General features: G+C 41.0%; 49 protein-coding genes and 3 tRNA genes (1 of these 52 cut by a window edge). 32 read left to right on the top strand and 20 right to left on the bottom strand.

Going from position 1 to position 57,671, the window contains the following annotated elements; translation table 11 throughout:
• Both B3297_RS12340 and B3297_RS12335 read right to left on the bottom strand, forming a co-directional pair.
• Positions 1 to 1,133 carry the 5' portion of a site-specific integrase gene (locus B3297_RS12340; RefSeq protein ID WP_286778948.1) on the bottom strand. The gene continues 175 nt to the left of window position 1, outside the view, so the window shows 1,133 of its 1,308 coding nt (coding positions 1–1,133); the start codon lies at positions 1,131 to 1,133; its stop codon lies off the left edge, out of view.
• Positions 1,134 to 1,321: 188 nt separating this feature from the next.
• Positions 1,322 to 1,395: transfer RNA gene (locus B3297_RS12335), tRNA-Ile, on the bottom strand.
• Between the two features lie 89 nt (positions 1,396 to 1,484).
• Here B3297_RS12335 and B3297_RS12330 point away from each other — a divergent pair.
• The 8 genes from B3297_RS12330 (at position 1,485) to B3297_RS12295 (ending at position 9,167) form a co-directional block, all read left to right on the top strand.
• Positions 1,485 to 2,117 (top strand): HAD family hydrolase, encoded by a 633-nt coding sequence (locus B3297_RS12330; RefSeq protein WP_175441966.1) that lies wholly within the window; start codon positions 1,485 to 1,487, stop codon positions 2,115 to 2,117.
• Between the two features lie 90 nt (positions 2,118 to 2,207).
• Positions 2,208 to 2,402, top strand: a complete 195-nt coding sequence (gene rpsU, locus B3297_RS12325; RefSeq protein ID WP_046672133.1) for a 30S ribosomal protein S21 — start codon at positions 2,208 to 2,210, stop codon at positions 2,400 to 2,402.
• A 101-nt stretch (positions 2,403 to 2,503) separates the two neighbouring features.
• Positions 2,504 to 3,385 carry a tyrosine-type recombinase/integrase gene (locus B3297_RS12320; RefSeq protein ID WP_070563761.1) on the top strand — a complete coding sequence of 294 codons (882 nt, stop codon included), beginning with the start codon at positions 2,504 to 2,506 and terminating at the stop codon, positions 3,383 to 3,385.
• A gap of 14 nt (positions 3,386 to 3,399) precedes the next feature.
• A complete protein-coding gene (hpf, locus tag B3297_RS12315) occupies positions 3,400 to 3,759 on the top strand; it encodes a ribosome hibernation-promoting factor, HPF/YfiA family (RefSeq protein WP_070563758.1) in 360 nt (119 codons plus the stop codon).
• A 261-nt stretch (positions 3,760 to 4,020) separates the two neighbouring features.
• The gene (locus B3297_RS12310) at positions 4,021 to 4,395 is read left to right on the top strand and encodes a DUF6686 family protein (protein ID WP_070563755.1); all 375 of its coding nucleotides are present in this window, start codon (positions 4,021 to 4,023) and stop codon (positions 4,393 to 4,395) included.
• A 373-nt stretch (positions 4,396 to 4,768) separates the two neighbouring features.
• Positions 4,769 to 5,296, top strand: a complete 528-nt coding sequence (locus B3297_RS12305; protein ID WP_070563752.1) for a ferritin — start codon at positions 4,769 to 4,771, stop codon at positions 5,294 to 5,296.
• Between the two features lie 224 nt (positions 5,297 to 5,520).
• Positions 5,521 to 8,199 (top strand): TonB-dependent receptor, encoded by a 2,679-nt coding sequence (locus B3297_RS12300; RefSeq protein WP_236560267.1) that lies wholly within the window; start codon positions 5,521 to 5,523, stop codon positions 8,197 to 8,199.
• Positions 8,196 to 9,167: an NAD(P)H-quinone oxidoreductase gene (locus tag B3297_RS12295; protein ID WP_312128085.1), complete on the top strand. Its 972-nt coding sequence runs from the start codon at positions 8,196 to 8,198 to the stop codon at positions 9,165 to 9,167. The genes B3297_RS12300 and B3297_RS12295 overlap by 4 nt, the downstream gene beginning before the upstream one ends.
• Here B3297_RS12295 and B3297_RS12290 read toward each other — a convergent pair.
• Complete coding sequence (locus B3297_RS12290) at positions 9,156 to 10,019, bottom strand: AraC family transcriptional regulator (RefSeq protein WP_070563746.1); 864 nt, start codon at positions 10,017 to 10,019, stop codon at positions 9,156 to 9,158. The genes B3297_RS12295 and B3297_RS12290 overlap by 12 nt on opposite strands.
• Positions 10,020 to 10,163: 144 nt before the next feature.
• Here B3297_RS12290 and fucP point away from each other — a divergent pair, with 144 nt between their 5' ends.
• From fucP to B3297_RS12250, 8 genes are all read left to right on the top strand, one after another.
• Complete coding sequence (gene fucP / locus B3297_RS12285; protein WP_070563743.1) at positions 10,164 to 11,429, top strand: L-fucose:H+ symporter permease; 1,266 nt, start codon at positions 10,164 to 10,166, stop codon at positions 11,427 to 11,429.
• Between the two features lie 10 nt (positions 11,430 to 11,439).
• The gene (locus tag B3297_RS12280; protein WP_046672141.1) at positions 11,440 to 11,772 is read left to right on the top strand and encodes an L-rhamnose mutarotase; all 333 of its coding nucleotides are present in this window, start codon (positions 11,440 to 11,442) and stop codon (positions 11,770 to 11,772) included.
• Positions 11,773 to 11,774: 2 nt separating this feature from the next.
• The gene (locus tag B3297_RS12275; RefSeq protein WP_070563740.1) at positions 11,775 to 13,433 is read left to right on the top strand and encodes a UxaA family hydrolase; all 1,659 of its coding nucleotides are present in this window, start codon (positions 11,775 to 11,777) and stop codon (positions 13,431 to 13,433) included.
• A gap of 49 nt (positions 13,434 to 13,482) precedes the next feature.
• On the top strand, positions 13,483 to 14,796 hold the full coding sequence (locus B3297_RS12270) for an alpha-L-fucosidase (RefSeq protein WP_286710414.1): 1,314 nt from the start codon (positions 13,483 to 13,485) through the stop codon (positions 14,794 to 14,796).
• A 2-nt stretch (positions 14,797 to 14,798) separates the two neighbouring features.
• Positions 14,799 to 15,563 carry an SDR family NAD(P)-dependent oxidoreductase gene (locus tag B3297_RS12265; RefSeq protein ID WP_046672143.1) on the top strand — a complete coding sequence of 255 codons (765 nt, stop codon included), beginning with the start codon at positions 14,799 to 14,801 and terminating at the stop codon, positions 15,561 to 15,563.
• Between the two features lie 41 nt (positions 15,564 to 15,604).
• On the top strand, positions 15,605 to 16,462 hold the full coding sequence (locus B3297_RS12260) for a fumarylacetoacetate hydrolase family protein (protein WP_070563737.1): 858 nt from the start codon (positions 15,605 to 15,607) through the stop codon (positions 16,460 to 16,462).
• Positions 16,463 to 16,487: 25 nt separating this feature from the next.
• The gene (locus B3297_RS12255; protein WP_070563734.1) at positions 16,488 to 17,315 is read left to right on the top strand and encodes an amidohydrolase family protein; all 828 of its coding nucleotides are present in this window, start codon (positions 16,488 to 16,490) and stop codon (positions 17,313 to 17,315) included.
• A gap of 179 nt (positions 17,316 to 17,494) precedes the next feature.
• A complete protein-coding gene (locus tag B3297_RS12250) occupies positions 17,495 to 18,286 on the top strand; it encodes an SDR family oxidoreductase (RefSeq protein WP_070563731.1) in 792 nt (263 codons plus the stop codon).
• A gap of 248 nt (positions 18,287 to 18,534) precedes the next feature.
• On the opposite strand, the gene B3297_RS12245 is transcribed toward B3297_RS12250, so the two are convergent.
• A tRNA-Phe gene (locus B3297_RS12245) sits at positions 18,535 to 18,607 on the bottom strand.
• A 42-nt stretch (positions 18,608 to 18,649) separates the two neighbouring features.
• Positions 18,650 to 18,722: transfer RNA gene (locus B3297_RS12240), tRNA-Phe, on the bottom strand.
• A 188-nt stretch (positions 18,723 to 18,910) separates the two neighbouring features.
• Between B3297_RS12240 and mnmA the strand changes: the two genes are divergently transcribed.
• Both mnmA and B3297_RS12230 read left to right on the top strand, forming a co-directional pair.
• Positions 18,911 to 20,002, top strand: coding sequence for a tRNA 2-thiouridine(34) synthase MnmA (gene mnmA / locus B3297_RS12235; protein ID WP_286778947.1), 1,092 nt, complete (start codon positions 18,911 to 18,913; stop codon positions 20,000 to 20,002).
• A gap of 187 nt (positions 20,003 to 20,189) precedes the next feature.
• On the top strand, positions 20,190 to 21,254 hold the full coding sequence (locus B3297_RS12230) for a PA0069 family radical SAM protein (protein ID WP_286777334.1): 1,065 nt from the start codon (positions 20,190 to 20,192) through the stop codon (positions 21,252 to 21,254).
• A gap of 126 nt (positions 21,255 to 21,380) precedes the next feature.
• On the opposite strand, the gene B3297_RS12225 is transcribed toward B3297_RS12230, so the two are convergent.
• The 4 genes from B3297_RS12225 to B3297_RS12210 form a co-directional block, all read right to left on the bottom strand.
• Positions 21,381 to 22,799: an amino acid permease gene (locus B3297_RS12225; protein ID WP_286777335.1), complete on the bottom strand. Its 1,419-nt coding sequence runs from the start codon at positions 22,797 to 22,799 to the stop codon at positions 21,381 to 21,383.
• Between the two features lie 387 nt (positions 22,800 to 23,186).
• Complete coding sequence (locus B3297_RS12220) at positions 23,187 to 23,348, bottom strand: FeoB-associated Cys-rich membrane protein (protein WP_083295845.1); 162 nt, start codon at positions 23,346 to 23,348, stop codon at positions 23,187 to 23,189.
• 6 nt (positions 23,349 to 23,354) lie between these two features.
• Positions 23,355 to 25,457 (bottom strand): ferrous iron transport protein B, encoded by a 2,103-nt coding sequence (feoB, locus tag B3297_RS12215; protein WP_286777336.1) that lies wholly within the window; start codon positions 25,455 to 25,457, stop codon positions 23,355 to 23,357.
• Positions 25,457 to 25,696 (bottom strand): FeoA family protein, encoded by a 240-nt coding sequence (locus B3297_RS12210; protein WP_046672175.1) that lies wholly within the window; start codon positions 25,694 to 25,696, stop codon positions 25,457 to 25,459. The genes feoB and B3297_RS12210 overlap by 1 nt, the downstream gene beginning before the upstream one ends.
• Positions 25,697 to 25,824: 128 nt before the next feature.
• Between B3297_RS12210 and B3297_RS12205 the strand changes: the two genes are divergently transcribed.
• Positions 25,825 to 26,274 carry a MarR family winged helix-turn-helix transcriptional regulator gene (locus B3297_RS12205; RefSeq protein ID WP_070563722.1) on the top strand — a complete coding sequence of 150 codons (450 nt, stop codon included), beginning with the start codon at positions 25,825 to 25,827 and terminating at the stop codon, positions 26,272 to 26,274.
• A 5-nt stretch (positions 26,275 to 26,279) separates the two neighbouring features.
• On the opposite strand, the gene B3297_RS12200 is transcribed toward B3297_RS12205, so the two are convergent.
• Both B3297_RS12200 and B3297_RS12195 read right to left on the bottom strand, forming a co-directional pair.
• Entirely contained in the window at positions 26,280 to 27,089 is an 810-nt protein-coding gene (locus B3297_RS12200) for a ZIP family metal transporter (protein ID WP_070563719.1), read from the bottom strand.
• Positions 27,089 to 27,670: a phosphatase PAP2 family protein gene (locus tag B3297_RS12195; RefSeq protein WP_070563716.1), complete on the bottom strand. Its 582-nt coding sequence runs from the start codon at positions 27,668 to 27,670 to the stop codon at positions 27,089 to 27,091. Before B3297_RS12195 ends, B3297_RS12200 begins: the two co-directional genes overlap by 1 nt.
• A gap of 200 nt (positions 27,671 to 27,870) precedes the next feature.
• Here B3297_RS12195 and glmM point away from each other — a divergent pair, with 200 nt between their 5' ends.
• Complete coding sequence (glmM, locus tag B3297_RS12190) at positions 27,871 to 29,253, top strand: phosphoglucosamine mutase (RefSeq protein ID WP_286778946.1); 1,383 nt, start codon at positions 27,871 to 27,873, stop codon at positions 29,251 to 29,253.
• A gap of 87 nt (positions 29,254 to 29,340) precedes the next feature.
• A complete protein-coding gene (locus tag B3297_RS12185) occupies positions 29,341 to 31,416 on the top strand; it encodes a Na+/H+ antiporter (protein ID WP_115047415.1) in 2,076 nt (691 codons plus the stop codon).
• A 100-nt stretch (positions 31,417 to 31,516) separates the two neighbouring features.
• Here B3297_RS12185 and B3297_RS12180 read toward each other — a convergent pair whose 3' ends face one another.
• From B3297_RS12180 to B3297_RS12165, 4 genes are read right to left on the bottom strand one after another with little or no spacing between them, the layout of a single operon-like run.
• A complete protein-coding gene (locus B3297_RS12180) occupies positions 31,517 to 32,539 on the bottom strand; it encodes a WD40/YVTN/BNR-like repeat-containing protein (protein ID WP_112375758.1) in 1,023 nt (340 codons plus the stop codon).
• Positions 32,540 to 32,552: 13 nt separating this feature from the next.
• A complete protein-coding gene (locus B3297_RS12175) occupies positions 32,553 to 33,026 on the bottom strand; it encodes a hypothetical protein (protein ID WP_070563707.1) in 474 nt (157 codons plus the stop codon).
• Position 33,027: 1 nt separating this feature from the next.
• A complete protein-coding gene (locus B3297_RS12170) occupies positions 33,028 to 33,585 on the bottom strand; it encodes a hypothetical protein (protein ID WP_112375759.1) in 558 nt (185 codons plus the stop codon).
• A gap of 27 nt (positions 33,586 to 33,612) precedes the next feature.
• Positions 33,613 to 34,635: a LacI family DNA-binding transcriptional regulator gene (locus B3297_RS12165; RefSeq protein WP_070563701.1), complete on the bottom strand. Its 1,023-nt coding sequence runs from the start codon at positions 34,633 to 34,635 to the stop codon at positions 33,613 to 33,615.
• A 123-nt stretch (positions 34,636 to 34,758) separates the two neighbouring features.
• On the opposite strand from B3297_RS12165, the gene B3297_RS12160 reads away from it, so the two are divergent.
• The 8 genes from B3297_RS12160 to dctA all read left to right on the top strand — a co-directional run bounded on the left by B3297_RS12160 (position 34,759) and on the right by dctA (position 47,460).
• The gene (locus B3297_RS12160; RefSeq protein WP_286727731.1) at positions 34,759 to 36,243 is read left to right on the top strand and encodes a xylulokinase; all 1,485 of its coding nucleotides are present in this window, start codon (positions 34,759 to 34,761) and stop codon (positions 36,241 to 36,243) included.
• 1 nt (position 36,244) lies between these two features.
• Positions 36,245 to 37,573 (top strand): xylose isomerase, encoded by a 1,329-nt coding sequence (gene xylA / locus B3297_RS12155; protein WP_112375762.1) that lies wholly within the window; start codon positions 36,245 to 36,247, stop codon positions 37,571 to 37,573.
• Positions 37,574 to 37,624: 51 nt separating this feature from the next.
• The gene (locus tag B3297_RS12150; protein ID WP_115047423.1) at positions 37,625 to 39,301 is read left to right on the top strand and encodes a sodium/sugar symporter; all 1,677 of its coding nucleotides are present in this window, start codon (positions 37,625 to 37,627) and stop codon (positions 39,299 to 39,301) included.
• Between the two features lie 121 nt (positions 39,302 to 39,422).
• Entirely contained in the window at positions 39,423 to 41,378 is a 1,956-nt protein-coding gene (locus B3297_RS12145; protein ID WP_286778945.1) for a gamma-glutamyltransferase family protein, read from the top strand.
• Between the two features lie 86 nt (positions 41,379 to 41,464).
• Positions 41,465 to 42,067 carry a 2'-5' RNA ligase family protein gene (locus B3297_RS12140; RefSeq protein WP_115047425.1) on the top strand — a complete coding sequence of 201 codons (603 nt, stop codon included), beginning with the start codon at positions 41,465 to 41,467 and terminating at the stop codon, positions 42,065 to 42,067.
• Between the two features lie 84 nt (positions 42,068 to 42,151).
• A complete protein-coding gene (locus B3297_RS12135) occupies positions 42,152 to 44,029 on the top strand; it encodes an Nramp family divalent metal transporter (RefSeq protein WP_112375766.1) in 1,878 nt (625 codons plus the stop codon).
• 120 nt (positions 44,030 to 44,149) lie between these two features.
• Positions 44,150 to 46,060, top strand: a complete 1,911-nt coding sequence (locus tag B3297_RS12130; protein WP_112375767.1) for a class II glutamine amidotransferase — start codon at positions 44,150 to 44,152, stop codon at positions 46,058 to 46,060.
• A 134-nt stretch (positions 46,061 to 46,194) separates the two neighbouring features.
• The gene (gene dctA, locus B3297_RS12125) at positions 46,195 to 47,460 is read left to right on the top strand and encodes a C4-dicarboxylate transporter DctA (RefSeq protein WP_115047427.1); all 1,266 of its coding nucleotides are present in this window, start codon (positions 46,195 to 46,197) and stop codon (positions 47,458 to 47,460) included.
• A 90-nt stretch (positions 47,461 to 47,550) separates the two neighbouring features.
• Here dctA and lon read toward each other — a convergent pair whose 3' ends face one another.
• The gene (gene lon / locus B3297_RS12120) at positions 47,551 to 50,028 is read right to left on the bottom strand and encodes an endopeptidase La (protein WP_112375769.1); all 2,478 of its coding nucleotides are present in this window, start codon (positions 50,026 to 50,028) and stop codon (positions 47,551 to 47,553) included.
• A gap of 342 nt (positions 50,029 to 50,370) precedes the next feature.
• Between lon and B3297_RS12115 the strand changes: the two genes are divergently transcribed.
• Positions 50,371 to 51,027, top strand: a complete 657-nt coding sequence (locus B3297_RS12115) for a tetratricopeptide repeat protein (protein WP_112375771.1) — start codon at positions 50,371 to 50,373, stop codon at positions 51,025 to 51,027.
• A 265-nt stretch (positions 51,028 to 51,292) separates the two neighbouring features.
• On the top strand, positions 51,293 to 51,847 hold the full coding sequence (locus tag B3297_RS12110; protein WP_112376530.1) for a ferritin: 555 nt from the start codon (positions 51,293 to 51,295) through the stop codon (positions 51,845 to 51,847).
• Between the two features lie 98 nt (positions 51,848 to 51,945).
• Here the strand turns inward: B3297_RS12110 and B3297_RS12105 are convergent, their stop codons facing one another.
• From B3297_RS12105 to gpmI, 4 genes are all read right to left on the bottom strand, one after another.
• Positions 51,946 to 54,240 carry a TonB-dependent receptor gene (locus B3297_RS12105; protein ID WP_236586004.1) on the bottom strand — a complete coding sequence of 765 codons (2,295 nt, stop codon included), beginning with the start codon at positions 54,238 to 54,240 and terminating at the stop codon, positions 51,946 to 51,948.
• 161 nt (positions 54,241 to 54,401) lie between these two features.
• Positions 54,402 to 54,701, bottom strand: coding sequence for a hypothetical protein (locus tag B3297_RS12100; RefSeq protein ID WP_201638742.1), 300 nt, complete (start codon positions 54,699 to 54,701; stop codon positions 54,402 to 54,404).
• A 228-nt stretch (positions 54,702 to 54,929) separates the two neighbouring features.
• Positions 54,930 to 55,517 carry a hypothetical protein gene (locus tag B3297_RS12095; RefSeq protein ID WP_115047437.1) on the bottom strand — a complete coding sequence of 196 codons (588 nt, stop codon included), beginning with the start codon at positions 55,515 to 55,517 and terminating at the stop codon, positions 54,930 to 54,932.
• Positions 55,498 to 57,030, bottom strand: coding sequence for a 2,3-bisphosphoglycerate-independent phosphoglycerate mutase (gene gpmI, locus B3297_RS12090; protein WP_112375774.1), 1,533 nt, complete (start codon positions 57,028 to 57,030; stop codon positions 55,498 to 55,500). The genes B3297_RS12095 and gpmI overlap by 20 nt, the downstream gene beginning before the upstream one ends.
• 173 nt (positions 57,031 to 57,203) lie before the next feature.
• Between gpmI and B3297_RS12085 the strand changes: the two genes are divergently transcribed.
• A complete protein-coding gene (locus tag B3297_RS12085) occupies positions 57,204 to 57,662 on the top strand; it encodes a DUF4783 domain-containing protein (protein WP_167450450.1) in 459 nt (152 codons plus the stop codon).
• Positions 57,663 to 57,671 lie beyond the last annotated feature (9 nt).

Genomic DNA, 57,671 nt, shown 5'->3' with positions numbered 1-57,671 from the left:
GCGAGTGAGACATCATCTTTATTTAAGCGGCATCTATTTCTAGCAGTGTTTGCAAAAGTATGTCTTGCCCAGTACAAGGTGAGATTTTTAATTCCGGTTAGGTTACGAAGGTGGAGCATTCCCTTTGATAATGCATAATTAAGGTAATTAGGATTTCTATATCGATTTCGTAGTTTTTCGATATATTTTTCGAGAAGTGGCCTCGCTTCATCAATTATTCTAATGCTAATAAAGGCATTGTCTTTTCTTAAATCCTTAGTCTTTTTTCGATTGTAATCTATTCTACCATTTCTGATATCTGATCTATTTAAGTAGTATAGATCAATAGCATTAATGCCACAGAGGTAGAACGATAGCATATAGAGTTCTTTGGCTAATTCAGCTCGACTGTTGGCTACTGTAGGCCAATCCCTTAATTTTAAAACATCATCAATTTCATTGTTTCTGTTTTTTGTGAGAGGGGGAGAACCAACCTTATATTTTGAAAAAGGGTAATGTTTGATTCGATAGATCCCCAAATCTTCGTTGTTGTATTTTCTTCTGGCCTCGTTAAAGAGGGTTCTTAAATCTCGCATGTGATTGTGAAGCCCACTGTCCGATAGACCTTTCTCAGTTGTTATGACTGGATTTCCAAATTGATTAATCCTAGTCATGATTCTATCGGACTTCAGGAATCGTTCATACATAAACAGCATGTTTGAATTTATTTCCTTTATGGATACAGTCTGTCTTTTAAAATAATCAACAAGGCTATTGCAGATAGCTGTATGATTCTTCGCAGTTCCTGTTCTACCATCAGCTTTTAATCGTTCGATATGTTCCCTACAAAATGATATGAATTCTACATCCTCATCCATATCTTTTAGGTAATCTTTTAAAGCTTCCGCTGTAAAATATTCAAGTCTCCCATCAAGTTCGCTAATTGCTTTACGGTATTCTTTGAGTTGGTCATTTAACTTATCAAGAACAAAGCTGTCTTTGATCTTTTTTTCTTTAGTGAGTTGCTTCTGAACAACATAGTGATTGGTGTCCAAAAACTTTCTTTCTCCCTTGTGATAGACACAGATTTTTACATTGTAGGTGCCATCGGATTTCTTGTGGTGTTCATAAACTTTCGCGCTTACGGTTGCCATAATTTTTTTCTTTAGCACGTAAAAATTCCCGTTACATATTTGTTACATTTTTACGTGAAGTTCAACAAAAAACTATGCAAAACTGGCCGAATAGGGTACTTTACCCATGGCCATCACATCAATGGAAATTGATGCGAAGAAACGAAAAAAGCGGCTTTTTCGCATAGAAAAGCCGCTTTTTTGCTTTGTGCTCCCACCTGGGCTCGAACCAGGGACCAAAAGATTATGAGTCTTCTACTCTAACCGACTGAGCTATAGGAGCAGGTCTTTTGTTTTGTCAATTTAAACAGCTGTTGTGCCGTTTTGACGATGCAATTATCGATATTTGTATTGATATTTCAAAATAATTCGATGGAAAAAATTAAAAATATTGTTCTTGATTATGGGAATGTGATCTTTATGATCGACTTTGTAAAATTGAAAGATGCTTTTACTCAGTTAGGTATAGAAAATGTTGATGCCGTATTTGGACATCATGGTCAAAGTGCACTTTTTGATAATTTTGATAAAGGAAAAATTGATTCGACGCAATTTCGTGAAGGGATAAGAGAATTAACCCAAAACCCAGCACTGACGGACGCACAGATTGATACGGCCTGGAACAGTTTACTGATCGGTGTACCACAGGGAAATCATGAGATTTTAGTCCAGTTGAAAGATCGATACCGTACCTTTTTGTTAAGTAACAACAATGCAATTCATTATGCCTATTGTATGAATGATATTCATGAGAAATATGGTGTTGCCGACAATGAAGGTTTTTTTGAAAAGACCTATTACTCTCATTTGGTAGGGATGCGCAAACCTGATGCGGAGATTTTTGAATTGGTTATGCAAGAGCAACAATTGGATCCGGCGGAGACTTTATTTATTGATGACAGCCCTCAACATCTAGCGACAGCAAAACAATTGGGTTGGCATACGGCATTGTGTACGAAGGAGAAACCGCTAAGAATTTTGTTGGAAGAATTCGAATTGCTATAAAAAATAATTTTGTTTTCCTTTTTAAAAATAAATAGCTTACCTTTGTCCCACTTTAAATTTAAAAGCGGCGAAAGGAGGTATATATAACGCATGATTATCGTAAATGTAAAAGAAGGAGAATCTTTAGATAGAGCATTGAAACGTTTCAAAAAGAAATTCGAAAAAACTGGAGTTTTAAGAGAGTTGCGTTCACGTCAAGCTTACGAAAAGAGATCTGTAACTCGTCGCATTCAAGTGAAAAAAGCGATTTACAAACAATCTTTGAATCAAGATGTAGCTAACTAATTGATTCGCTGAGAATTTTAAAATATAAAGGGAAAAGCAATGCTTTTCCCTTTTTTTTGTGCTTTTAAGTTTGTAATTTAAGCTATATAGCAAGGGAAAATATGTTGGAAAAGGAGTTTATTCGGTTTTTGCAGATTGAAAAAAGGTATTCAGAACATACGGTTATTGCCTATAAGCATGAGTTGGAGATGTTCCAGTCTTTTTTGGATCGTGAGGGACTGACTGTGCAGGATATCGTATACCGTGATTTACGTCATTATTTCGCGCAAATGGTAGAGTCCGGAAAAAATGCAAGTTCAGTCAACCGGAGTATGTCCTCCATGCGAACTTATTTTAAATTTTTGCAAAGAGAAGAGTGTATTGCAAAAAATCCCATGACGCTTATTAAAGCGTTAAAAACTGCTAAAAAATTACCGGTTGTTGTTGAAAAGGAAAAGCTGGTCCGTTTGTTGGATCAGATGGGGCAGGAGCAGGATGGGTTTGAATCCTGCCGCGATTATATGGTTATGGAATTGTTGTTCGGTACCGGGATTCGGTTGGCAGAATTGTTGAAAATTAAGGAGCAGGATATAGATTTTTTTAATAAAAATATTCTTATATTAGGTAAAAGGAACAAAGAACGCTTGGTTCCGATCAATAATCTTTTATTGAAAGAATTGAAAAACTATTTGCAACAAAAGGCGACGCAATTTGTTGATACTAATAACAGCTTACTAATCGTTACGAAAGAAGGAAAGCCAGCATATGCCAAGCTGATCTATGCTATTGTACATCGGCAATTGACGCTGATTTCTACTCAAGGTAAGAGAAGTCCTCATATTTTGAGACATACTTTCGCAACGGCCCTGTTGGACAACGGGGCGGATTTAAATGCAATTAAAGAGCTGCTGGGGCATGCAGGGCTTGCGGCAACACAAGTGTATACGCATAACTCAGCAGAACGATTGAAGTCAATTTATAAACAAGCTCATCCAAAAGCTTAAAAAAAGGAGGAAAAATGAACATTACTGTGCAATCCATTCGATTTACTGCTGATCAAAAGCTAATCGAGTTTATCAAAAAGAAAACAGGAAAATTGGAGCAGTTTTTGGATTCCATTATTGGTGGCGAATGCTACCTGCGATTGGAAAATGTCGATGATGAGGCAAATAAAATTTCAGAAATTAAATTAAATATCCCGGGAAGCCAGCTTTTTGCGAAAGGGCAAGCGAAGAGCTTTGAGGAGGCGACAGATATTGCTGTCGAATCCTTGCGTAGACAGATTAATAAACATAAAACAAAGACAAAAAATACAGTTATCAATGGACGTAATGAAGTTCTTACCCTAGAGGAAGAAGAAGAGGAAGAATACGATTAATAACTATTAAAATATAGATGTAAATGTAGGAGGTCAGTTATAGAAACTGGCCTCTTTTTTTGTACCGCTCTATTGTAATTGGTCCGTAAGAACCTAACGTGGATTTTCGGGGCTGTTGATCCATGTGAAATTAGGAAGGATTTATTTCCATTACTCGCTGAAAGGCTTATTTATATTAAATCAAAATAATCTTCTGTTTTACTTGGATTGATTATAAATAATATTTATTTTTGATCGATTTAAATGATAAGGGAAATAGAAATGTCAAAATTGGTTTGTCCGTTAGCACATGTTGAGGAAGTGTTTTCAACTATAGTAGGTACTGTTTATCAATGTAGCCGCAAAAATTGTTTCTGGTTGGAATATAATAATGAAACAACGTCTTTCTCGGTATCGGATTTTTTGAAATTTAAGAAACGTATCGATGGGATTGATGTTGAGCATATGCTTCATGATACAACACGCTCATCTGATTTTGAAATCATTATGCCTTTTCGTACAGAAAGATGTTTCATCTTAACTGTAGCGGATGTGCTCCAGTTGCGCGAATTATTAGATGGCGCTAAATTTATGATGGAATTGAATAGCGTTGTCAGAACTTGTTTGCAGGTTTCGCCATTTGCGGTTTTCGCTTAGGTAGTATATATAAACGAATTTAAAAAGCGGTGTACGTCTATGATGTACACCGCTTTTTGTTTTGTGGTGACCTTATTTAATTTTAATTTAAATAAGTCTCAATGGACTACCTTTTGTTTTTTGGTTGGCATTCCTGATTTTAAGTCCTTTCTGCCACTTATTGTTTTATTTGATGGCTTATTGAAAGTATCAATATTACGTATTTGTAATTGTATTGATTCTAAACAAGTTGTGGTTTGTTTGTCTAATTTAGACTGAATTTGTATTACATATTCTTGATACACATTTTGAATATCTGCTGTATCTTTGTGATGTAGTCAGGTGATCATGTGTTTCACTTGTTCATGTTTTAGAAATTAAACTTAAGGTAAATATGAAAGATTTATTGAAATTAAAATCTTCTTTGAAAGAAGAGATCGAAAATATATTGAATGCACAGATTAAAGTTGAAGCTCATTCTTCAGCATTATATTTGGCAATGTCTTCATGGTGTGATGATCAGGGTTTGGAAAATGCTTCCGAGTTTTTTGCGAAACAATCCAACGAAGAACGCGAGCACATGTTGAAGCTTTTCAATTATATTAACAACCGCGGTGGTCGTGCAATTTCTCCGGAAGTTACAGGTATTCCTCAAGATTTTGAATCATTCCGTGGTGTATTTGAGCAAACATTGGAACAAGAGATGTTTGTTACTGAACAATTCAATAATATTGCGGATAGATGTGCGAAGGAAAAAGACTACGTAACTTTTAACTTTGTTCAATGGTTCTTGGAAGAGCAAGTGGAGGAGGAGTTTGTTGCAAGACGTATTCTTGAATTATTCGATGTAATCGGTGAAGATGGTACTGGCCGTTGGGAAATTGATAAGCACCTCGTTAAGGTTACCTTTGCGGGTGAATAATAAATTGTAAAAAATAGTGTAAGAAACGAGCTGTTGAGAAAACAGCTCGTTTTTTTTATATACAAAATCACAACTTTTTACGTTAATAGCTTAAGAATTCTTATATTGAATTGTATTATTGCAAAGTCTATTTGATGGAACTAAAGGACGGGAATATTATCCGGTTAGTACTTTTTTTAGCTATAACGAACTTGTTTTTTTTACCCAAAACCACTTTAGGGCAGGTGTCAAAAAAAGAGGTTTATGGCATTGTTGTCGATACAGCTGGAAGGCCCCTAAATGGTGTAAGTGTTCACCTGACGAGTTCCCGCGATACCTTGTTCTCATCAACTTCCGCAACAGGTTATTTTCATTTTAATCGTGTACTGGGTAATGATATTCGTATTAGCTGTAGCCAGCTGGGCCTTAGTATCTTGGAACGTAGTTATCCCTTGTACAATAGCACGACAGCTAAATTGGATGTTGGAAAATTGACCATGTTTCCCCATGTATCCCTTTTAAAAGAAGTTGTTGTACTAAAATATAAACCCATTGTTTATAAGCAGGATACTGTTCAATTTAATCTGGATGCTTTTCAATTTGATCGTCGGGCACTCTTAGAAGAGGCTCTTAAGGCATTACCCAATATTCAGGTCTCGCGGGATGGTTCTGTCTACGCCTTCGGTAAGCCCATATCCTCTGTTAAGGTGGATGGTAAAAAATTCTTTGGTGGCGATGTGCTCACCGCCACACGCAATCTTCCTGCAGATTTTGTGAAAAGCGTTCAAGTTATTGATTTTTATGGTGACGAGGCGACGGCAAAAGGAATTAAAAGTGCTGAATCCGAAAAAGTTCTGAATATTGTGCTCAAAGATGATAAGAAGAAAATTACTTTTGGTCAAGCTACGCTTGGCGGTGGTTCGGTAGATCGTTACTTGGGGAGTGCTGGACTGAATCGTTTCAATGACGGTAAAGAGTACTCTGTTATCGCCTCGGTCAATAATACCAATACCAACCTTTTTTCTTTCGGTTCGCCCAATGGCGGGGAACGGGAGCGGGAAATGGGCGAGCTAGCGGATTTTGCGGACCCGACAGACGGCGTCAATAAAATCGGCTCTGTAGGTGGTAGTTTCTCTAGTCCGCTTTCTAAAACGGTAACAGCAAGCGGAAAATATAGCTTTACGCAACGTAATAATTATATCCAGGGAAATTCCTTATTACAATCGATATATGGGTATGGCAAAGCCGCGAATAATCTGATTAGTAATTTTGAAGATTACAAAATAAAATCAATCGATCGTATCCATAAAATGGACTGGGATTTTGATATGAAGCTGTCGCCCAAAGATCAGCTTAAAATATCGCCCAAACTATCTTGGACCAATTCGACCAGCAATACGTTAAAAGATAGAAGGATCCAAAATAATCGGTTAAGTAGTACGGGGAACTACGGCGCGGCCAATAGTACAGAAAGCCCTGCTGCGGCTTTAGATCTTTTTTACGTGCGAAGTTTTACTAAACCGGGGCGGAAAGTACTTTATACTTTGCATACGGATTTTAATTCCTTGGATAAAGATGAGGAAGTGCGCGATTTTAATAGAGCGATCGACAGCAGCTTGAAGGTGCCAAAAATAACGGAAACTTACCTGAATCAAATGGTCCGTTCCAGCAATGAGAATAAAAATATCCAAAGTCGCTTGTCGTTGGTGGAGCCCGTTGATTTAGGTGGTACCTTGGAGATCAATTACGATTTCGATTATACCAAAATTGATGCCCGTCGCTCTACTTTTGACAATAACAATAATTTTAACAACGGGCCCATACTGGTGGATTCACTTAGTTTGAAGTACGACTATTCTTTCGCAAGCAATAAAGTCGGCATGATTTACCGCCAAGACTTAAGCGAAAAAGTAAAGGTAAACTTCGGTTTTGCAGTTCAGCCGTCCGAATTAACGGGAAGTTCAACAGATAAACTGATAAAAACCTCCTATTCAAATGTTAATCTCGTGCCCTCTGCTGGATTGAAATGGAAGTTTACCAAAGAAGAGGATCTTTCTATGGACTATTATGGACGTAATAACCAGCCTAGTTTCTATCAGATACAGCCGGTGGTGGACAATACCAACACACAGAATATTGTGATCGGAAATAAGGATTTGAAATCTGAATTTGCACATAGTATTGTTTCAAAGTATCGCAAATCCATCACGCGGAGGGGACAATATCTGGAAGCCAGTCTTGCTTTTAACTTAGTAAATGATAAGATTGTAGCCAACCGGACAATTGAACCTAATTCAACGATACAGAAAACGACTTATCGCAATACAGAAGGCTACTATGATATTAAGAGCTATTATTTGTTTACAGCTTCTTTATTGTCGGATAATTTGCAGATGAGCTTAAATGGCAATGCAGATTATTACAACAATATTTCGTACGTCAATGATAAAAAGAGCTTTGGTGGACACTTTTTGTTTACACAAGCCCTTCAATTCCGCTATACCTGGAGTGATATTTTTGAAGCGGAATTAAATGGCAACTATTCGTTGAACAGGGCCACATTTGACTGGCCTGTACAAGATAATATCACGGCGCATTCTGGAATCGTTGGTTTGGGATCTAAAGCTTATTTGGGCAAACATTTTACCATGGGACTTGAACTTTCTCAAAAATTTAATGCGGGTTATTCGAGCTCATGGAACAATATTAATCCAACGATAATCAACGCCTATATGGAATATACTTTTGGAAGGAATAACTTGGGTATGTTGAGATTTCAGGGATTCGATCTAATGAATCAGAATACTGGAATTTCACGTGCCGTGGTGGGAAATGATATTTTAGACGTTCGAAACAATCGTTTGGCTCGTTATTTTATGCTTTCGCTCAATATAAGATTACAGAAATATCCCAAAAAATCATGATGAAAGCTGTCATTATTACTGAACCGGGCGGACCCGAAGTTTTGGAAGTCCGCGATGTGGAGATGCCGCAGATCGGTGAACTGGAAGTTTTAGTAGAAGTAAAGGCTGCAGGTGTAAATAGACCTGATGTTTTTCAGCGTAAAGGGAACTATCCGGCACCTGCCGGGGTGGATGCGCGGATACCTGGATTAGAAATAGCAGGGGTTATTGTCGCAAAGGGAACCGGGGTCGCTGACTGGAACATTGGTGATCGTGTATGTGCACTCGTAGCGGGTGGAGGTTATGCAAACTATGCTAAGGTCTATCAGGGACATTGTTTGCCTATTCCCGATCATTTAGATTTCGCGGAAGCAGCCTCGCTGCCTGAGACCGTATTTACAGTATGGGACAATGTCTTTCGAAGAGGGAATTTGCAGACCGGCGATCATTTTTTGGTACACGGTGGTGCTGGTGGGATTGGCAGTACGGCAATTCAGTTAGCGGCCTTGTTTGGTGCAGCAGTATATACGACAGTCAGCTCATCTGAAAAGGCTAGCTTTTGTAAATCATTGGGAGCAACCAAAACAATAAATTATAAAACGGAGGATTTTCTGGAGGCGCTGAAGCCTTTGGGGGTTGATGTTATTTTAGACAGTATTGGTGGTTCATATTTTGAGAAAAATATCAACCTTTTGAACCCCGATGGTCGTTTAGTATATATTAATGCGATGGAAAGCGCAATAGTCGAGTTAAACTTGCTCAAATTAATGCAGAAACGGATTGTTTTAACGGGAAGTACATTACGGGCGAGAGACCGTGAATTTAAGCAAGTGCTACGGGATGATATCTGGTCTCAGGTATGGCCGAAACTTAGCGCTGGCGATTTCAAACCGACCTTATACCGGGTGCTTCCTTTTGCCGAGGCTGCTGAAGCCCATCGATTGATGGAAGATTCAAGCTTATTGGGTAAAATCGTCTTAAGTTTTTGATCGCTGAAAGCTGAGCGGCGTGGTGCCGGTTACATTTTTGAAGTATTTATGGAAGCTTGAAAAGTTTTGAAAACCTGATTCAAAGCAGATCTGCTTCACCGTCTGTTTGTTTTCTATTAATAAATTGCAAGCGGTTTTCACGCGCATTTCGATCAGAAATTGAAAGAGCGTTTTTCCGATCTGTGATTTGAAATAACGGCAGAAGGAATTTGGGGTCATTCCCGTGAGAGAGGCAAGTTCTTGCAGGCGTATCTGGTCGCGATAATTTTCACCGATATATTGCATGGCAATCTGCATACGGTTGGCATCCTGATCTTGCAGCTGGATGGTAAAAGTGGGGCTCGTTAACAGATCATGTTGTTCTTCGGCCGAAATATACTGTAATATTTCTAATAAATGAATAATACGTGGGGTACCTGTTGCTGCCAAGATAGCGTCAATTAATTGCGCAGTTTTTAGTCGGCTGCACTCCAATAATGAAATGCCTCTTTTGGAGACGCGAATAAGGTCTTTGATGGATTTATTTTCAGGTAAATTAATAAAATCATTTCCCCAAAAGTTCTCTTTAAAATGAAGCACACGAATATCTGCGCTTTCTGCTTCTTCCTCTTGAAGATAAATTTCGTCAAATAACCAATAATGAGGTAGGTTTGAACCCACAAGGGTGATATCGCCCGATTCAAAGCGCCGGACACTATCGCCAATAAATTGGGTGCCTGAGCCTTTGGCGAAATAAATTAATTCCAGTTCTTCGTGGTAATGCCAAAGATTATGGTACTGAGGTGTATTGTCTCTACGCGCGTTGAACGAATGCTCAAGATTGCTGTTTAAATGAAGCAGCTGTGCTTTCATAATTATGAAATATATGCAGTAAAGTTACATAATTCAGTTTAGCTATGGTAATATAGCTTAATAATTTGATAATATACTTGAATATTGTCTAGCATTTTTAAGCTTATTTTACATTAAATAACTACTTATAACCATTTGAAAAATATGACGAATAAAAAGAGTTACGCATTTGCCTTGATTTTGGTGACATCCTTGTTCTTTTTCTGGGGATTTATTCATAACCTTGATCCGATCTTAATTCCGCATTTGAGGAATGCGTTTAGTTTATCCCATTTCCAGGCTTCCTTAGTCGATTCGGCTGTATTTATCGCTTATTTTGTGATGGCGATTCCTGCTGGAATTATCATGAAAAAATATGGCTATAAAGCGGGTATTTTGATCGGATTGATCTTTTTTGCCATTGGCTGTTTTCTTTTTGTACCTGCGGCCAATACGATAAGTTATGTTTTCTTTTTGGGGGCATTGTTCGTTGTAGCCTGTGGTCTTACCATTCTGGAAACCGCTGCAAATCCGTATGTAGCGATTTTGGGAGATCCAGCTTCTTCGGCGCAACGGCTTAATTTTGCGCAGTCCTTTAATGGACTAGCAGCCTTTGTTGCTCCGATTTTTGGTGGAAAATTTATTTTATCCCATGAACCCAAATCACAGGAAGAACTGGCGCAAATGGCTGAGCAGGCAAAGATGGCGTATATTCAGTCGGAAACAGCTGCTGTGAAATTGCCTTATGTAGTATTGGGAATATTGATTTTATTGATCGCTGCCTTGTTTTTCTTTACCAAATTACCTGATATCAAAGATGCCGAGGAAGAAGGTAGAGCTGGTTTTTTCCACGCGTTGCGTCATAAAAATGTGCGTTGGGCCGTGGTGGCTCAATTTTTCTATGTGGGAGCGCAAGTCTGTATTTTAAGCTTCCTGGTATTGTATGCAACAGAAGCTGCGGGCATATCGGGTAAGGATGGGGCCGATTATGCTGGGTTTGCGGGATTGGCTTTTATGTTGGGCCGGTTTATCGGTACATTTTTTATGCGTTTTGTATCAGCATCCCAGCTTCTGATCATCTATTCCGCTATAGCGATCGTTCTATCCCTATTTGTCATCTTCGGATCAGGTATTCAGACCTTGTATGCATTGATCGGTATTGCATTCTTTATGTCTATTATGTTTCCGACGATATTCGCGTTTGGTGTACAAGGTATCGGTGCCGATACCAAATCTGCTTCCAGTTTGATCGTCATGTCTATTGTTGGTGGTGCTTTGTTACCTCCAATTTTGGGCTTTATCTCGGATAAAACAGGACATTTCCAGTATGGCTATTTTGTGCCATTGGTTTGTTTTATTGTTGTCTTATTGTTTGCTTTCCAAAATAGAAATGTCAGTATTGCGGAAACCGAAAATCTTAAATCACATTAATTAGTTAGTAATGAAAAGATATGTCATGGCTTTAGATCTTGTGGACGATCCACAATTGATCAAGGAATATGAGGATTACCACCGTGAGGTTTGGCCGGAAATAAAACGTTCGATTCTGGATGCAGGTATTCTGCAGATGGAGATCTATCGTTTTGAAAATAGATTGTTTATGAACATGGAGGTGGGTGAAGACTTTTCATTTGAGAAAAAATCGGCTATGGATGCTGCCAATGAAAAAGTACAGGAATGGGAACAGCTGATGTGGAAATACCAGGCGGCCATTCCGGGGGCAAAGCCGGGAGAGAAATGGGTAATGATGACAAAAATATTTGAATTAGTATAATTATGGCTATACAGCGCTATTTACAGATCCATCCAATGGATAATGTCCTTGTTGCATTACAGGACTTGGCTGCGGGAACAACGATTGTTTTTGAAGGTAAGGAATTTACATTAAAGCAAGCTGTTGCTGCCAAACATAAATTCACCATCCAGCCAATGGAACAAGATACGGAGATATTGATGTATGGTGTTCTGGTAGGAAAATTGAATACTCCCCTAGCTGAAGGGGAACTCATTACCACTGAAAACTTGCGCCATGCGTCGGAAGATTTTAAAATGGGCAATCGCAAGACAGCCTGGACAAGACCTGATGTTTCTGCATTTAAAGATAAAACGTTCAATGGATTCCACCGTTCAAATGGGACTGTTGGAACGGCCAATTACTGGTTGGTTATTCCATTGGTTTTTTGCGAAAATAGAAATGTATTGACCCTGAAGGCTGCTTTTGAAGAAAAGTTGGGCTATAAAGTAAAAGCCAATAATTACGTGTCTGAGGTAGAAGATCTCATTAGCTTATATAAGTCTGGTGCTGATGTAAATGCGATTCTTAGTCAGGATCTACTTGCTAATTCGACTTCCAGTGAGCAGGAACGCCTGTTCAAAAATGTCGATGGAATCAAGTTTTTAAACCATGAAATGGGCTGCGGCGGAACCCGCATGGATTCGGATGCCTTATGTGGCCTTTTGGCTGGTTATATCACCCATCCGAATGTGGCGGGGGCAACGGTATTGAGTTTAGGATGTCAGCATGCGCAGGCTTCCATTCTGAAAGCTGAAATTGAAAAGCGAAGTCCAGGTTTTGATCGCCCACTGTATATTTTCGAACAACAGAAAGAAGGAACTGAAAAAGAGCTTATGCAAAAGGCGATTAAAGCAACTTTTGCAGGGATGATGCAAGCGGATAAAAATGAGCGCAAACCAGCCTCATTGGACAAATTGTGTATAGGTCTGGAATGTGGTGGTTCAGACGGATTTTCGGGCATCTCGGCCAATCCGGCGCTCGGATTTGTATCAGATATTTTGGTGACTTTAGGCGGATCGGTGATTCTGGCGGAGTTTCCTGAATTATGCGGCGTGGAACAGGAGTTGAGTGATCGTTGTATCGATGAGCCAACGGCGGAGCGTTTTATGTCGCTGATGCGTACTTACAATGCAAAAGCTGAAGCTGATGGTTCGGGATTCTATATGAATCCTTCTCCGGGCAATATTCGTGATGGTTTAATTACTGACGCAATTAAGTCTGCTGGGGCCGCCAAAAAAGGAGGAACATCACCTGTTGCAGCAGTGATTGATTATCCTGAATTGGCCAACGGTCCGGGGTTAAACTTATTATGTACGCCTGGTAACGATGTGGAAAGTACAACTGCAGAAGTGGCAGCAGGTGCCAATATCGTCTTGTTTACGACGGGCTTGGGTACACCTACAGGTAACCCGATTACACCGGTTGTGAAACTTTCCACAAATACCAAGACTTTTGAGAAAATGCCTGATATCCTGGATTTGAACTGTGGTACCATAATCGAAGGTACAGAGACTATTGAGGAAGCCGCACACCGTATTTTGGATTATGTAATAGAAGTTGCTTCTGGTGAAGTGAAACCGAAGGCGGTGTTGTTGGGGCAAGACGATTTCATACCATGGCGTAGAGGTGTTTCTTTGTAGTTGGGTATAATGAGTTTATTGAAAATCCATGACAACTAATCATTTACATATGAAACTTAAACATGTAATCTGTGGTTTAGCCTTGCTGATGGGATCAGTATCCGCGAGCTATAGCCAGCAACATTATCAACCGAGTCCCGAAAATCTGAAAAATAGGGAGTGGTTTGAACAATCTCGGTTTGGTGTTTTTATCCATTGGGGGGTATATAGTGTGCTGGGGGATGGTGAGTGGGTCATGAACAACCAGAATATCAGTTTGGATGAATATGCATTGCTGCCTAAATTTTTCAATCCAATTTCCTTTAATGCGAAAGAATGGGCGAAGTTATTTAAACAGGCAGGGGCAAAGTATATCACCTTTACGACCAGACATCATGATGGATTTTCGATGTGGAACAGCCAGGTTTCGGACTATAATGTGGTGAAGAAATCTCCCTTCAAACGCGATATTGTGAAAGAGTTGGTGGAAGCTTGCCGTGCCGAAGGGATAAAAGTGATGTTCTACTATTCGCTTTTAGACTGGCACCGGGATGATTATCTGCCTGTTGGTAAAACGGGTGGTGGCATTGCGGGGCGCGATTCAACGAAAGGGGATTGGAATCGTTATGTCCAGTTTATGAAAAGCCAATTAACGGAGCTGTTGAGCAACTACGGTGAGATCGATGGGATCTGGTTTGATGGTCATTGGGACAAGCCCAATGAAGATTGGCATTTCAAAGAAATCTATGAATTGATTCATACCTTACAGCCACAGTGCTTGGTGGGTAACAACCACCATCTGGCGCCATTTGAAGGGGAAGATTTTCAGATGTTCGAACGTGATTTACCCGGGGAGAATACTACTGGGTTCGGCACGAAAGCGCATGATGTTGGGAAACTACCGAAGGAAGTATGTGGAACAATTGCAGGATCTTGGGGATTTGAGCTGAAAGATCGGACACGAAAATCCTTTCAGGAAGTGCTGAAATACCTGGTCAAGGCAGCTAGTCATGGTTCCAATTTATTGCTCAATGTTGGCCCGATGCCAAACGGTGAGATTCAGGACTATCAACAGGAGCGCTTGAAAGAACTTGGAAAATGGCTATCGGTGTATGGTGAAACAATCTATGGAACAGCGGGTGGGGCGGTGTCACCAACAGACGATTATGCGTTGACAAAAAAAGGAAACCAAGTGTATCTACATGTGTTTAAAACGGATAAAAAGGAATTGTTGATTAATAACCTTCCTTATCAGGTGAAAAAAGTAAGCACATTTATCGGAAAGAAAGAGATTAAGTTTAGTTATAAGAACAATAGTCTACGCTTGGATTTGCCAACATCGACAGATGAAGCAGATTTGGTATTGACATTAACAATTAAATAACAATGGGAAAATTAGAACAAAAAGTAGCTGTAATTACCGGTGGTGGTAGTGGGATAGGCCGTGCGATCAGTCTGCAATTTGCTGCAGAAGGAGCAAAAGTTCATATTCTGGATTTGAATGAAGATGGCGGTAAGGCTGTAGTTGATGAGATCTTGGCTTTGGGTGGTCAGGCTGCATTTAATCGTTGTAATGTAACTGATCAACAAGAAATTACTGCTATAGCACAAAATATCGGAAAAATTGATATTTTAGTAAATAATGCTGGTATCGCTCATGTTGGTAATTTGGAAAATTGTCAATCAGAAGATTTTGAGCGTGTTTTTAATGTGAATGTTAAGGGAGCTTATAATGCATTGCATGCTATTGTGCCGATGATGAAGGCGCAGGGTTCGGGAGCAATCCTTAATTTAGCATCCATAGCTGCATGGGTTGGTATCACGGATCGTTTTGCGTATTCGATGAGCAAGGGGGCTATTTACGCGATGTCAATGTCTGTAGCACGGGATTACATGGCCTACGGTATTCGTTGCAATAGCATTTCGCCTGCACGTGTACATACCCCATTTGTGGATGGATTTATCGCAAAAAACTATCCTGGAAAAGAGGAAGAAATGTTTGAAAAACTATCAGCAAGCCAACCAATAGGCCGCATGGCGCAACCGGAAGAAATTGCCAAATTAGCACTTTTCTTGTGTAGTGACGATGCTGGATTTATTACTGGAAATGACTACCCTATTGACGGTGGTTTTATTAAATTGAATAATTAAAAAGCTAAAAATAAAATATCTATTATCTCAATACTATAAAAATGAAATTAATACGTTTTGGAGCTCAAGGCAAGGAGAAAATCGGTGTTCAGATCGATGGTGTAAATTACGATGTAAGCGCATTTGGTGGTGATTACAATGAACAATTCTTTGCCGAGAATGGTGTAGCCCGTTTAGAAGAATTTGTGAAGGCAAATGAAGGTAAGTTGATTGAAGTTCCTCAAGGCGAACGTATCGGAGCACCTTTTGCCCGCCCATCCAAAATTGTTTGTATTGGATTGAACTATTTAGACCATGCCAAGGAAACAAATGCACCAATTCCTGCTGAACCGATCATCTTTATGAAATCGACCACTTCGTTGGTAGGTCCATACGATAATGTGATGATTCCGAAAGATTCTGTAAAAACAGATTGGGAGGTGGAATTCTGTATTGTGATCGGTAAAAAAGCTTCTTATGTAGAAGAGCATGAAGCTTTAGATTATGTGGTCGGTTATGTATTGCACAACGATGTTTCCGAACGTGAGTATCAGCTGGAACGTGGCGGTACTTGGGATAAAGGAAAAGGATGTGATACGTTTGCACCGATGGGACCTTTCATGGCGACAAAAGAAGAAATCAAAGATATCAACAATGTGCGTCTATGGTTGAAGGTAAACGGAAAAACCTACCAAGATGGTAATACCAAGGATTTAATCTTTTCGGTGGCGCATGTAGTATCCTATGTGTCTAAATTTATGACTTTGTTGCCAGGAGACGTGATATCAACAGGTACTCCGGCAGGTGTTGGCTTAGGATTTAACCCACCGATTTATTTGAAGCCTGGCGATGTGATCGAGTTAGGAGCAGATGGTCTTGGAGAATCCCGTCAGACTGTGGTAGCGTATTCAAAAAATTAATTGCTCATTAGGTTTTCTTTTCATTATGCGTATAGATACCCATCAGCATTTCTGGAAATTCGATCCAATTAGAGATAGTTGGATTACCGAAGAAATGCAAGTCATCAGACGTGATTTCACCCCTTTGGATATTCAATTTGTGCTTGAACGAAATGGATTTGGAGGGAGTGTTGCTGTTCAGGCGGATCAATCCAACGAAGAGACTGCTTATTTGGTTCAGCTGGCTAGTGATTATCCTTTTATTAAAGGCGTAGTGGGCTGGATTGATCTTCAAGCAGCGGATATTCGACAACAGTTGGATGGCTATCAATCAGCTACGGTCATCAAAGGATTTCGTCATATTGTTGAAGGAGAAGCTGACCCTGATTTTCTCATTCGCCCTGCGGTATTAAACGGGCTGAAGGCCTTAGCAGATTATGGTTATACGTATGATCTGCTCATCCGTCCACGACATTATGCGGCAACGTTGGATTGTGTGCAGCAAAATCCAAATCTTCAATTTGTATTGGATCATATTGCCAAACCGCCGATCAAGTCGAAAGCATTTGATGAGTGGGCGGCGTTTATCGATGCGCTATCTGCCTTTCCAAATGTCGTATGTAAAGTTTCGGGACTTGCAACAGAGGCCGATTGGGAAGGATGGAAACTTGATGATTTTAAGCAATATCTGGAGCATATCTTTGCGCGTTTTGGAAAGGAGCGCATTATGTACGGGTCAGATTGGCCGGTATGTCTATTGGCGGCATCCTACGAAGAAAGTATTGCCATCGTTGAGGATAAATTAGGGCAATTTACGGCTGAAGAGAAGAACGCATTTTGGGCAGAGAACGCAATACGCGTGTATAATCTTTAAAAGGAAAAACTTCAGCATGCTATGAAAGGGAAAAATAGCATGCTGAAGCTTTTTATTGGTCATGAAGCTGGATAATGGGCTTAATGACGTCAATATAAATTAATCAATAACCAGAGAACGAATTCATTGTTGCGAATGTTAACCACAACCAATGAAACAAACCATTCAATAAAAGTATTATGGATCTTCATTTAAAAGATAAAGTTGTTATTGTTACCGGCGGAGCAAAAGGAATCGGGCGGGCTGTAGTCCACGCGTTGGCTAAAGAACAGGCTATTCCCGTCATTGTTGGCCGTAAACAAGCCGATAATGAAAAAGTCAAGGAAGAAATCAAGCAATTTGATGTGGATGCACTCTGTATCGAAGCAGAATTATCAAAACCAGAAGATTGTGAAAGAGCCGTTCAAAAGACATTGGACGTGTATGGGCGGATCGATGGTTTGGTGAATAATGCCGGACAAAATGATGGTGTCGGATTAGCATCAGGTAATTATGAAAAATTTGTTGCTTCGCTGCACAAGAACTTAATTCATTACTATCTGATGGCACATCACGCTTTGGATGCGTTGAAAGCATCTAAGGGCAGTATCGTGAATATTTCGTCCAAAACTGGTGAAACAGGGCAGGGCAATACCTCGGCTTATGCGGCATCCAATGGTGGACGTAATGCACTTACGCGCGAGTGGGCCGTAGAATTGTTGCCTTACTCGATTCGTGTAAATGCCATTATCGTGGCAGAATGTGCAACTCCCCAATACGACACCTGGATTCAAACCTTATCAAATCCGGAGGAGACATTGAAAAAAATTACGGACCGTATTCCATTGGAGCATCGCATGACCACAGCAGCGGAAATCGCGGATACAACCGTCTTTTTGCTGTCTGATAAGTCCAGTCATACAACTGGCCAATTGATTCATGTGGACGGTGGTTATGTGCATCTGGATCGGTCGATTATCGCTGAATCGTAGCGGAAAAGCGATTGGGTTTTGGAAATTAGACTTGAGTGGTTTTTAAAATGACAACTCCGGTTGATTTCCAAAATCCATGATCTTTTTTTTGATAATATCCCTCAATCAATCAATGAAAATAACACCCATTGAATTCAGGCAGTAGGGGTATGATGAATTTTCTATACGGCGGAGATGTGGGGGGGATGTTATATAAAATGCAGTTAGCTAAAACAAAAAAAGCTTGTTCATTGAACAAGCTTTTTTTGTGGTGCCACCTGGGTTCGAACCAGGGACACAAGGATTTTCAGTCCTTTGCTCTACCAGCTGAGCTATGGCACCAGTTGACCTTTTATTTAAATCTGTGATCATCAGATTGAAGCGTGGTGCCACCTGGGTTCGAACCAGGGACACAAGGATTTTCAGTCCTTTGCTCTACCAGCTGAGCTATGGCACCGCTTTTTTGCTATGGGTTTGTTCCCCTATTGCGATGCAAATATAGTCCGATAATTTGAATTCTAAAACTTTTATGCAGATTATTTTCGTACTTTTTTCGAACGTGTTGATTTTGATCGAGATAAAATTACAAGAAACTAACATATAGGAAAAGGAATAAGCTGTATCTTTGCATTTCAATAATTAGAGATGAGTAAAAGAGGAAGAGTTTTAGTTGCAATGAGTGGAGGGGTAGATAGCTCCGTTGCTTCTGTCATGCTCCACGAACAAGGATATGAGGTTATCGGTATCACGATGAAGACATGGGATTATGCATCCGCAGGTGGCTCGTCGAAAGAAACCGGATGTTGTAGCCTTGATAGTATCAATGACGCTCGTACATTAGCCGTAAACTATGGTTTCCCTCATTATATATTAGATATACGTGATGAGTTTGGAGATTTTGTGATTGACAATTTTGTAGAAGAATATATTGCTGGGCGCACGCCTAACCCATGCGTGTTGTGTAATACCCATATTAAGTGGGATGCTTTGATGAAACGCGCTGACAAATTGGACTGTGAGTTTATCGCTACCGGGCACTATGCTAATATCCGTATGCACGATAATGGTCGCTATGTGATATCAAAAGGTAAGGATGAAAACAAAGATCAATCTTACGTTTTATGGGGCGTGTCACAAGAAAATCTTGCCCGGACACAGTTTCCGTTAGGATCTTTCACGAAAAAGGAGATTCGTCAGATGGCTTTGGATATGGGACAGAAGGAATTGGCCAATAAGTCGGAGAGTTATGAAATCTGTTTCGTTCCTGACAACGACTACCGTGCGTTTTTGAGACATAAGGTGCCAACGTTGGATCAACAAATTGGTCCCGGTAACTTTATTCTTTCCGATGGTACCGTTGTAGGTAAACATATTGGTTACCCTTATTTCACCATCGGTCAACGTAAAGGCTTAGGAATTGCCTTGGGGAAACCGATGTTTGTGATTGAGATCCTTCCGGAAAGTAATACGGTCGTATTGGGTGAAGAACATGAACTTGAAAAGTCACATGCTTACGTTCGTAATGTGAACTTTGTGAAATATGCAGGACTAGATCAACCGATGGAAGCAATTTCAAAGGTACGTTACAAAGACTCTGGTGCTTTGTCGACCATATCCCAAGAAGGCGATAAAGTGCGTATAGATTTTGTGCACAATGTAAAAGGTATTGCCCCTGGACAATCGGCCGTTTTTTATGAAGGCAATGATTTACTCGGTGGTGGTTTCTTAATGAAATAAATAGAAGCTGGACTGAGATCTAAAATAAGAATTTTAATCCCTATACTGTCGATGCAGTATAGGGATTTTTATTTGGTTTAAAATACGTTTTATTGGGACTTCAAACTAGAAGATATTCGCTTTCTCTCTTTGTGGAAAATGGGAAATTTTAATTTGTTTTTACTAATAAAATTAGTAATTTTAACCTATGAATTCATCGGAATATTTGAAGGGCAGAGGGGCGCAGATCAATCCCAATAACAAATTTTTTTCTAATCAATACGTGCAGGAACATGTGGAGGGGCTGGATGAAGAATTTTTGGGGGCCGAGAAAACACAATTTATTCCGACACATCCAAAATCCATTATATCCAAATCAAATAGCCCGGATCTCCGTTTTGAACGATCCATTAATCCTTATCAGGGCTGTGAGCATGGTTGTATTTACTGTTACGCGCGCAATTCGCATGAATACTGGGGCTTTAGTGCTGGGTTGGATTTCGAGCGTAAGATCTTAGTCAAACACAATGCGGCTCAGCTTCTCGAACAGGAGTTTAGAAAATCGAGCTACCAACCCGATTTGATTATGCTTTCAGGCAATACAGACTGTTATCAACCGATTGAACGGAAGCTGGGTATCACACGCTCGCTATTAGAATTGATGGTCAAATACCAGCATCCGGTCTCCATCATCAGCAAAAATGTACTGATGCGGCGGGATTTTGATCTTTTGCGCGAGCTCGCGGCGCACAATCTGGTTTCCGTTGCCGTGACCATCAATTCGCTGCGCGAGGAAGTACGCCAGAAAATGGAACCTCGGACTGCTACAGCATCTGCCCGGTTGAAACTGATCGAGGGATTGGCTGGGATAGGTGTTCCCGTTATGCTGATGATAGCGCCTATCGTTCCGGGTATCAACAGTGATGAGATTTCAGATCTGATTCGTTCGGGAGCAGATGCGGGAGCAATTACGGCCTCCTATACCATCGTTCGGCTCAATGGACAGATCGGTGGTATCTTTAAAGATTGGCTCTATCAGAACTATCCTGATCGTGCTGAAAAGGTATTACATTGGATCGAAGCCTGTCATGGTGGAAAAATTAACGATACCGATTTTGGACGGAGGATAAAGGGGGATGGCCATATGGCCGAGAGCTTACAGCATTTATTCAAGCTTTCCGTCAAGAAATATATGAATAATGGGACGCTTCCATCCTTGAGAAGGGATCTTTTCCGCTTACCCGATGCAGGAATGCAGCTGGGCTTATTTTAGATGGTTGGAGCGACAATTATGAATTTGCTATTCTCGAGGAGGAATACCCGCATTAAATTTTAGCAAGAAAGCCTGATTCATGCAATGAATCAGGCTTTTTTATGGACAAGATCAAGGTTCTGTGAACTAAGATTTCTTTCTTTTGATCAATACATAACTCACATAGAGTAATATAAGCCAAGCAGGGATCAATTCTACCGGAAGTTTCATCCCTGTTATCCACATGATGCCAAGTACAGCGATCAAAAAGATCAGACAGATATAATTACTTAAAGGATACAGAAAGGATGGAAACTTGGTGCGTAAGTGGGCATCGAGTTTATTCTTTCTGAAATACAAGTGTGTAATGGAAATCATGACCCAGTTTATAATCAGTGAAGATACCACCAGCGACATCAGGATCTCCAAGGCATTTTTAGGTGCTACATAGTTGATAAATACACAAATCGCCGCGAACAGTGCCGAAACTAAAATCGCGTTAATAGGCGCATGATTCTTGTTGAGTTTCGAAAGAAAACGGGGTGCATTTCCCTGCTCTGCCAATCCATATAACATTCTGCTATTGCTGTACACGCTGCTATTATAAACAGATAATGCAGCGGTAAGGACAATAAGATTTAGCGCATTTGCGATAATTTTTGTGAAATAGAAGGTCTTTCCAAAGATCGTAAATTCAAACCCATTGAGTTTGTCAAACACCAGCACAAAGGGACTTGTATCGGCGGTGATATTTGTCCACGGTGTCAAAGAGAAAAGAATAATCAATGCACCTACGTAAAAGATTAAGATTCGATAGATAACCTGGTTGGTCGCTTTGGGGATGTTCTTTTCGGGATGCTCGGCCTCGGCAGCAGTGATACCAACCAACTCCAGGCCACCGAAAGAAAACATGATCAATGCTATGGCGGAAAGAAGGCCCTCAAAACTTCCATCCGCTGTTTGGCTGAACCAACCTTTTGGGAAAAAACCACCATGTGAAGTCAGGTTGCTGAGACTTGCCTGATCACCTCCAGTACCGCTTACCAATAAGTATGCACCAAAAACAATCATGGCAATGATTGCGACAACCTTGATAATGGAAAACCAAAATTCCGTCTCGCCATAAATTTTGACTGAGGCAAGATTAAGGGCGTTGATTGCAAAGAAGAAAAATAAACTTGATGCCCATAAAGGTATTTCCGGCCACCAGAATTGTACATAAACGCCTATCGCTGTGAGTTCGGCCATGCTGACTAAGATATACAGCACCCAATAGTTCCAGCCCGAAGCATAACCCGCAAAAGAACCCCAGTATTTATTGGCGAAGTAGCTAAAACTTCCTGAAACAGGTTCCTCAACAACCATCTCACCCAACTGGCGCATAATAAAAAAAGCAATAATTCCGGCGAAAGCATAGCCGAGGATAACAGCTGGCCCAGCCAATGTGGCAGCCTTCCCAATACCTAGAAATAAGCCCGTTCCGATTGCACCACCCAGGGCAATTAATTGAATATGTCTGTTTTGAAGTCCTCTTTTTAACTCCTCCTTATTGTTCTGTTTCTCCATGTGTATGGTTAATACGGTTACTAGTCTGTTTTAATCTGGTCCTTAGATACGGAAAAACCCATGAGGCTATTTGCTCCCGCCAAGGATCGTTTGAGCAAAATCAATGACGCCAGAAGAATTACCTGTTTATCGTAAAGCTTCCCAGCGAACGATTTGCCCTAAGCGCATAAAGTTAATAAAACACTTAGGTATTTGTGCACATTCTGTTGTGGTTTTAATGTATTTCGTTGTTTTTTTATAAACAATGGCGGGGAGGCTGTTTGACTCAGAAATAGAAAGCGCCGTAATTTGGAAATACGGCGCTTTATGAATTAGCAGCTAGTGTGATTTTTGGCCACTCTAACTAATAACGAAATCTTATTTGTAAATGCTACTCAAAAAGATAAATTAATTTGCTTTTTGTGTTTTTTCTACGCCGCAGTCGCATCCGCAGCCTTTCGAGCAGCTCGACTTGCCCTTTAGTGATTTTCGGACATTTTTAACGACATACCATACAGCCGCCAAAACGAGCATTCCTACGATGAGATATTGTACTGTTAAATTATCCATAGCTTTTTATTTTAAAAGTTGATAAGCAATCAAGGCACTGAAATACGCCAAGCCTGTCATAAAACCAAGCTGTATCAAAGTCCATTTCCACGAGCCTGTTTCCCTCTTTACTGCTGCAATTGTACTCATACATTGCATAGCAAAAGCATAGAAAAGTAATAAGGATACACCAGAAGCTAAATTATAAGCCGGTAAACCGGTATTCCTGTTAATTTCGCTTTTCATTTTGCCTAATACCGTTGTTTTAGATGCTTCATCTTCGATATCCACTTCGTCACCAAGGCTATATACTGTGGCCATTGTGCCTACAAAAACTTCACGGGCAGCAAACGAAGAAATAAGACCTATGCCCATCTTCCAGTCGTAGCCTAATGGTTCAACAACAGGTTCAATAGCCATGCCAAGATAGCCAAGGAAAGAGTGTTCCAGACGGTAAGATGAAACTTCATGGTCCAAATCGGCTTCGGACAGGTTGGGGTTATTTTTTGTCACATATTCCTCCGCCCGGCTAAATTTATCGTTCGGACCAAAACTACCCAATGCCCATAGGATAACGGAAATGGCTAAAATGATTTTACCTGCGCCGAAAACAAAGCTTGATGCTTTTTCCCATACATTTAAGGCTACGTTTTTCCAATCTGGAGTCTTATAGGTGGGGAGTTCAAAGATTAGAAATGATTTGTGTTTTGATTTGATGACTTTGGTCAGGATAATCGCCGATAGCAAAGCTGCGAATATTCCAAGTAGGTACATCACAAACAATACAATACCTTGTATTTGAAAGCCCCCTAATTTCGTGTCCGGTATCACCAGTCCGATCAGAACGATATAAATAGGTAGACGTGCTGAGCAGGTCATAAAAGGCGTTACCAGAATAGTGACCAGTCTTTCTTTGCTATTTTCGATGTTACGTGCCGACATAACCGCAGGAACAGCACAGGCTACGCCCGAAATCAATGGAATCACTGATTTTCCATTCAGCCCGAAAGGGCGAAGCCAGCGGTCCATCAGGAAAACAACACGGCTCATATAGCCCGTTTCTTCCATGATCGAGATAAAGATGTATAAAATAACGATCTGTGGAATGAAGATCACAATTCCGCCAATACCTTTGATAATACCATTGCTGAGCAAGTCGGTCAATGGCCCTGCCGGCAATGCTGTTTGTATATAGGCTGCAAGATCACCAAATAAACCATCGATAAAATCCATGGCTGGTCCAGACCAGGTATAAATTGCCTGGAAGATTAAAAAGAGGATTCCAAAGAAGATGACATAGCCAAAGATGGGATGAAGCAGGATGCTATCAATCGTATTGGTTTTGTTTTTATTGGAGGATTCATCCTTTGCATAGATTTCAGCAAGGCTGCTATCCAGGGATTTACTACGCAAAATGGCTTCGTCTTTTTGCAGTCTCTCGGCGCGTAATTGGTGTTTTTCACGGATTTGTTGAATCGCCTGATTTTTTTCTTTCGATAAAAAGGATACCTCGCCTTTGGCCAGGTATTGCCAGGTATGGTATTCCGTATCTAATGGAAAAAGACGTTTGGTTTCTTCTAATGCGGCATCAGCTTCCTTGGGTAGGCTAAATTTGCTGATATACATGGGCGGAACAGCATCAAAGTTTTTGATCAGCTGATCGATACCTTGTCCCGTACGTGCATTGGTTTCGTAGACTTTTGTATTTAATAGTTGCTCAAGCTTCTGAACATCTATTGTAATTCCTTTTTCTTTGGCTTCATCTATCATATTGATGACAAAGATGGCCGGCAGACCGAGCTCCCGGGCCTGCTGATAAAGAATAATAGACCGCTTTAAGTTCGTAGGTTCAGCGACGACAACGACAAGGTTAGGTCTGAAACTACTTTCTTTATTGACTAAAGTGTTGAAAACAACTTCTTCGTCCAGCGAACTTGGGAACAGGGTATATGTTCCCGGTAAATCAATAATACGATAAATTTTGTTGTTGGCTTTTACTTGCCCCTCACGTTTTTCGACCGTAATACCGGGATAATTTCCTACTTTCTGATTTAATTTTGTAATCCGGTTAAATAGAGATGTTTTACCCACATTTGGATTACCCAAAAGTGCAATAATCGGGTTATTCATTATTTCTGATCAATAAGGATGACTTTAGCTTCTGATTTGCGGATAGCAATTAAGGCGTTATTAGCACTAATATTTAGACATATGGGACCGTCCAAAGGTGCGATATGTTTCACTTCTACTTCAGTACCAGGTATAAACCCCAATTCGAAAAATTTAGCTGGAATTTCGTGTGAATCAAAATCAATAATTACCGCTTTTTCCCCTTTTTTTAGCTTATCTAAGCTAGTTCTATTACGCATCTGCCTGTTTTTTTGAATTCTTCAAATATACAGAATTTCTACCATTTAGAATGATTCTAATGTCATAGTTATGTATTTAGTAAAAAACAGCTATCTTTACTATTCAGAACGATTAATTATCAACCAGAATGAAGATTGAGGACGAAATCAAAGTAAGTAAATTCAGCAATGAATGGCATCGTTGTACGGTAAATATTCTATATACGTACAATTGGATTAACAATGAGCTTGAACAGCGAGCTGCCAAAGAAGGGATCACTTTGAAACAGTTTAATGTCTTGCGCATATTGAGGGGCCAATATCCTAAGCCTGCAACCAATAATCTGATTAAATCAAGAATGTTGAGTACCACCCCTGACATCTCGCGTATGATTGATCGCATGGTTTCCAAAGAATTGGTTTCACGTTGTCAATCGGGTGGAGATAAAAGGGCTGTGGATTTGGTTATCACCGAGAAGGGCTTGGAGATTCTTAAGAATCTAGATGAGGAAATGCTGATGAAGGATCTTTTACCCAATCGAATTAGTGAAGAAGAGGCAATGACGTTAAGTACACTGTTGGATAAACTTCGCGGCTAAAGAAATTAATGCGCATGGTCATGATGTTCATGATCATGCGGTTGTTGGTGTTGATCGTGCCCATGATCATGTTCTCCGACAAATAAGAAACTTCCGAGTGCAATCGCAACACCTGCAATCACAGCGATCATTTTCTTTTTATTGAATTTATGATGGTCAATGGAGCCCGATTCAAAAAGTATCGTCGTCGATATGTGTAAGAAGATACCAATAACGACGGCCATGATTTTATCAAAATATTGCTGGATATTCCCTACTTCACCTGCACTGATGGCTTTGCTCAGCAAAAAGCCAAAAGGGGTCATTGCCGCAAATAAAGCCAGTGTAATGAGGATGGTATTTTTCTTTAAATGTGTGCTTATGAGAATACTTCCCAACGCAAATGCGGCCGGAATGTGGTGGATGGATATGCCTAGTGCAAGTTCTGTCTGATGTGTAGCCGCAAGTGGCATTCCCTCGAGGAAAGCATGAAGACATAGGCTGAACATAATACCGATTGGAAAACGATGGCTATGGTGGTCATGATCATTTTCGGTATGGATATGGCCATGTTCGATCCCTTGGGAGAACTGTTCAAGAAATAGCTGGAAAAGAAATCCAGCAAGTACATAAATACCCAATACTTCAGGTGAAGTATTGTTGGACTGATAGACATGCGGAATGAGGTGAAGCACAGTAATAGAGAATAAATAGGCTCCACTAAAAGAAAGGATGAGTTTAAGGAAGCTGGTTCCTTTCTTTTGTACAAAAAATACAGCAATTCCACTTGCAAATGCAGGTATGAATAAAATTAAAATCAATAAAATTGAATTCATTATACGTGTTCAGTTTTAAAAAAGCTAGGCACAAACCGTTTAAATAAGTAGCCTGTTGCCAATCCAACCAGAATACCTAAGGCTGAACCACACAGGACATCAAACGGGTAATGGACACCAACATAAATTTGAGAGGCTGAGATTAGGGTTGCCCAGGTAATACAAAGCCAAAGCGCATGTTTCCATCTTCTCCGGAAAAGTACAATCCAGAAAAAAGCTAGGGAAAAATGATTGGCCGCGTGAGAGGATGTAAAGCTGAAGCCCGAACCGCATCGCACTCGGATGTTGACATTTTCTTTAAACTCCACGTCGTTACATGGTCTAATCCTTTTTACAGTCTTTTTGATCAAATGAGAGGATATACCATCGGAAATTCCGAAAGTAACCAAGGTCATGGCAACAATTAGGATACCTGTTTTTCCATAGGTCTTAATGAAAAATATGATCAGAAATAAATACAAAGGTGCCCAAGTGTATGGATTGCGTAATATCGGCAATAACCAATCAAATACGGGGTTACTCAAGCCTTGATTAATGGCCAGAAAAATCTCTTGATCGATGTGTACTAATTGTTGAATCATAAATGTTGCTGATGACAATGAAATTCCCAAACTTTAAAAACTCACTTTTCAAAAGTAAAAATAATTTCATTGCAAACGGTTGTTTCTTTTAAAAACAACTTTGTTGCAACAAATATACGTTAAATATTCATTAATTATAATTTTAATTCGATATTTTATTGCCATTGTGCTAAATTTACACGTTAATCAATTCAAAAGAAATGACTTTAATTAAATCAATATCAGGAATACGAGGTACGATCGGCGGACGTGCTGGAGAGGCACTTACCCCAATAGATATCGTTAAGTTTACAGCTGCTTATGGCAAAATAATTGTTAAGCAGAGTGGTATCAAAAAAATTGTTGTCGGAAGAGATGCGCGTGTTTCTGGTGAGATGGTAAGTAATTTGGTGATTGGAACCCTACAAAGCATCGGTGTTGATGTGGTTGACCTGGGTCTTTCAACAACGCCAACGGTAGAGATTGCCGTACCGATGGAAAAAGCAGCGGGTGGTATTATTTTGACTGCTTCACACAACCCCGGTCAATGGAACGCACTAAAGTTATTAAATGCAAAGGGTGAATTCATTTCAGATGCTGAAGGGCAAGAAGTATTGGCCCTTGGTGAATCCTTAGACTTTGATTTTTCCGAAGTGGAAGAACTGGGACAAGTTCATAAAGATTATTCATACTTACAGAAACATGTAGACGCTGTGTTGGCACTGGAATATGTGGATAAAGAAGCCATCAAAGCGGCTAATTTTAAAGTTGCTTTGGATGCAGTCAACAGTACCGGTGGTACATTTATACCTGCCTTATTGGATGCACTTGGTGTACAGACAATCTTTAAAATCCATTGTGAGCCAAATGGTCAATTCCCGCATAATCCAGAACCATTGAAAGAGAATTTGACGGATCTATCGGCTGCGGTTATTGAACACAAAGCTGATTTAGGGATTGCCGTAGATCCGGATGTAGATCGATTGGTCTTTATGATGGAGGATGGCGAGCTATTTGGTGAAGAATATACCCTAGTTGCCGTAGCGGACTATTTATTGCAGCATAAAAAAGGAAATACCGTTTCCAATTTATCTTCTACACGCGCACTACGTGATGTGACTAAAGCACATGGTGGCGAGTACTATGCGGCGGCTGTGGGCGAAGTCAACGTGGTTACAAAGATGAAAGAAGTCGATGCGGTAATTGGCGGAGAAGGAAACGGTGGTGTTATCTACCCGGCATCTCATTATGGCCGTGATGCGCTGGTAGGCGTGGCCATCTTCTTGACACATTTGGCTAAGCTTGGTAAAAAAGCCTCCGAATATCGTGCTTCTTTACCGCAATACTTTATGTCAAAAAACAAGATCACGCTGACTCCGGAATTGGACATTGACAACCTATTGGCCAAAATGGAGGAAAAATATAAGCATGAAGACCATTCGACAATCGATGGCTTGAAAATAGACTTTGAAAATGAATGGGTGCATTTGCGTAAATCGAATACCGAACCGATTATTCGGATTTACTCGGAGGGACCTACGCCTGAAGCTGCTGAGCAGATCGCGCAGCGGATTATCAGCGAAATTGAAGAAATAATTAAATAAAAAAAAAAGCTGCATACGCAGCTTTTTTTTTTAAGAGTGATCTCAGCGAAAGCGTATTGTCTGAGCGATTACGAAGTTTTATAATGTATGATTAGAAAGATCATTTTAGGTACGTATTGTTTTCTTAGTTTAATCTTATTTGTCTTTCCGACAAATGCCCAGCAGCCAATGGACGAAATCAATGGGCTGTTAGACCGTTGGCACAAAACCTCGGGCGAGGTAAAGTATGGCCCGTTTTTGAATGTTATTGCTTCAGATGGCGTTATTTTGGGTACTGATCATGATGAAAGGTGGGATAAAGCACATGCAGAGAAGTTCACCGATCAATATTTCAATCCAAAAAATGCCTGGACCTACACCTATGATAAGCGGCATATCAGCTTTAATGCAGATAGTACGACAGCGTGGTTTGATGAATCTTTTAAGATCAATACCAAGTCTTTTCGTGGCGTGGGGGTATTAAGTAAGCTGGATAATGAATGGAAGATTCGTCAATACAGCATGTCCATGTCGGTTCCCTATCAGGATGTTAAGTCTACCGTGGGCGGGAAGGCCGGTGAAAAAATTCACAGCAACCTCTTATTGGTTATGGTGCTGTTTTTCTTTATGGCCATGTTATTTGTGCTGAGTCAACGCTTAAAAATCTCTTACCCCATTCTGCTGGTTATTGGCGGACTGGTGATTTCGCTGATTCCGGGCGCGCCGGTTATTAGTGTTGATCCCGATATCGTATTTATGGTGTTTTTGCCACCTTTGCTTTTCGAAGCAGCCTGGTATACCAATTGGGGGAATTTTCTAAAGTGGCGACGGTCTATTTTCATCATGGGCTTTGGTTTAGTCTTTTTCACATCATTGGCCATTGCCTACTTTTCGGTCAGTATTATTCCTGGGTTTACCTTAGCGCTGGGCTTTTTACTGGGTGGGATTATCTCTCCCCCAGATGCCGTGGCCGCGAGTTCTGTCCTGAAGGGGGTAAGTATTCCTAAACGGGGAATTGCAATATTGGAAGGAGAAAGCCTGGTCAATGATGCGGCCTCATTGACTGTCTTTAGATTTGCATCCATCGCGATTCTTACTGGTCAGTTCGTAATGAGCAATGCGACGACACAGTTTCTGATGTTATCAGTCATGGGTGTTGTAGTTGGTTTGGTTATAGGTCACATCCTCTATATTTTCTTACGCTATGTCGCGAAATCGTCCAGTATTTCAACACCCATTACCCTCATCGCACCTTACCTGATGTATATTGTTGCGGAGCATTTTGAATGGTCGGGGGTCTTGGCGGTGGTTAGTGGTGGATTGTTTCTTTCCTTCCGGGCAGGCGATTACCTCAACTACCATACGCGCATCCAGACGAAGGAGGTTTGGGCGACAGTGGGCTTTCTATTAAATGGATTTGTTTTTATTTTAATTGGACTTGAGCTTCCGGTGATCATCAATGGATTGGGTGAATACTCCATGGAGGAAGCTATTGATTATGCCTTGGCGATCTGTGTAATTGTTATTGTTTTACGCTTAATCGCCGTTTATCTTTCGGCTTTTGTTCCCAGAATATTATTCAAACGGGTTCGCATCAAGGAAAAGAGTCCGGGGTGGCAACTGCCCCTGGTCGTTGGCTGGGCCGGGATGAGAGGCGTGGTTTCTTTGGCGTCAGCATTAGCGATTCCATTGACTTTATACGATGGAACGGCCTTCCCGCACCGAAATCTGATTTTGTTCATTACGTTTGTGGTTATTTTGGTAACACTCGTTTTTCAGGGGCTTACATTGCCTTTGTTGATTAAATTGATAAAAATTGAGGAAGTCGACGAGCAAGCTTCAATGGAAGAGCAAATTGATGAGATCCGTGTACGGCTTGGCAAAGAATCTATTGCATATCTGGATAAACATTATGCAAAAGAAATGCTGGAACATGAGACCATCGCTCGCGTCAAAGAGCAGATTATCCGAAGCGTAAATGCATCCGAACGAGCGAAAGAAGAGGATACGCGCGCGCAGCTTTCGGCAGTAAGGGGGCTCTATAATAAAATTATGCTGGAACTTTTGGCGCTGCGTCGTGATGGTCTGTACAAGATCAAGGAAAGCAAGGCTTTTGACAGCGATGTCATTAAAGAGATCGAGTATTCCCTGGATTTGGAGGAATCGCGTTTGTCGCGTAAGTAGTTATTTATAAGTGCGTAAATCTCGGTTTTGGACGACAAAACCTAGCGGCACAGTGCTGCAAAAAATAGTGTGTAGTGTTGCAGGAAATAGCGAATTTAGCTTATAATGCTAAATTCGCTATTTTGCCTTTATCGCCCACTAAAAATATCGCTCGACCTTTTTTTGCCTTTTGGACGGCATTGAAACTTTCCTTTCCAATAGGCGTCCAGTTTTTTCCGCCATCATTCGATAGGTCTGTACCCGAAGTGCCCGTGCTGATCAGCTGTTTTTTTGAAAGATAAATAACGGCCGACTTAAAGCCAGCGGGTGCTGTCTGTGGTGCAGACCATGTTTTGCCGCCATCGTTGGTTAGCAGGCTATTTTTGTCTTTGTTTTTATCCGCCTTATAATCGCCACCGACGACAATACCCGTTTTTGATGTGTTAAATGCGACAGAAAAAGGGCCGGTGCTATTTGTGCCCTGAATGATGGGGCAGCTGTAACGTTGCCATGTGTTACCCTGATCCTTGCTGCTGTAGATATTGGAAACTGTCCCACCTGTGGCAATCCAATATGTTCCGCTGTTATCGCAATATATTGATGTTCCACTGGCTGCAAAACCGGCCTCGCCATCGGTAATGGTAAAGTGCATATTCGGGGATATATCTTTCCAGGACCTTCCGAAATCGGTGCTTTTCAATAGCGGCATTTTTCCCTGAATGGCGTCGCCAAAGGCAATGCCGACCCCTTTTGATGTAAAAGCAAAACCGTCATAAAATATTTCGGGCCGCTTGTCATTGAATACTTCTTTCCAGCTTCGACCACCATCCTGTGTGCTTAAGATAATGGCAGGGGAACCGGCCGATATAATTAAGGCTTCATGCTCATCAAATGCTTCGATATCCCTAAAATCTGTTTTTTCGTAGCCAATTGGATTGACCCACTGCCAGTTTTTTCCAGCATCGGTGCTGAGCCCAACTGTCCCATTGCTTCCGCTTACCCATAGAGTTGTATCATCAACTACACTTAAACCTCTGTAGCTGCTATTTCGTTCTTGATTTACGATGTTAATTTTTGCTTGTTGAGCACTCAAATGGCTCAGGAGAAAGATTTGGATAATAAGGGCAAGAAATAAAGGTTTCATGTGGTTATGATTTTTATTTAAACAAATCTACTCGTCTTTTTGAAACTTTCCCCTGTTTTTTTAAGATTGTTTTGCGGAGCTGGAGAAATCCAACGGTCATTTTCCGTGGTGATTTAAAATAGGGGATACTCAATACGACCAACAGTGCGATGCAGGCCGAAGTTCCAAGTGCTCCACCGTAGCCGGTGAAAAATTTACTTGTATTAAGCAGAATCGTTGTAAAGATAATGCCGGCAAGGGCTAAACCAAAATAAGTTGATAACTGACTTTTTGATACCATACCTATAAATGATGCACCGATAAAAATCGGCGGAATATATTGTGCAAGATAGGGCGAAACACTTTGTGGGAAGAAATGAAGAAAACCTGCGACAAATAATGTCAGCAATGCTGATGAACGCACTGCTCCTTGGTGAAATTTGGTATTGACATAGTAGGTCGCTGTGCTCCCTATAACTCCAACGAGGTATAAAATGAATGTTTCCATATTACTTAAAAATGTATAACAGGAGGTAGGTCAGTGAAACACCCAGGAAGGCCAATGTTCCTAGTTTACCGCCGACACCATTTAATAAACTTTTCGATACGATCAGAAAGATCGCTGTAAAAATACTGGCTGCTAAAATAAAAGAGAACCCATGCGCCACCTGCGCATTGGACATCCCTACAAATGCACCGCAATAAATTGCTGCCGGAAGGTGGGGTAGATAGCTTGAATTTTTGTTGATATTGGGAATGAACGAGGCGATGGTACCTGTCAGTGCTGCGCCCAACACAGGGCCCAAACCGAAAATCTGATTGAAATAGTAGGATGCAATCGCTCCTACAGGTACCCAAATAGCAATTTTAATCGATTCATATTCATGCCTGTGATGATGAATGGGCGACTTGAGGTAACTGTATAAGATCAGTAAGGACAGTAGGCCGATAAAAGCCAATACAATATAAGAATGTGTGTTTTCTACAAAGATGGCCACTAAAAAAAGGGCCTGAATGACAAATAATAAACAGATGCTTATTATCCTAAATTTCTGCCGGGCTTGCATTTAAATAAATTTAGGCAAAGGTACTGATTATTTGTCTATTCTATTGGTAGATTTTCTTTTTATCAATATAGGGTCAAGAACAATCTGTTCGATTGCTTCGTATGGACTTTTTTGTTTGACCATTTTCAGAAAGAGCTTAGCACATTCTTCGCCCATTTTGTTGGCCTGCTGGTCGATACTTGACAGTGTGGGCGTGATAAAAGAAGAAAAGGTCTGGTTTGCAAAACCGATCACACCAGTTGTTGGAATAGCAATATTTGCAGTTTTTAATGCTTGTATTATCCCGACAGCTGTAAAGTCATCGCCACCAATAAAGGCGTCAGGTTGGATTGCAGATTTTAGAATCTGTTCGGTTCCTTTGATACCGGCTTCAATGGATAAGTCGCCGCGAATAATAAAGTCCTTCTGCGGAGAAATCTGCGCGTCTTTTAGGGCGGCTTCGAAACCATGGAAACGATCCTGAAAAATCGCTATTTCTTTATCCGTTGTGATAAAGGCAATATTTTTGTAGCCCTGTTCAAGTAAATGCTGTGTTGCGAGGTAGCCTGCTTTAAAATCATCAAGTTTGACCACGGGAGCAGGAATATTTTTATGCGTACGGTCAAAAATAACCAAACATTTGCGCTGATTGATCACTTCCTGAAAATGCTGGGTTTCCTGCGTTTCTAGCGACAACGAAGCAATAATGCCGTCCACCTGGGCTTCCAGTAAAGTCTTCACGCCATTAACTTCATCCTCAAAAGATTCATTCGATTGATAAAGCAATAGACTATAATTGTGTTTTTTTAACTCTTTTTCAATACTATGTACCGCCTCTGCAAAAAAATGAATTTGCATGGTCGGTACGATGACTCCAATTGTATTGGACTTGCCCGAGGAAAGGGAGGACGCTAGCTTATTGACACTATAATTTAATTCCTTTGCTTTATCAAGCACAAGCTTGCGTGTCGCCTCGCTGATCGTAGGCACATTATTCAATGCGCGCGATACGGTAGAGACTGTCACTCCAAGCGCACGGGCAATATCGTAAATTGTCGTTTTTTTATTCACGCTCCAAAGTAAATAATTTTATTTAATATTTTGATAATTCAGAAACATATCCTACTTTTATGCAACCGGTTGCAATGTTTGTTTCCGCCTTTGTTTTAAAATAACCAGTTTCAATTAATTACCATGTATTTATTAGGTATAGACGTAGGTACTTCTTCCGTAAAGGTTTCGATTGTTGAGGCATCTTCGCAACGCAAGGTTTGCTCGGTGCAATATCCGGACGTAGAAGCTCCCATTATAACGGTGGAGCCCAATTGGGCTGAACAAAACCCGCTCGATTGGTGGGACTACTTTAAACAGGCTTTATTGAAGGCAAATGCGTTAGGGTTATACGATCCCAAAGCGATTTCCGCCATTGGTATTGCCTATCAGATGCACGGCTTAGTTATCGTCGATAAAGATCAGAACGTGTTGCGAAATGCAATTATCTGGTGCGATAGCAGGGCTGTAGAAATAGGGAATGCTGCTTTCGATGAAATCGGAAGATCTTTTAATCTGAGCCATCACTTGAATTCTCCGGGGAATTTTACGGCGTCTAAGCTGGCTTGGGTGAAGGCTAATGAACCGGCGATCTATGAAAAAATAGATAAGATCATGCTGCCGGGCGATTTTATCGCCATGAAACTTTCGGGACAGGTGACAACTTCCATATCAGCCTTGTCTGAGGGAATATTTTGGGATTTCAAAAACAATAAGCTGTCGGATACCATCATGGATTATTATGGCTTTGAGGATCATCTTATTCCTGAGATCTTACCCGTGTTTTCGACCCATGGACAGATTAAAACAGCTGTTGCCGAGGAGCTTGGCCTCTCTGGCACAGTGACTATCAATTATAAAGCTGGTGATCAGCCCAATAACGCACTTTCCCTCAATGTCCTTCAACCCGGGGAAGTTGCCGCGACCGCGGGCACTTCAGGGGTTATCTATGGGGTGAGCGACCAGTTGATTGCAGACCGTGAATCGCGCGTCAATACATTTGCACACGTCAATTATCGCGAGGATGATATCCGTACAGGGGTATTGCTCTGTATCAATGGGACCGGTATTATGAATAGTTGGGGCAGAAGGTTACTGGGGCGTGATTTATCCTATGAACAGATTAATGCACTAGCCGGCGCATCACCTATTGGTAGCAAAGGATTACAGGTTGTCCCATTCGGCAATGGCGCCGAACGCATGCTCAATAACCAAACAGTGGGGGCATCAATTACAGCGATAGATTTGAACAGACATGAGACAAGCGATATTTTACGCGCTATACAGGAAGGGATTGCCTATGCCTTCCGCTATGGCCTGGATATCATGCGTGAAAACAATTTGTATCCAAATATGATTCGTGCGGGGTATGCAAATTTATTCTTGAGCTCCGTTTTTAGGGAGTCATTTGTGGGGGCAACAAACGTTCCTGTGGAGATCTTCAATCACGACGGGAGTATTGGAGCCGCTCTTGGAGCAGGTATAGGAAGTGGGTATTATGACGATTTTACAGAAGCTTTTCGTTCTTTGAAACCTGTTTATACAGTGGAACCTCAATTTGTAGTGCAATATGAGGAGCACTATCAGCAATGGAAGGAATTATTAAACAAACAAATAAATAACAAATAAGATGAATATTATTAAAGGGAAAAAGGAATTTTTCAAAGGCGTTGGCCAAATTCAATTCGAAGGAAAAGACAGCACAAATCCATTGGCTTTCCGTTATTATAATCCAAAACAAATTGTTGGTGGCAAGACCATGGAAGAGTATTTTAAATTTGCCTGTTCATACTGGCATTCTTTCAACGGTAACGGATCTGATCCATTTGGCGGACCGACACATCAATTTCCATGGGATGAAAGCAACGACGTAATCACGAGGGCAAAAGATAAAATGGATGCAGCATTTGAATTTATTAGTAAAATAAATATCCCCTATTATTGCTTTCATGATGTGGACTTAATTGATTACTCGGATAATGTGGTTGAAAATGAAAAACGTCTGTCAACTATCGTTGATTATGCGAAGGAAAAACAAAAGGAAAGCGGTATAAAATTGCTTTGGGGAACAGCCAACCTTTTTAGCCATAAACGCTATATGAATGGAGCTGCAACTAACCCTGATTTTCATGTTCTTGCACATGGTGGAGCACAGGTCAAGGCAGCTTTGGACGCAACGATTGCTCTTGGTGGTGAAAATTATGTTTTCTGGGGTGGAAGAGAGGGGTATATGAGCCTTTTAAATACCAATATGAAGCGTGAGCAGGAACATCTTGCACAGTTTTTACATATGGCCAAGGATTATGCCCGCAAAAATGGTTTTAAAGGAACTTTCTTTATCGAGCCGAAACCATGTGAGCCTACAAAACATCAATACGATTATGATGCGGCTACTGTGCTGGGCTTCCTGCGTCAGTATAATCTTTTGGAAGATTTTAAATTAAATTTAGAGGTAAACCATGCGACATTGGCCGGACATACGTTTCAGCATGAGCTACAGGTTGCTGTAGATGCAGGTAAATTGGGCTCCATTGATGCTAACCGCGGTGATTATCAAAATGGATGGGATACGGATCAATTTCCGAATGACATCAATGAATTGACCGAAGCCATGTTGATTATTTTAGAAGGTGGTGGTTTCCAAGGGGGCGGTGTGAACTTTGATGCCAAAATCCGCCGGAATTCCACAGATCCTGAAGATCTGTTTTATGCACATATTGGTGGGATGGATCTTTTTGCACGCGCTCTAATTACGGCAGATCGTATCCTGCAGGACTCGGACTACAAAAAAATTCGGACAGACCGTTATGCTTCGTTTGACGCAGGTCATGGCGCATCGTTTGAAGATCGTAAATTAACTTTGGAAAACTTAAGGGATTTAGCAGTGGAATTGGGTGAGCCTAAAACCATCAGTGGTAAACAGGAGTATTTAGAAAATTTGGTCAATAGATATATATAGTTCTAAAAATATTTCTATATTAGGCGATCAAATTAAACCAATTACCAATACATGAATAATTATTTAAGCACAAAAGATTACATCGTTTTCCTGATCTACTTTGTTATTGTAGCAGGTTACGGATTATGGGTGTATTATCGCAAGAAATCTGAATCTGTAGGTTCCAAAGACTATTTTTTGGCTGAGGGGTCATTGACGTGGTGGGCTATCGGAGCCTCACTTATTGCATCCAATATTTCGGCCGAGCAATTTATCGGTATGAGCGGTTCCGGATTTAAGATGGGATTGGCGATTGCAACTTACGAGTGGATGGCTGCCATTACACTGATTGTCGTTGCGGTATTTTTTATCCCGGTATACTTAAAGAACAAGATCTTTACGATGCCACAGTTTCTCCATAAACGATATAATGGAACTGTTGCGATGATCATGGCCGTTTTCTGGTTATTGCTGTATGTTGTCGTTAATTTGACATCCATCCTCTATTTGGGAGCCATTGCGGTAAGTAGTATTTCCGGTATCAGTCTGGAGGCCTGCATGTATGCCATTGCGATTTTTGCTGTGATCATTACATTGGGAGGAATGAAAGTAATCGGTTATACGGATATTATTCAGGTTTTCTTTTTGGTATTGGGTGGTTTGGCGACCACTTACCTAGCCTTGAACCTCGTTTCAGAGCACTATGGTGGATCAGGAGTATTGGAAGGCTATCACTTGATGACCGAAAAAGCTTCCGACCACTTTCATATGATTCTGGATCGTAAGAATGAGAACTATCTCGATTTACCGGGGCTAACCGTATTGATTGGCGGTATGTGGATCGTTAATTTGAACTACTGGGGATGTAATCAATACATCACGCAACGCGCGCTTGGAGCAGATTTGAAAACCGCGAGAAACGGTATCTTGTTTGCAGCATTTCTGAAGTTATTAATGCCTATCATTGTTGTGTTGCCGGGTATTGCAGCCTATGTCATGTGGAAAGATGGCTTGTTCCAAAATGAAATGATGCAACATGGTGAGGTAAACCCTGACCACGCTTATCCAGTTTTGTTGAATTTATTGCCAGCAGGTTTAAAAGGCTTGTCTTTTGCGGCATTAACAGCTGCAGTGGTCGCTTCTTTGGCAGGTAAAGCAAACAGTATCGCGACAATCTTCTCCTTGGATATTTATAAAAAAGTATTCAATACAGAAGCATCGGATAAGAAATTGGTCAATATCGGCAAGCTGACTGTTGTGGTTGCCATGATCTTGGGTGTGCTGATTGCTCCACATTTGGGTATTGATAAAAAAGGTGGATTCCAATATATTCAAGAATATACGGGTTTTGTATCTCCAGGTATTTTTGCGATGTTCATTTTAGGATTCTTCTGGAAGAAAGCAACTTCAAATGCGGCTTTGTTTGCAACAATTGGAGGTTTTATTTTCTCCATCATCTTCAAAAAATTGCCGGATTGGGTCGATCTGTCATTCTTGTCATCGACAGGTTTCTCTGTTCCAAATCCAACAACAGGAGTCTACGAAATTCCATTTTTGGATAGAATGGGATTCGTCTTCGTGATCTGTATTATCGGTATGATTCTCATCAGTATTGTCGACAATAAGCGTGGTGTCGTGCCAGCTGGATTGGAAGTTGATACCACGATGTTTAAACCACACCGGGCGTTTTTGGTCATTGCATTGATCGTAGCGCTATTGGTTACAGCATTATATTCTATTTATTGGTAATCCAATAGCAAATAAGATTTTAAAAACTCCTATCAATCTCGGTTGATAGGAGTTTTTTGTTTGTTTTAAAAATACCTATCTTGGTTTAACTAAAACCATTGCTTAACGAAAGATTGCTGCTATGAAAAGAAGAAGTACCCTGCTACTGACGACGATATTTGGATTACTTACTACCGGTATGCCGATGCTGAGTTCAGCTCAGCGCACACAGAAACCACCTTTACATGGAAAACATTGGATGGCTATTACGGGTAAGCCCTTGGCGGCAACAGCGGGTGCCCAACTATTCCAACAAGGCGGAAATGCGGTGGACGCTGCTTGTGCCATGCTCGCAGCAACCTGTACGATGTGGGATGTTTTGAGTTGGGGCGGAGAGACGCAGGCCTTAATTTATCATCCGAAATTAAAGAAGGTTATTGCCATAAATGCCTTGGGGGTAGCACCCAGTGGAGCGACAGTTGATTTTTTTAGGTCAAAGGGCTATGAATTTCCACCTGAATATGGCCCCCTTGCTGCGGTTACTCCGGGTACGCCCGGCGGATTGTGCTATATGTTGGCTCATTATGGAACGAAAAGTCTTGCAGAGGTATTGGCTCCTGCTCTTGAAATGGCTGCGGGTTATCCCATTGATGCACAAACAGCAACGAGTATAGAGCGGGATAAAGACCGCATTAAAGAATGGCCCTACAGTAAAAAGGTGTTTTTAGTACATGAAGGGAAATCCTGGGAAGCTCCCGAGGCGGGAGAGGTTTTTGTACAGCAGGATCTGCATAAGACCCTGTCCAAATTGGTAGAAGCCGAAAAGAAGGCCCTAGCAGCGGGAAAAGATAGGAAAGCCGCAATCATGGCTGCCTACGACCGGTTTTATACCGGCGATATTGCAGATGAATTTGTCCGTGGCAGTAAGGAGCAAGGTGGCTTAATCACGAAAGCAGACTTGGCCAATTGGAAACCTATTGAGGAGGAACCATTGCACGTCAATTATAAGGGCGTTGACGTGTATAAAATACAAGAATGGACACAGGGGCCAGCCATGCTACAGAGCCTGCAAATGTTAAAAAACTTTGACCTAAAGGCCATGGGTTATAATTCTGCTTCTTATATTCATACACTCTATCAGGTTATGAACTTAGCCTTTGCCGATCGGGATTTTTATTATGGTGATCCCTACGGTAAACCGAAGACACCTATTCAAGGCCTATTACATGAGTCTTATGCGAAGGCGAGAGCTGCAACAATTGACCTTAAGCGAAATAACCCGAATGTACTTCCCGGAGATCCTTATCCCTATGAAGGGAAACAGAATCCTTATCTTCCGTTATTGGAGCAGCGTAAGCAGGAGTTTACACCACATGCGGAGCTGAAAAATGATTTTGTCCCTAAACATGACGCACGCTCAAGTTCGTTGCTAACGGAATTGCCAAAAACAGCTCTTTTGGCCTCTTTAGCGGTGGATAGTGCCTATGTTGACCGTTTATTACGGGGTACCACAAGTGTTGAAGCGGCGGATGAAGAAGGTTGGGTCGTTTCGATCACACCGAGTGGAGGTTGGCTTCCTGCCTGTATTGCCGGGAATACTGGGGTGGGCATGAGTCAGCGCCTACAGAGTTTTGTCTTAGATTCGTTGATTAACCCGTTCAATGTGGTCGAGCCAGGCAAAAGACCGCGTGTAACGCTCACCCCTTCGATGGCTTTGAAAAACGGAAAACCTTACCTTTCTTTTGCCGTGCAGGGCGGAGATACTCAGGATCAGAATTTACTGCAATTTTTCTTGAATATGGTCGAGTTTGGTATGACGCCACAACAAGCCAGCGAGGCGGCCAATATCAACAGTAATCAGCTTTGGCTATCGCTGGGAGGAACAAAGACCGATGATCGAAAACCGCGCTCAGGTAGCCTGCTATTGGACAAAAATACCGCTCCAGCAATTATTGAACAATTGAAGAAAATGGGGTATAGCATTCAGCTCGGCGATCGTACCAGTGGACCTATCAATGCGATTTATTTCGATCAGCAGCACCGTACACTTTGGGGCGGCAGTAGCAACAATGGGGAGGATTACGGCATCGGGTGGTAGTATTTCATTGGCTTTGCTTAGGTTTCGGTTTTGTTATCTCCACTGTATTTATTATCTTACCTACTGATCGGAAACTGATTTTTGTTATGGAGGGTAGTGTCAATAAATATTCGTTTGTTTTTCAGCCTGATGAAGCTGGTATTGTCTTGGTAGATGGCTTGAAGCGGCGATTACGTGCATCGTTAGCCGAACTGCTTCCCGACAAAAACAAAGGCTGGTATCCCAGTTGCAATTCCAAAGCTCATGTAACGATATGTGCTTTTGAAGCAGATGCGTGTAAACTGACAATGGCTATTGAGGCTTTGCAGGAGACTTTGGTCTATGAGCGTAGTCAGTATGTTTATTTCGATCATTTTTCATCATTTGCGGGTGGTGCTTTCTATATTGCACCAACTGTGCACGCCCGGAGTTATCTCAAGGACCGGGCGCGGAAGGTTGTTCAAACATTGACGGAGTTTGATTTGATCGAGATTAGCGACGAACCCCATATTTCGATTGGGCGACGTCTGGAGCCAGAGCAGCTTGAAATCGCAAAAGAACAGTTGCGGTCTGTCGATCTGAGCTTTATGTGCAAGGGCGTTCATGTGCGGCAGTATAAGCCTGATTTAGGTCAGTACGAGATCATCGATTTTATCCAATTTGGCAACCAATCGAAGGAAAATTCTGGCCAGCTGGCATTTAAATTCTAATAATATCGCGGTTTAATTGCCTAATAATGTAAAGCTTTTTATCTTTAAGGCTGACAATACACGATATTGCACTTATAGTACTTTATGCATTACGACGAATCTCATCATAAATCCCTATCTGATATCCATGAAAGTGTCGATGTCAATCAAGGGAAATCCAAATTTAAGAAGATACTTAGTTTCTTTGGTCCAGCTTATCTCATTAGCGTGGGGTATATGGATCCAGGCAACTGGGCTACCGATCTTGCTGGAGGAAGCCAATTTGGCTATACCCTGATTTGGGTGCTGTTGATGAGTAATATCATGGCGCTGGTGTTACAGAATCTATGCGCGCGCCTAGGTATTGTACGCGGTAAAGACCTTGCGCAGTGTAACAGAGAGACCTATCCTAAACGGATGAATTTTGTGCTCTATGTGCTTGCTGAAATTGCAATAGCAGCCTGTGATCTGGCGGAGGTTTTGGGAATGGCAATCGGTCTTAACCTCCTTTTTGGAATCGATTTGCTTTGGGGAGTAATGATCAGTTTTGCAGATACCTTCTTGCTGCTCTATCTGCAGAAGCTGGGGATGCGAAAAATGGAACTCTTTATCATTGGACTTATCGCGCTTATTGGCATGTGTTTCATGGTAGAAATGTTTTTGGCGAAACCTGATTTTGCAGAGGTAGCCACCGGATTTATCCCCAGTATCCCGAATAGCGCTGCATTATATATTGCCATAGGAATTATAGGTGCAACCGTCATGCCGCATAACCTGTATCTGCATTCGGCCCTGGTGCAAACGCGAAAAATTGACAGGAATGAGGTTTCTATCCGAAAATCGCTCAAGTATAACTTTTGGGATAGTGCCATCGCCTTGAACCTGGCCTTTTTGGTGAATGCGGCAATATTGATTCTTGCAGCCTCTGTTTTTCACAAGAACGGTATGCATGACGTGGCCGAGCTTGAAGATGCTTATCACCTATTGGGCAACCTTCTTGGAACGGAATGGGCCTCAAAATTGTTTGCTGTTGCCTTGATTCTTGCCGGACAGAGCTCAACGGTGACGGGAACCCTAGCTGGACAGATTGTGATGGAGGGATACCTTCGCTTGCGGATTAGTCCGACCTTGCGGAGGATTATAACGCGGCTTTTGGCTATTATCCCGGCTGTATTGGTGATACTCATTTCGGGTGAAGGTCGCGTTGGTCAGCTGCTGATCTTTAGTCAGGTGATCTTGAGTATGCAGCTCGCTTTTGCCGTCATCCCGTTGATCCATTTTGTGAGCGATAAAGTCAAGATGGGCACTTTTGCCATTAAACCGTTAACGAAAGTAGCGGCCTGGCTGATCGCGGCCATTATCGCTGTTTTGAATTTTAAATTAGTATACGACGAAGTGGTCGGCTGGATTGGTGAGGCCAACAATATTGTAGTAACCGTATTATTGATCTTGGGCGCAGTGGGCTTGTTTGCCTTATTGATGATGACCGTATTATACCCTATTTTACTTAAATCAAAACCAACGGAGCTGGAGGTGCACCCACCATTTGAGGCTTTGCATTTTGAGCATAAGGGCTCTTTTAAGAAAGTAGTGATTGCATTGGATTTCTCAAATTCAGATCAGAAAGTAATCCAATATGCTTTACAGCTTTCGCACGAGGATACTTCTTTTGTGGTTGTACATATTGTTGAGAGTGCATCGGTAAAGTATACCGGAGATTCGACAGATGATTTTGAATCGCGTCAGGATTTGGAACGACTGAAATTGTATGCAGACTTTCTCTTGTCCAAAGGACATCAGACGGAATATGAATTAGGTTACAATAACCGGATCAAGTGCATTGCTGAAATTTGTGAAAACTATAAAGCTGATCTGTTAGTTGTAGGCAGTCATGGACATAATGGGCTGAAGGATTTTGTTTTTGGTGAGACAGTTAACAAGCTGCGGCATGCAGTGAAAGTACCTGTTTTTATTGCTCAATAGGTTCTCAGTGACTATCTCAAAGAGTCTCTGTCTATTCACTGTAATTTTATTGCGGAAAAAGTGAGCGGGGCGATCGCTAAGTGCTAAATAATTCTTATTTTTGCGACATCAAATCAAGATATGAGCGACGCTATTAAACACGAGTGCGGAATCGCACTAATTCGCCTGTTAAAACCCTTATCTTATTATCAGGAAAAATATGGTACGCCATTTTATGGCATCAACAAATTGTACCTATTAATGGAAAAACAGCACAACCGTGGACAAGACGGGGCTGGAATTGCAACCATTAAATTTGATGTAAAACCTGGAAATCGTTACATTTCGCGTTACAGAGCTATGGGCTCAACTGCTGTGGCAGACATATTCGAATATGTACAGAAAAAATTTGCTTCTGTTCAGAAAGCATTTCCAGAGGAGTCAAAAGATACGCAATGGTTAAAAGATAACGTAAGTTTTACGGGGGAAGTACTTTTAGGACATTTGCGCTATGGAACGCATGGAAAGAACAGTATCGAAAGCTGTCACCCATTTTTGAGACAAAACAATTGGATGTCTCGTAATTTGGTGGTAGCGGGTAACTTCAACATGACCAATGTGGACGAATTGTTGCAACAGTTATACGAGTTGGGACAACATCCAAAAGAAAAAGCGGATACCGTAACCGTTTTGGAAAAAATTGGCCATTTCTTGGATGATGAGAACCAAGATCTGTTCGATCAATTCAAAAAAGAAGGTCATTCTAATATTGAGATCAGCTCGCTGATTGCTAAAAATATTGATGTTACCAAAATATTGAAGCGTTCGGCCAAAACGTGGGATGGCGGTTACACCATCGCAGGTATCTTTGGTCATGGTGATGCTTTTGTGATGCGCGACCCAGCGGGTATCCGTCCTGCGTTTTATTATCAGGATGAGGAGATCTTGGTGGTAGCATCGGAAAGACCGGTCATCCAAACTGCATTCAATATTCCTATTGGTGCTGTAAAGGAAATTAAACCAGGTCATGCCCTGATCGCTAAAAAAGATGGTACTGTATCCCAAGAGATGTTTAGACAACCCGTAGAACAACGTTCTTGCTCTTTCGAACGGATCTACTTCTCGCGTGGATCAGATGCTGATATCTATCAAGAACGTAAAGAATTAGGAAGATTACTGGTGCCTCAGGTATTGGAATCTGTCAAAAATAACATCAAAAATACCGTATTCTCGTTTATTCCAAATACAGCCGAAGTATCTTACTATGGCCTAATGGATGGTATCAATGCCTACGTTCGGGATTTTCAAAAAGAGACGCTATTAAATCGTTCAGAAAAGATTTCTGATGAGGAGTTAGATGAAATCTTGAGTATCAAACCTCGTTTTGAAAAACTCAACGTAAAGGATGCTAAACTGCGTACCTTCATTACACAAGATGCGGACCGTACCGATATGGTACAACATGTATACGATACGACTTACGGTATTGTAAAAGATCATGAAGATACCATCGTTGCCATTGACGATTCGATCGTTAGAGGAACAACGTTGAAACAAAGTATCTTGACGATCCTGGATCGTTTGAATCCGAAAAAAATTGTGATTGTTTCTTCTGCCCCGCAAATTCGTTACCCAGATTGTTACGGTATTGATATGTCACGTATGGGTGAGTTTGTCGCATTCGAAGCGGCAATTAATCTCCTCAAACAACGTGGTATGGCACATATTATTGATGAAGTTTATCAAAAATGTGTGTTGTCAATGACCCAAGATGTTCATGAGATCGAGAATTATGTTAAAGCGATCTACGCACCGTTTACGGATGAAGAGATCTCAGAAGAAATTGCTCGTATTGTAAGACCTCACCACCTAAAGGCAGAGCTTGAAGTAGTTTACCAAACATTGGATAATTTACACAAAGCTTGTCCGGACCATAAAGGTGATTGGTACTTCTCGGGTGATTATCCAACACCTGGTGGAAACAAGGTTGTTAACAAAGCGTATATGAACTGGATTGAAGGAAAGAATGTAAGAGCATATTTCAGCAGCTAAGTTCAAAATTATATTAAAGAGGGATGCATTTATGCGTCCCTTTTTTTTTATATATTCGTACCAATTAGTGTCAATATCCTAAATTAAAAAACCAATTAAAGCAAGGGAAATTGCTGTCCGTAAATAAACAGATCATGAAGCATATTTTTAAGAGTCTCTATTTTCAAGTCATCGTTGGGATACTTGTGGGGATCATCTGTGGTATCTATTACCCTGACTTCGCTGTCAAGCTAAAACCATTGGGAGACGCTTTTATTAAACTGATCAAGATGGTTATTGCGCCATTGATTTTTAGTTCCATTGTGATCGGTATAGCTGGAATGCAGGATACGAAAAAAGTGGGAAAAATCGGCTTGACTTCCATTATCTATTTCGAGATCATGACCACGATTGCCCTGATTATCGGTCTGGTCTTTGTTAATTGGATACAGCCGGGGACCGGGATGAACGCCGATCCAGCGAGCCTTGATGTATCTTCGATATCCCATTACATCTCAGAATCCAAGAAACCACATGGTTTTATGGATTTTATCATCGGGATCATTCCAGATAATGTGATTGCTGCGGTAGCTTCGGACAACATGTTGCAGGTACTCGTTTTTGCCGTACTATTTGGGATCGGTATGACAAAAATCGGGCAGAAAGCTTCCGAGCCGGTCCTCCATGTATTGCAATCTTTTCTGAAGGTGCTCTTCTCCATTATCAAAATGATCATGTACCTGGCGCCAATCGGTGCAATGGGAGCAATGGGTTTTACAATCGGTAAGTTTGGGATCCAGGCCTTATCCAAACTCGGTATGTTGATGTTGAGCTTCTACCTAACCTGTTTTATTTTCGTGGTCATCGTGATTGGAGCGGTATTGTATTTTTATCTCAAGGTGAATGTTTTTAAGTTTTTAAAATACATCAAGGAAGAAATTCTGATTGTATTGGGGACTTCCTCTTCAGAGTCCGCATTGCCTGGAATTATGCAGAAAATGGAAGATGCGGGTTGTGCCAAGCCTGTTGTGGGTTTAGTTATCCCCACGGGCTATTCTTTCAATCTGGATGGGACAAGTATCTATCTGACCATGGCAGCGGTTTTTATTTCGCAGGCCCTCAATATGCATCTCAGCCTGGAGCAGGAAATTACCTTATTGCTGGTGTTGTTATTGACCTCTAAAGGTGCTGCAGGTGTAACAGGAAGTGGTTTCGTTACCCTCGCTGCGACCTTGCCTGTTGTTGGCCATGTACCGGTGGAATCAGTCGCTTTGATCTTTGGTGTGGATCGTTTTATGAGTGAAGCAAGGGCGATAACCAATTTGATCGGAAATTCAGCCGCAACGCTGGTCATTTCAAAATATGAAAATAGTTTGGACGAGGATCTTTTGCATGAAAAGCTGGGATCTAAACGCGTATAATCGGTGAGCGGAATAGGTATAGATTGTATAACAAAGGTGCTATCCAAATTCTTTGGATAGCACCTTTAATTCAAAACCCTTCGGTATGTGTTAATTCTCTTTTTTGGTATTTTCTATATCTTGAGCCAGATCGATGGCACCCATTACTTTTTCTTCCAATAGCGCGAGCTTGATCACCTGCGACATTTCAGTCACATAGTGGAACTGCATATCTTTGATATAATCTTCCTTGATCTCCAGGATGTCTTTTTCATTGGATTTACAGAGAATAATATCTTTGATGTTCGCGCGTTTTGCAGCAAGAATTTTCTCCTTTATACCGCCAACAGGCAATACTTTTCCGCGTAACGTAATTTCACCTGTCATGGCTAGTTTTTCCTTCACTTTACGTTGGGTAAACAGCGATGTCAGTGCGGTGAGCATCGTTATACCAGCTGAAGGGCCATCTTTTGGAATAGCACCTGCTGGAACGTGAATATGGATATCCCAATGGTCGAAAACACGATAGTTAATGCCGAAATCCGAAGCGTGGGCTTTCAGGTAGGCTAGTGCAATCGACGCAGATTCTTTCATGACATCACCCAAATTACCGGTCAGGCTCAAACGTCCTTTTCCTGGGCTCAGTGAAGATTCTATAAATAAGATATCACCACCTACGGAAGTCCAGGCCAAGCCTGTTACGACACCGGCGACATTGTTATTTTCGTAGATGTCCTTATCAAATATTGGGGCACCTAGGATATCAAGTAGATCTTGTTCGTTTATACTTGGACTGTAATCCTTTTCCATGACAATACGTGTTGCAATACCACGTACGACAGAGCCGATCTTTTTTTCTAATCCGCGGACGCCAGATTCACGTGTGTAATCCTCAATAATCTGTTCGATGATCTTCGCTTTTAACGAGACATCTTTGGATGCCATTCCATGCATTTCGCGTTGTTTTGGCAAAAGGTGTTTTTTCGCGATTTCGATTTTTTCCTCGATGGTATAACCATTCACTTCGATAATTTCCATCCGATCCAATAGCGCAGGTTGAATAGAACTCAAAGAATTGGCTGTCGCGATAAACATCACTTTGGAAAGGTCAAACTCCATTTCCACATAATGGTCATAGAAATGTGTGTTTTGTTCTGGATCCAATACCTCCAATAAGGCCGACGAAGGATCTCCTTTGAAATCTGCGCTCATTTTATCGATTTCGTCCAGAATAAAAACCGGATTTGCTGCCCCTGCTTTTTTCAAGGACTGAATGATACGGCCCGGCATTGCGCCGATATAGGTTTTGCGGTGTCCTCTGATTTCTGCTTCATCGCGTACACCACCCAAAGCCATACGGGTATATTTGCGTCCTAAAGCTTTGGCAATGGATCTTCCCAAGGAGGTTTTACCCACTCCCGGAGGGCCTACCAAACAAAGAATAGGTGCTTTCATATCATTTTTTAATTTCAATACCGCAAGGTATTCAATGATACGTTTTTTTACTTTCTCGAGTCCGTAATGATCTTTGTCGAGCACTTTTTGTGCTTTGTTTAGATCAAAATTGTCTTTTGTTGTTTCATTCCAAGGTAGATCTAGCAAAAGCTCAAGGTAATTGAGCTGTACCGAATAATCTGCAGCAGCAGGATTGATCCGCGATAGCTTTTCGAGTTCCTTTGTGAAATGTTTTTCGACATCAACACTCCATTTCTTTTTCTTACCCCGTTTTTTAAGCTCTTCCAGCTCAAGATCGGGCGTATTGCCACCCAGCTCTTCCTGAATTGTTTTGAGCTGTTGGTTCAGGAAATAGTCACGTTGTTGTTTGTCAAGGTCGACACGTACTTTATTCTGAATCTGGTGCTTTAGTTCCAACATCTGGATTTCTGTCGTCAGCAGTTCCAATAAAAGTTTGGCACGGTTCTCCACTTTGGGTATCTGAAGCAGTTCCTGTTTTCTGATCATTTCGACATTGATATTCGACGAAATGAAGTTGATCAGAAACGAGGGACTTTCAATATTTTTGATGGCTATACCAGCTTCACTAGGTAAGTTTGGCGAAAGTTGGATGATCTGCAGCGCCATTTCTTTTAAAGTAGAAATTGTCGCTTTAAAGTGCTTGGTCATCTTCGGTTTCGCTTCGTTGAATTTCTCCACACGCGCCTTTAAATAAGGTTCGGTTTCGACAATTTCCAACAAGTTGAACCGTTGTTTTCCCTGGATAATGACGGTGGTATTACCATCAGGCATTTGGAGTACTTTAATGATATGAGCTACAGTGCCCACTTTATTTAGTTCTTCAAATCCTGGGTCCTCTACAGTCATATCCTTCTGAGAAACAACACCAATAGTTTTGCTGCCTTTATAAGCTTCTTTGACTAATTTGATGGATTTATCTCGACCTACGGTAATCGGAATGACAACACCGGGAAATAATACGGTATTACGTAAAGGCAAAATAGACAATGCTTCTGGAATTTCAGCATTCGCCATATTATCTTCATCCTCTTGTGTAAGTAAAGGGAAGAATTCGGTATCCTCTGCAACGATTGGAATTGCTTGACTGAAATCAAAAGTTTCGAATTTGCTCATAGTATTTATTTTGTGTATTTGGCAGTCGCTGACATGTTGACGGCTGACTTTCAAATTTTAAGCTTCTATTATTGTTTCCCCTATATTGCAAGGGAAGTGCCAATTGCTAAAAGTGAGCAAAATTACAAATCTATTTTCTAGAATAGGAAAAAAAGGCAGGTTAAATAAAATTTATCTGCCATTTGTTGGAGAAATAGGCATAATAATTGTAATATTGGAATGTGAAAGGGCACCGATGGCAGTTCTTGCGTTTAAAGAAATCAATCGGCGGTTTTTTCAAAAATGTAGAAACGATCACACGTGATCATTAAAGAGTGAATATAAACACGTAACTAGTTAGATATGAATTTAAAATCATTTAAATTGGGTTTGTTTACTGGGGTTTTTGCCTTAGTTGCTTTTAGCGCGAATGCACAACAACCAAAACAGGCTGAGCATAGCAACGCTAATGTGAGAATGGGGCAGAAAGCTCTTTTGGATGGTGATTTCAAGAATGCAGAGTCATACTTGACTAAAGCCCTCCCTCAGGAAGGGAAAGATCCGGACGTATTATATATGTTGGGATATTCTCAATTTCAAAATGGTGATTATAAAAAATCAGCGGAGACTTTTGGAAAAGTAGTTGCATTGAACGGTAAAAATGCAAATGCTTTATATTTCAAAGCGAAAGCAACAAACAACCTCGCTACTCAATCCACAAATAAGACATCTGTTGCCAACAAAGAGCAGTTGTTGAAAGTTGCTATTGAGGATTATTCAAAAGCAATTGCCATTACGCCTACTGATTCGAAATTCTATCAAAATAGAGCGATTGCGAATCGTGATTTAGGTATCTTGATCGGAACAGCGGGTACGCCGAATTACAATAAGGCAATGGCAACTGACGCTTATAACAATGCAATCAAGGATTATGAAAAAGTGTTGAGCTTTGATGCATCGAAAAAAGATATTCAAACAGAAATCAAAAAAGCGAAAGTATATAGAGATAACTTGAAATAGTATCGCTATAAAAGCATAGAAAAAGGGAATGCCAATGGTATTCCCTTTTTTTTGTGCTTATTAATTTTGTACCTATTGATTTTGTACCTATTGATTTTGTAACTATTGATTTGTGCCGGTTGAAATGTACTTATAGGAATGTAACGGTTGGTCACAAATGAGATCCAGTTTCATTTAGAGGGGTGAGTTTCGGCAGTTTTTCCTCGATAAATTTCAAACGAAATAAGCACTGAAACTGTTCTTTTCCTAAATCAAAATGAATATTATGGAAACGAATCGATTGTCAAAGGAAATGCAGGAAATTTTAATCAGTCAGATGACAAAAGAGGCTGAGGCTGCACAGATTTATTTGGCGTTGGGGGTATGGGCAGATGATCAGGGTTATGGCGGAATCGCCAATTTTCTGTATAGACATGCCCAGGAAGAGCGAAATCACATGACTAAAATTATGGGTTATATTCTGGAAAGAGGTGGACGCCCCAGAATACAGGCTATTGCAGCGCCCCCAGCTGACCCGCAATCGCTGACCGAATGCTTTAATCGCGTTTTTAAACATGAAGTAGATAATACCGAAGCGATCTATAACATTGTCAATTTAGCGTTGGCGGAGAAGGACTGGGCAACATGGAACTTTGCACAGTGGTTTGTTAAGGAACAGATCGAGGAAGAGAAGTTAGCATTGGAATTGATTGATAAGTTGAAAATCGCTGGTGGTGACCGAGCTTCAGATGAATCCTTGTTTGCGTTGGATTCCTCCCTTGAAGCCATGCCCGACGAAGTAGCCTTGGCAAGGGAAGCGACAGCAGATGACCCCAAATAATTATAAAATAAAAAAGCGGGATCTTCAAGATCCCGCTTTTTTATTTTGCCGTGTACTAATCTTAATTGATCTCACGATCATTTATTACCAGGCTTAATTTACTTTATGCTCAATGGCAGATATACACCGAAGGTGATGTTTCTACCCATATTGTAGACACCAAAGCTCGTGTCTTCCTGTGAAAGACGTCCTGGGCGCAATCGGCTCAGTGCATCGTAATAACGTTTGTTGGTCAAGTTTGAAGCTGCTGCAAATACTTTGAGCTGTTGCGAACCGAGATGTAATGTTGTACCGATCCCTGCGTTCAATAAGGAATACGAGTTTGCTGGGGTTTCGAAGGTTTCATCAATGCGGTTCTGTTTGAAATAATTGTCCAGACCCACAGAAACGTAGAAAGCATTCAAACCGTTAATCTTAGGCTCAAGCCGCAAGGTATTGTGTACAACACCAGCTGGAATCAATGCAAGCGGTCTGTTAAATGTATTGTTCTGTGCATGGGTATAGCTAAATGTATTATCCAGGTGTATCCAGTTCAACAAATGAAAATTTAGACTTCCTTCGACACCGTAAAGATTGGCGTTGACCTGGCCATAGCGGTATACGTCGTAGGTATGCGAATCACCATCTTCACCCACCACAGTTTTGGTATCGCCTTTTGTTGTTGAGGCATAGATAAAGTTGTGGATATAATTTTCATAGATTCCGATACTTCCTGTGACGATGCTATGTCCAAACTCCAGCGTTGCATCCGCTTGGTAACTTCGTTCAGGTTTCAGGGTTTCATTACCAACTTCATAGCGGTACGTTCCTTCGTGTACCCCGTTGGAACCTAATTCTGCCGGATTAGGCGCTCTAAAAGCCGAACCGGCATTTGCTTTGAAATTGAGGTCTTCGCTGAAAATATGGGTATATCCAAGTGCTCCGCTCACATTGCTGAAACTATTTTTAAAACCGGCGAACTGCTCTTCGTCTTCAATAAAGAGCTGTTTGCCTTTGTTGTTGACGTAGTCATAGCGTAATCCGACGTTAAAGGTATTTTCGCCCCAGGTTTTCTTTGCATATCCAAAGGCGCCCAATTCCAACTGATCATAGGCCGGAATTAAGAATTCAACACCTTTATTTAGACTATGCTCCTGGCTTGCACTAATGCCAAATACATGTTGCCAGCCATTTTTTTCACTCAACGAATATTTTGCGTCAAGTGAATATGTATTCAGATCAAAGAATAAGGAAGGCGTTGCTTCTTCAAGTTCCCGACGTTGATTTTTTTGATAGCCCAGATCAAGTTTTAAACTACCGGAACCGATGACAAAGTTATTGTTGAGAGCCAGTTTGTAATGACGGATGTCCTGCTTGGGGAAGTCCAAGGTACGGCTTTTTGAGTTGATGTAAAGCGGGTCACCAGGTTCGGCATCGTAAAAGCCGATATTATTTTTCAGGTACGAAAAATTCAGATGAGAGTAGCCCCATTGCTTGTTCAGCCCGAGCATACCACTAAAATTACTGGTATTAAAACCACTATTGCCATATCGGCCTGCTGGCGTATTGTACGAATAGGCATTTTGATAAGAACCACGACCACGCCATACAAAGCCATTTTCATTGCCGGTAAGCATAACCGAACTATTGGTTAATCCGTTGTTGGTGGAGTAGCTGCTCAGTACTTCACCTTTAATTTGCCCTGCTGTAGGAACATTTGGTTCAAGCACATTGATTACACCGCCGATAGCATCAGATCCGTACATCAAAGAGGCTGCACCACGTAGGACCTCCACACGATCCGGTTGATTTTGGTCGATCTCGATACCATGTTCGTCACCCCATTGCTGTCCCATCTGTTTAACACCATCACTCACGGTGACGACTCGATTATAACCGAGTCCCCGTATAACAGGTTTTGAAATACCTTGTCCTGTTGTGATCTGGCTTAGCCCGGGAACTTGTCGTGCTAGTGCATCAATCAGATTCGTTGCATTTCCCTGCAGTTCATCTTTGGAAATGACAGCTACTGAGGTACTGTTGCGACGGCTCTGTGAGGTGACCAATGTACCCGTAACGACGACTTCATTGGTTTCAATAATACTTTCTGTTAGGGCGAAATCAAGGGAAAGATTTTCCGAAGTGAGATCGACGGTCTTAACAACGGACTGATAGCCCAAGAAACGGACTTCAACCAAATAGCGTCCACTTGAAGGAAGTGATTTGAAGCTGTAGTGACCTTGCTGGTCTGATGCGGTGCTCGAACGAAGCTGTTGCAGCGCTATTGTAGCGCCAGCAATGGGAAGATTCGTTTTCGCATCCGTTATTTTACCGCTGATTGTTGCGGCGAGAGCTGGAAATATGGAGAAATAAGTGGCAAGCATAAAAATGCAGCCTATAATTTTAAGTTTCATCTGTACGAATAATTTTTACGTATATAACATCAAGCAAAACAGCAGCTCAATAACTCATCGTATGAATTCTTGAGACTGTCGAGTTCTAAAAACTTGTATGAAGTCGTTTGTCGCAATAATGAGAAGGGTATATGAATGACATTATCGGACTTATGTAAAAACTAAGCGATGGGGGGACCACGATTGCCAGAAAGCAGTGATCGAATAATTTGATCTCCGGTGATAAACAGTCCAAATTCAACCTGCTGTGTCGGAAGTATTAATTCGTGCAGCGTAAAATGGAAAAGAATTTGTGGGTGTGAGTTTTGATCACAAATGGAGCACTTGGGATGATCCGTGTGGTGTTTTTTTGCAGGACTGTCTACGATACTGAGTGTAGTTTGCGTATGCGCATGGGTATACACAATGAACTGACCAATTAAGAAGGTCAATAAGAGCATTAATGCTGCGAATTTGTTCAATGAGATACCTTTCACGCTAAAACCACTACGTTTAAACCCACGTTTTCTCTTGAGTTATTTTGTTAATCAGATCAAAGGTAAGGAAAATATAATACAAAGCAATTGTGTTGCATTTATTATTTTGAACCGATTATCGAAAAGATGTGATAGGGGATACCCGTCGGAACAAAAAAAAAAGTGTCTATCCAAAGATTAGATAGACACTTTGCATATGATCGATAAGGTTGTTTATTTTTTGGAAGGAATAAACTTGCCTTCAATTTCATATTGATTGGCATCCAAGCCTTGGACATCTTGAAATTTGACAATGCGATAAAGCGAGTCCGTATAATAGTCTAATTTTTCTTGACTATCGTATAAGGTATTTGTTATCTTTTTATCGATATGGATGTGTTTTACCTTTTCGTTGTTATCAAATTCGATGCGTAACTTTTGTATTTGTAGTTCTTTCTTTTTAGCTGTAAATTCTGTTACACAGTCTACAGCTTTAACTTCATACAGTGATGGATCGAAGTTTTTGCTGATGTCGGCAGCTTGAAAGGCGGAAAGTTCATTTTTCCAGTTGCTAATTTTCAGTTCCTTTTGTTCTTTTTCTCCATCTTTGTTGACAGATTTTAGAACCGAGGGGTTGAGTTGCTGCAGGCGATTGACCTCGGCAGTAAAGAATGAATCAACAGAAAATATGTCTGAAGATTTTTGAGGACCTTTTGTCGCGGATGGAGACCCACAGCTCCAAAAAAGCAGCGCACTGCCCATAACAAGGGAAAGTGCTCTGCCACTATTTATAAGTAAATTATTATTCTGATACCAATACATTTCCTGTCATTTCAACGGGGATATTGACGCCTAAAAGCTGTAAGACGGTTGGGGCAATATCACCTAATTTACCATCTGCTATTTTCTTATACTGATCGTCAATCAAGATACATGGAACCAAATTGGTTGTATGTGCCGTATTTGGCGATCCATCTTCATTGACCATAAACTCGGAGTTACCGTGGTCGGCCAAAATAATAAAGGAGTAACCATTTTTAAGGCCTGTCTCAACAACCGTTTTTGTACATTGATCAACAGTTTCCACTGCTTTTATAACAGCCTCAAAAACACCCGTGTGACCTACCATGTCAGGATTCGCAAAATTCAGGCAGATAAAATCAGGTTGAAGTGTTTCCATATCGTTGACGATAGCTTCAGTAATTCCTTGAGCAGACATCTCCGGTTGAAGATCGTAGGTCGCTACTTTTGGAGATGGAACCAACAGGCGGTTTTCACCTTCAAATTGCTGTTCACGACCTCCTGAAAAGAAAAATGTCACGTGCGGATATTTCTCTGTTTCGGCGATGCGCGTTTGCGTTTTATGATTTGCTTCCAACACTTCACCCAGGGTATTGGTCAAGTTATCTTTTTGGAAGACCACCCTGACATTTTGGAATGTTTCATCGTAAGATGTCATAGTCACATAATATAGATCCAAGGGTTGTAGATCATATTCTGGAAAAGCCTTTTGTGTTAAAGCGATGGTAATCTCGCGGCCACGATCTGTTCTGAAGTTATAACAGAAGACCACATCACCTTCTTGGATTGTTGCTACCGGAGTACCGTTGGCGTCAACCAATGCGATTGGTTTCACAAACTCATCGGTTACACCTTCGTCGTATGATTTTTGAATCGATGCAACAAGGTCATTGGATTTTTCACCTTCCGCTTTTACTAAAAGATCGTATGCTAATTTCACACGTTCCCATCTGTTGTCGCGGTCCATGGCATAATATCGGCCTATTGCAGAGGCAAAAGTGCCCGTTGTCGTTTTTAAATAGTCTTGTAGATCCCTGACATAGCCAATACCAGAGTTTGGATCTGTATCACGGCCATCTAAAAATGCATGTACAAATACCTGGTCACTTGTCAAGCCAGCATGTTTTGCAGCATCACATAAGCCTTTTAAGTGCTTTGTATGTGCGTGTACACCACCATCGGAAAGTAATCCGATTAAATGTACCTTTTTGTTATTTTCCAATGCATATTTAAATGCGTCTTGAATAATAGGATCCGTATTGAATACGCCATCGTTGACAGCTTTGTGAATACGACCCAATTCTTGATAGACGATTCTTCCGGCGCCAAGATTCATGTGACCAACCTCCGAGTTACCCATCTGTCCTGCAGGCAGTCCAACAGCTTCACCAGAAGCCTCTAAGCTCGAGTTTGGATAAGCTTCTAATAAATGATCTAAAAATGGGGTGTTTGCAGCTTCAACTGCATTTGATTTATCATGTTTTCCATATCCTAGTCCATCTAGGATCATGAGTGCAACTTTTTTCTTATTCATCGTATAACAAAGATAATCTTAATTTTAGAATCTATCAACGCATCTTAAAAAGTTCCCTTGTTAATCCGTAATAATTTTATAGGTTTGTGGCATAGGATATGTTCGGTTAAAAAACGGAGCTACCTAATGATTGATATGGATGATAGAAGCTGTTCTATAATATGTTGAGCTATATGAAATTTTTAAGCTATTGCGCATTTATACTTATTACTAGTCTTTTTGTACATACTGCGGCCTTCGGGCATTATTTAAGAGAAGTAAATCCAGTGGTAAAGGTAGCTTTGTCAGGTGATGATGATTCTTTAGAAAGTATTTCAGAGGAACTGAAATCGTATTTGAAAGAAGGTAATGCAAAAAATATGGCCAAGTATTTCGGCTCAAACTTAACCTTATCTATTTTGGGGGAGAATGGCGTCTACACAAAGTATCAGTCAGAAATCATGTTGGCGGCATTTTTTAATCAGCATAAACCCAAGACTGTTAAATTGACGCAAGCCAGCAATGCGAACAATGGCTATCAATATTTTACATTTACATTAGCTACAGAACAAACAAACTATCGTGTCTTTATTAAGATCGGCGTAGGAAATAATAACCATTCGATTGAAGAGCTAAGAATCGACAAAAATTAAAGCTAGCGA

This window comes from Sphingobacterium sp. UBA3519, from assembly GCF_002377215.1.
In the GTDB taxonomy this organism is placed as follows: domain Bacteria; phylum Bacteroidota; class Bacteroidia; order Sphingobacteriales; family Sphingobacteriaceae; genus Sphingobacterium; species Sphingobacterium multivorum.
The sequence above is the reverse complement of the archived record's forward strand: the minus strand, read 5'-3'. Positions and strand labels throughout refer to the sequence as shown.

Coding starts and splice junctions, on each gene's coding strand:
- B3297_RS12330 (WP_175441966.1), top strand. CDS start 1,485: ATGGAAAAAATTAAAAATATTGTTCTTGATTATGGGAATGTGATCTTT.
- rpsU (WP_046672133.1), top strand. CDS start 2,208: ATGATTATCGTAAATGTAAAAGAAGGAGAATCTTTAGATAGAGCATTG.
- B3297_RS12320 (WP_070563761.1), top strand. CDS start 2,504: ATGTTGGAAAAGGAGTTTATTCGGTTTTTGCAGATTGAAAAAAGGTAT.
- hpf (WP_070563758.1), top strand. CDS start 3,400: ATGAACATTACTGTGCAATCCATTCGATTTACTGCTGATCAAAAGCTA.
- B3297_RS12310 (WP_070563755.1), top strand. CDS start 4,021: ATGTCAAAATTGGTTTGTCCGTTAGCACATGTTGAGGAAGTGTTTTCA.
- B3297_RS12305 (WP_070563752.1), top strand. CDS start 4,769: ATGAAAGATTTATTGAAATTAAAATCTTCTTTGAAAGAAGAGATCGAA.
- B3297_RS12295 (WP_312128085.1), top strand. CDS start 8,196: ATGATGAAAGCTGTCATTATTACTGAACCGGGCGGACCCGAAGTTTTG.
- B3297_RS12290 (WP_070563746.1), bottom strand. CDS start 10,019: ATGAAAGCACAGCTGCTTCATTTAAACAGCAATCTTGAGCATTCGTTC.
- fucP (WP_070563743.1), top strand. CDS start 10,164: ATGACGAATAAAAAGAGTTACGCATTTGCCTTGATTTTGGTGACATCC.
- B3297_RS12280 (WP_046672141.1), top strand. CDS start 11,440: ATGAAAAGATATGTCATGGCTTTAGATCTTGTGGACGATCCACAATTG.
- B3297_RS12275 (WP_070563740.1), top strand. CDS start 11,775: ATGGCTATACAGCGCTATTTACAGATCCATCCAATGGATAATGTCCTT.
- B3297_RS12270 (WP_286710414.1), top strand. CDS start 13,483: ATGAAACTTAAACATGTAATCTGTGGTTTAGCCTTGCTGATGGGATCA.
- B3297_RS12265 (WP_046672143.1), top strand. CDS start 14,799: ATGGGAAAATTAGAACAAAAAGTAGCTGTAATTACCGGTGGTGGTAGT.
- B3297_RS12260 (WP_070563737.1), top strand. CDS start 15,605: ATGAAATTAATACGTTTTGGAGCTCAAGGCAAGGAGAAAATCGGTGTT.
- B3297_RS12255 (WP_070563734.1), top strand. CDS start 16,488: ATGCGTATAGATACCCATCAGCATTTCTGGAAATTCGATCCAATTAGA.
- B3297_RS12250 (WP_070563731.1), top strand. CDS start 17,495: ATGGATCTTCATTTAAAAGATAAAGTTGTTATTGTTACCGGCGGAGCA.
- mnmA (WP_286778947.1), top strand. CDS start 18,911: ATGAGTAAAAGAGGAAGAGTTTTAGTTGCAATGAGTGGAGGGGTAGAT.
- B3297_RS12230 (WP_286777334.1), top strand. CDS start 20,190: ATGAATTCATCGGAATATTTGAAGGGCAGAGGGGCGCAGATCAATCCC.
- B3297_RS12225 (WP_286777335.1), bottom strand. CDS start 22,799: ATGGAGAAACAGAACAATAAGGAGGAGTTAAAAAGAGGACTTCAAAAC.
- B3297_RS12220 (WP_083295845.1), bottom strand. CDS start 23,348: ATGGATAATTTAACAGTACAATATCTCATCGTAGGAATGCTCGTTTTG.
- feoB (WP_286777336.1), bottom strand. CDS start 25,457: ATGAATAACCCGATTATTGCACTTTTGGGTAATCCAAATGTGGGTAAA.
- B3297_RS12210 (WP_046672175.1), bottom strand. CDS start 25,696: ATGCGTAATAGAACTAGCTTAGATAAGCTAAAAAAAGGGGAAAAAGCG.
- B3297_RS12205 (WP_070563722.1), top strand. CDS start 25,825: ATGAAGATTGAGGACGAAATCAAAGTAAGTAAATTCAGCAATGAATGG.
- B3297_RS12200 (WP_070563719.1), bottom strand. CDS start 27,089: ATGAATTCAATTTTATTGATTTTAATTTTATTCATACCTGCATTTGCA.
- B3297_RS12195 (WP_070563716.1), bottom strand. CDS start 27,670: ATGATTCAACAATTAGTACACATCGATCAAGAGATTTTTCTGGCCATT.
- glmM (WP_286778946.1), top strand. CDS start 27,871: ATGACTTTAATTAAATCAATATCAGGAATACGAGGTACGATCGGCGGA.
- B3297_RS12185 (WP_115047415.1), top strand. CDS start 29,341: ATGATTAGAAAGATCATTTTAGGTACGTATTGTTTTCTTAGTTTAATC.
- B3297_RS12180 (WP_112375758.1), bottom strand. CDS start 32,539: ATGAAACCTTTATTTCTTGCCCTTATTATCCAAATCTTTCTCCTGAGC.
- B3297_RS12175 (WP_070563707.1), bottom strand. CDS start 33,026: ATGGAAACATTCATTTTATACCTCGTTGGAGTTATAGGGAGCACAGCG.
- B3297_RS12170 (WP_112375759.1), bottom strand. CDS start 33,585: ATGCAAGCCCGGCAGAAATTTAGGATAATAAGCATCTGTTTATTATTT.
- B3297_RS12160 (WP_286727731.1), top strand. CDS start 34,759: ATGTATTTATTAGGTATAGACGTAGGTACTTCTTCCGTAAAGGTTTCG.
- xylA (WP_112375762.1), top strand. CDS start 36,245: ATGAATATTATTAAAGGGAAAAAGGAATTTTTCAAAGGCGTTGGCCAA.
- B3297_RS12150 (WP_115047423.1), top strand. CDS start 37,625: ATGAATAATTATTTAAGCACAAAAGATTACATCGTTTTCCTGATCTAC.
- B3297_RS12145 (WP_286778945.1), top strand. CDS start 39,423: ATGAAAAGAAGAAGTACCCTGCTACTGACGACGATATTTGGATTACTT.
- B3297_RS12140 (WP_115047425.1), top strand. CDS start 41,465: ATGGAGGGTAGTGTCAATAAATATTCGTTTGTTTTTCAGCCTGATGAA.
- B3297_RS12135 (WP_112375766.1), top strand. CDS start 42,152: ATGCATTACGACGAATCTCATCATAAATCCCTATCTGATATCCATGAA.
- B3297_RS12130 (WP_112375767.1), top strand. CDS start 44,150: ATGAGCGACGCTATTAAACACGAGTGCGGAATCGCACTAATTCGCCTG.
- dctA (WP_115047427.1), top strand. CDS start 46,195: ATGAAGCATATTTTTAAGAGTCTCTATTTTCAAGTCATCGTTGGGATA.
- lon (WP_112375769.1), bottom strand. CDS start 50,028: ATGAGCAAATTCGAAACTTTTGATTTCAGTCAAGCAATTCCAATCGTT.
- B3297_RS12115 (WP_112375771.1), top strand. CDS start 50,371: ATGAATTTAAAATCATTTAAATTGGGTTTGTTTACTGGGGTTTTTGCC.
- B3297_RS12110 (WP_112376530.1), top strand. CDS start 51,293: ATGGAAACGAATCGATTGTCAAAGGAAATGCAGGAAATTTTAATCAGT.
- B3297_RS12105 (WP_236586004.1), bottom strand. CDS start 54,240: ATGAAACTTAAAATTATAGGCTGCATTTTTATGCTTGCCACTTATTTC.
- B3297_RS12095 (WP_115047437.1), bottom strand. CDS start 55,517: ATGTATTGGTATCAGAATAATAATTTACTTATAAATAGTGGCAGAGCA.
- gpmI (WP_112375774.1), bottom strand. CDS start 57,030: ATGAATAAGAAAAAAGTTGCACTCATGATCCTAGATGGACTAGGATAT.
- B3297_RS12085 (WP_167450450.1), top strand. CDS start 57,204: ATGAAATTTTTAAGCTATTGCGCATTTATACTTATTACTAGTCTTTTT.